General features: G+C 61.7%; 56 protein-coding genes and 1 other RNA gene (2 of these 57 cut by a window edge). 40 read left to right on the plus strand and 17 right to left on the minus strand.

The genetic code is table 11. From position 1 onward, the window contains the following. The 5 genes in view from FJQ89_RS22370 to FJQ89_RS22390 are tightly spaced (at most 44 nt apart) and all read left to right on the plus strand, a layout consistent with a single transcriptional unit that may run on beyond the window. Positions 1-800, plus strand: the 3' portion of a protein-coding gene (locus tag FJQ89_RS22370; RefSeq protein WP_141171755.1) for a hypothetical protein. It extends 670 nt beyond the left edge of the window; the window shows 800 of its 1,470 coding nt (coding positions 671-1,470); its start codon lies beyond the left edge, outside the window; the stop codon is at positions 798-800. Between the two features lie 44 nt (positions 801-844). Then, positions 845-1,297: a hypothetical protein gene (locus FJQ89_RS22375; RefSeq protein ID WP_141171756.1), complete on the plus strand. Its 453-nt coding sequence runs from the start codon at positions 845-847 to the stop codon at positions 1,295-1,297. A gap of 37 nt (positions 1,298-1,334) precedes the next feature. Continuing rightward, positions 1,335-5,033 carry a tubulin-like doman-containing protein gene (locus FJQ89_RS22380; protein WP_141171757.1) on the plus strand — a complete coding sequence of 1,233 codons (3,699 nt, stop codon included), beginning with the start codon at positions 1,335-1,337 and terminating at the stop codon, positions 5,031-5,033. A 33-nt stretch (positions 5,034-5,066) separates the two neighbouring features. After that, a complete protein-coding gene (locus FJQ89_RS22385) occupies positions 5,067-6,281 on the plus strand; it encodes a hypothetical protein (RefSeq protein ID WP_141171758.1) in 1,215 nt (404 codons plus the stop codon). A 15-nt stretch (positions 6,282-6,296) separates the two neighbouring features. Continuing rightward, a complete protein-coding gene (locus FJQ89_RS22390; protein ID WP_141171759.1) occupies positions 6,297-7,043 on the plus strand; it encodes a hypothetical protein in 747 nt (248 codons plus the stop codon). Here the strand turns inward: FJQ89_RS22390 and trmL are convergent. Both trmL and FJQ89_RS22400 read right to left on the minus strand, forming a co-directional pair. After that, positions 7,040-7,510, minus strand: a complete 471-nt coding sequence (gene trmL, locus FJQ89_RS22395) for a tRNA (uridine(34)/cytosine(34)/5-carboxymethylaminomethyluridine(34)-2'-O)-methyltransferase TrmL (protein ID WP_141171760.1) — start codon at positions 7,508-7,510, stop codon at positions 7,040-7,042. The two genes, FJQ89_RS22390 and trmL, sit on opposite strands and share 4 nt — an antisense overlap. 46 nt (positions 7,511-7,556) lie before the next feature. Continuing rightward, on the minus strand, positions 7,557-8,324 hold the full coding sequence (locus FJQ89_RS22400; protein ID WP_141171761.1) for a phosphoribosyltransferase family protein: 768 nt from the start codon (positions 8,322-8,324) through the stop codon (positions 7,557-7,559). An 84-nt stretch (positions 8,325-8,408) separates the two neighbouring features. Between FJQ89_RS22400 and FJQ89_RS22405 the strand changes: the two genes are divergently transcribed. From FJQ89_RS22405 to FJQ89_RS22430, 7 genes are all read left to right on the plus strand, one after another. Beyond that, positions 8,409-9,305 carry a methyltransferase domain-containing protein gene (locus FJQ89_RS22405; RefSeq protein ID WP_141171762.1) on the plus strand — a complete coding sequence of 299 codons (897 nt, stop codon included), beginning with the start codon at positions 8,409-8,411 and terminating at the stop codon, positions 9,303-9,305. 464 nt (positions 9,306-9,769) lie between these two features. Next, positions 9,770-10,978: a cytochrome c oxidase subunit II gene (gene coxB / locus FJQ89_RS22410; protein WP_071079425.1), complete on the plus strand. Its 1,209-nt coding sequence runs from the start codon at positions 9,770-9,772 to the stop codon at positions 10,976-10,978. Positions 10,979-10,991: 13 nt separating this feature from the next. Further along, positions 10,992-12,584 (plus strand): cytochrome c oxidase subunit I, encoded by a 1,593-nt coding sequence (gene ctaD / locus FJQ89_RS22415; protein ID WP_071079424.1) that lies wholly within the window; start codon positions 10,992-10,994, stop codon positions 12,582-12,584. Positions 12,585-12,652: 68 nt separating this feature from the next. Next, a complete protein-coding gene (locus tag FJQ89_RS28505; RefSeq protein WP_217494223.1) occupies positions 12,653-12,769 on the plus strand; it encodes a cytochrome oxidase small assembly protein in 117 nt (38 codons plus the stop codon). Positions 12,770-12,815: 46 nt separating this feature from the next. After that, the gene (locus FJQ89_RS22420) at positions 12,816-13,343 is read left to right on the plus strand and encodes a cytochrome c oxidase assembly protein (protein ID WP_071079557.1); all 528 of its coding nucleotides are present in this window, start codon (positions 12,816-12,818) and stop codon (positions 13,341-13,343) included. A 9-nt stretch (positions 13,344-13,352) separates the two neighbouring features. Next, positions 13,353-13,559 (plus strand): DUF2970 domain-containing protein, encoded by a 207-nt coding sequence (locus tag FJQ89_RS22425; RefSeq protein ID WP_141171763.1) that lies wholly within the window; start codon positions 13,353-13,355, stop codon positions 13,557-13,559. Between the two features lie 40 nt (positions 13,560-13,599). Next, positions 13,600-14,460: a cytochrome c oxidase subunit 3 gene (locus FJQ89_RS22430; protein ID WP_141171764.1), complete on the plus strand. Its 861-nt coding sequence runs from the start codon at positions 13,600-13,602 to the stop codon at positions 14,458-14,460. 121 nt (positions 14,461-14,581) lie between these two features. On the opposite strand, the gene FJQ89_RS22435 is transcribed toward FJQ89_RS22430, so the two are convergent. After that, positions 14,582-14,782, minus strand: a complete 201-nt coding sequence (locus tag FJQ89_RS22435) for a twin transmembrane helix small protein (protein ID WP_046683386.1) — start codon at positions 14,780-14,782, stop codon at positions 14,582-14,584. Positions 14,783-14,818: 36 nt separating this feature from the next. Between FJQ89_RS22435 and FJQ89_RS22440 the strand changes: the two genes are divergently transcribed. Genes FJQ89_RS22440 through FJQ89_RS22465 form a run of 6 tightly spaced genes read left to right on the plus strand, consistent with a single transcriptional unit; the run spans position 14,819 to position 19,981 of the window. Beyond that, positions 14,819-15,565: an SURF1 family protein gene (locus FJQ89_RS22440; RefSeq protein ID WP_141171765.1), complete on the plus strand. Its 747-nt coding sequence runs from the start codon at positions 14,819-14,821 to the stop codon at positions 15,563-15,565. A gap of 28 nt (positions 15,566-15,593) precedes the next feature. Then, entirely contained in the window at positions 15,594-16,175 is a 582-nt protein-coding gene (locus tag FJQ89_RS22445; RefSeq protein ID WP_141172938.1) for an SCO family protein, read from the plus strand. 18 nt (positions 16,176-16,193) lie between these two features. Further along, positions 16,194-17,369, plus strand: coding sequence for a COX15/CtaA family protein (locus FJQ89_RS22450; RefSeq protein WP_141172939.1), 1,176 nt, complete (start codon positions 16,194-16,196; stop codon positions 17,367-17,369). Then, positions 17,370-18,269, plus strand: a complete 900-nt coding sequence (gene cyoE, locus FJQ89_RS22455) for a heme o synthase (protein WP_141171766.1) — start codon at positions 17,370-17,372, stop codon at positions 18,267-18,269. Continuing rightward, on the plus strand, positions 18,266-18,859 hold the full coding sequence (locus FJQ89_RS22460) for an SCO family protein (RefSeq protein ID WP_141171767.1): 594 nt from the start codon (positions 18,266-18,268) through the stop codon (positions 18,857-18,859). Before cyoE ends, FJQ89_RS22460 begins: the two co-directional genes overlap by 4 nt. 42 nt (positions 18,860-18,901) lie before the next feature. Then, on the plus strand, positions 18,902-19,981 hold the full coding sequence (locus tag FJQ89_RS22465) for an AI-2E family transporter (protein ID WP_071079418.1): 1,080 nt from the start codon (positions 18,902-18,904) through the stop codon (positions 19,979-19,981). Here FJQ89_RS22465 and FJQ89_RS22470 read toward each other — a convergent pair. From FJQ89_RS22470 to nhaR, 3 genes are all read right to left on the minus strand, one after another. Continuing rightward, entirely contained in the window at positions 19,978-21,318 is a 1,341-nt protein-coding gene (locus tag FJQ89_RS22470) for a hemolysin family protein (RefSeq protein ID WP_099760632.1), read from the minus strand. The genes FJQ89_RS22465 and FJQ89_RS22470 overlap by 4 nt on opposite strands. 118 nt (positions 21,319-21,436) lie before the next feature. Further along, the gene (locus FJQ89_RS22475) at positions 21,437-22,771 is read right to left on the minus strand and encodes an MFS transporter (protein WP_141171768.1); all 1,335 of its coding nucleotides are present in this window, start codon (positions 22,769-22,771) and stop codon (positions 21,437-21,439) included. Positions 22,772-22,895: 124 nt separating this feature from the next. After that, entirely contained in the window at positions 22,896-23,810 is a 915-nt protein-coding gene (nhaR, locus tag FJQ89_RS22480) for a transcriptional activator NhaR (protein ID WP_141171769.1), read from the minus strand. Between the two features lie 115 nt (positions 23,811-23,925). Between nhaR and FJQ89_RS22485 the strand changes: the two genes are divergently transcribed. From FJQ89_RS22485 to FJQ89_RS22505, 5 genes are all read left to right on the plus strand, one after another. After that, positions 23,926-24,999 carry a DUF475 domain-containing protein gene (locus FJQ89_RS22485; RefSeq protein ID WP_141171770.1) on the plus strand — a complete coding sequence of 358 codons (1,074 nt, stop codon included), beginning with the start codon at positions 23,926-23,928 and terminating at the stop codon, positions 24,997-24,999. A gap of 131 nt (positions 25,000-25,130) precedes the next feature. Next, positions 25,131-25,706 (plus strand): TerD family protein, encoded by a 576-nt coding sequence (locus FJQ89_RS22490; protein WP_071079413.1) that lies wholly within the window; start codon positions 25,131-25,133, stop codon positions 25,704-25,706. Positions 25,707-25,779: 73 nt separating this feature from the next. Next, positions 25,780-26,475, plus strand: a complete 696-nt coding sequence (locus tag FJQ89_RS22495) for a TIGR00266 family protein (protein ID WP_141171771.1) — start codon at positions 25,780-25,782, stop codon at positions 26,473-26,475. 39 nt (positions 26,476-26,514) lie between these two features. After that, positions 26,515-27,096, plus strand: a complete 582-nt coding sequence (locus tag FJQ89_RS22500; protein WP_099760627.1) for a TerD family protein — start codon at positions 26,515-26,517, stop codon at positions 27,094-27,096. A gap of 80 nt (positions 27,097-27,176) precedes the next feature. Continuing rightward, positions 27,177-27,395 carry a hypothetical protein gene (locus FJQ89_RS22505; RefSeq protein WP_034784905.1) on the plus strand — a complete coding sequence of 73 codons (219 nt, stop codon included), beginning with the start codon at positions 27,177-27,179 and terminating at the stop codon, positions 27,393-27,395. Between the two features lie 70 nt (positions 27,396-27,465). Here FJQ89_RS22505 and FJQ89_RS22510 read toward each other — a convergent pair whose 3' ends face one another. From FJQ89_RS22510 to FJQ89_RS22530, 5 genes are all read right to left on the minus strand, one after another. Then, the gene (locus FJQ89_RS22510) at positions 27,466-29,118 is read right to left on the minus strand and encodes a patatin-like phospholipase family protein (protein ID WP_141171772.1); all 1,653 of its coding nucleotides are present in this window, start codon (positions 29,116-29,118) and stop codon (positions 27,466-27,468) included. Positions 29,119-29,190: 72 nt separating this feature from the next. After that, positions 29,191-31,533, minus strand: a complete 2,343-nt coding sequence (locus tag FJQ89_RS22515) for a CPBP family intramembrane glutamic endopeptidase (RefSeq protein ID WP_141171773.1) — start codon at positions 31,531-31,533, stop codon at positions 29,191-29,193. After that, positions 31,530-32,264 (minus strand): ABC transporter ATP-binding protein, encoded by a 735-nt coding sequence (locus tag FJQ89_RS22520; protein WP_243136206.1) that lies wholly within the window; start codon positions 32,262-32,264, stop codon positions 31,530-31,532. The genes FJQ89_RS22515 and FJQ89_RS22520 overlap by 4 nt, the downstream gene beginning before the upstream one ends. Before the next feature lie 60 nt (positions 32,265-32,324). Then, entirely contained in the window at positions 32,325-33,179 is an 855-nt protein-coding gene (locus FJQ89_RS22525; RefSeq protein WP_243136590.1) for a DUF3667 domain-containing protein, read from the minus strand. A gap of 348 nt (positions 33,180-33,527) precedes the next feature. After that, positions 33,528-33,980 (minus strand): hypothetical protein, encoded by a 453-nt coding sequence (locus FJQ89_RS22530; protein WP_141171775.1) that lies wholly within the window; start codon positions 33,978-33,980, stop codon positions 33,528-33,530. 178 nt (positions 33,981-34,158) lie between these two features. Between FJQ89_RS22530 and FJQ89_RS22535 the strand changes: the two genes are divergently transcribed. Beyond that, the gene (locus FJQ89_RS22535) at positions 34,159-34,425 is read left to right on the plus strand and encodes a hypothetical protein (protein ID WP_071079406.1); all 267 of its coding nucleotides are present in this window, start codon (positions 34,159-34,161) and stop codon (positions 34,423-34,425) included. A gap of 89 nt (positions 34,426-34,514) precedes the next feature. Here the strand turns inward: FJQ89_RS22535 and rpoH are convergent, their stop codons facing one another. From rpoH to FJQ89_RS22560, 5 genes are all read right to left on the minus strand, one after another. Further along, on the minus strand, positions 34,515-35,408 hold the full coding sequence (gene rpoH / locus FJQ89_RS22540) for an RNA polymerase sigma factor RpoH (RefSeq protein ID WP_141172941.1): 894 nt from the start codon (positions 35,406-35,408) through the stop codon (positions 34,515-34,517). A 414-nt stretch (positions 35,409-35,822) separates the two neighbouring features. Then, on the minus strand, positions 35,823-36,743 hold the full coding sequence (gene ftsX / locus FJQ89_RS22545) for a permease-like cell division protein FtsX (protein ID WP_141171776.1): 921 nt from the start codon (positions 36,741-36,743) through the stop codon (positions 35,823-35,825). After that, positions 36,740-37,483, minus strand: a complete 744-nt coding sequence (locus FJQ89_RS22550) for a cell division ATP-binding protein FtsE (RefSeq protein ID WP_141171777.1) — start codon at positions 37,481-37,483, stop codon at positions 36,740-36,742. Before FJQ89_RS22550 ends, ftsX begins: the two co-directional genes overlap by 4 nt. A gap of 8 nt (positions 37,484-37,491) precedes the next feature. After that, complete coding sequence (gene ftsY, locus FJQ89_RS22555) at positions 37,492-38,550, minus strand: signal recognition particle-docking protein FtsY (RefSeq protein ID WP_141171778.1); 1,059 nt, start codon at positions 38,548-38,550, stop codon at positions 37,492-37,494. A gap of 164 nt (positions 38,551-38,714) precedes the next feature. Continuing rightward, on the minus strand, positions 38,715-39,656 hold the full coding sequence (locus FJQ89_RS22560; RefSeq protein WP_141171779.1) for a MerR family transcriptional regulator: 942 nt from the start codon (positions 39,654-39,656) through the stop codon (positions 38,715-38,717). 205 nt (positions 39,657-39,861) lie between these two features. On the opposite strand from FJQ89_RS22560, the gene FJQ89_RS22565 reads away from it, so the two are divergent. The 10 genes from FJQ89_RS22565 to FJQ89_RS22610 all read left to right on the plus strand — a co-directional run bounded on the left by FJQ89_RS22565 (position 39,862) and on the right by FJQ89_RS22610 (position 49,509). After that, on the plus strand, positions 39,862-41,175 hold the full coding sequence (locus FJQ89_RS22565) for an NAD(P)/FAD-dependent oxidoreductase (RefSeq protein ID WP_141171780.1): 1,314 nt from the start codon (positions 39,862-39,864) through the stop codon (positions 41,173-41,175). Further along, the gene (locus tag FJQ89_RS22570) at positions 41,165-41,956 is read left to right on the plus strand and encodes a DUF1365 domain-containing protein (RefSeq protein WP_141171781.1); all 792 of its coding nucleotides are present in this window, start codon (positions 41,165-41,167) and stop codon (positions 41,954-41,956) included. Before FJQ89_RS22565 ends, FJQ89_RS22570 begins: the two co-directional genes overlap by 11 nt. Then, positions 41,953-43,194, plus strand: a complete 1,242-nt coding sequence (locus FJQ89_RS22575; RefSeq protein ID WP_243136208.1) for an SAM-dependent methyltransferase — start codon at positions 41,953-41,955, stop codon at positions 43,192-43,194. Before FJQ89_RS22570 ends, FJQ89_RS22575 begins: the two co-directional genes overlap by 4 nt. Positions 43,195-43,196: 2 nt before the next feature. Further along, positions 43,197-43,745, plus strand: coding sequence for a chalcone isomerase family protein (locus tag FJQ89_RS22580; protein ID WP_141171782.1), 549 nt, complete (start codon positions 43,197-43,199; stop codon positions 43,743-43,745). Continuing rightward, on the plus strand, positions 43,742-45,022 hold the full coding sequence (locus FJQ89_RS22585; RefSeq protein WP_141171783.1) for an MFS transporter: 1,281 nt from the start codon (positions 43,742-43,744) through the stop codon (positions 45,020-45,022). Before FJQ89_RS22580 ends, FJQ89_RS22585 begins: the two co-directional genes overlap by 4 nt. Then, positions 45,010-45,573, plus strand: coding sequence for a DUF3833 domain-containing protein (locus FJQ89_RS22590; protein WP_141171784.1), 564 nt, complete (start codon positions 45,010-45,012; stop codon positions 45,571-45,573). The genes FJQ89_RS22585 and FJQ89_RS22590 overlap by 13 nt, the downstream gene beginning before the upstream one ends. Next, positions 45,570-46,337, plus strand: coding sequence for an SDR family NAD(P)-dependent oxidoreductase (locus FJQ89_RS22595; RefSeq protein WP_141171785.1), 768 nt, complete (start codon positions 45,570-45,572; stop codon positions 46,335-46,337). Before FJQ89_RS22590 ends, FJQ89_RS22595 begins: the two co-directional genes overlap by 4 nt. Next, positions 46,334-46,771, plus strand: a complete 438-nt coding sequence (locus FJQ89_RS22600; RefSeq protein ID WP_141171786.1) for a nuclear transport factor 2 family protein — start codon at positions 46,334-46,336, stop codon at positions 46,769-46,771. Before FJQ89_RS22595 ends, FJQ89_RS22600 begins: the two co-directional genes overlap by 4 nt. A gap of 974 nt (positions 46,772-47,745) precedes the next feature. Then, a complete protein-coding gene (locus FJQ89_RS22605; RefSeq protein ID WP_141171787.1) occupies positions 47,746-48,831 on the plus strand; it encodes a porin in 1,086 nt (361 codons plus the stop codon). Between the two features lie 150 nt (positions 48,832-48,981). Then, positions 48,982-49,509 carry a hypothetical protein gene (locus FJQ89_RS22610; RefSeq protein ID WP_141171788.1) on the plus strand — a complete coding sequence of 176 codons (528 nt, stop codon included), beginning with the start codon at positions 48,982-48,984 and terminating at the stop codon, positions 49,507-49,509. A gap of 73 nt (positions 49,510-49,582) precedes the next feature. Here the strand turns inward: FJQ89_RS22610 and FJQ89_RS22615 are convergent, their stop codons facing one another. After that, positions 49,583-51,286, minus strand: a complete 1,704-nt coding sequence (locus FJQ89_RS22615; RefSeq protein ID WP_141171789.1) for a thiamine pyrophosphate-binding protein — start codon at positions 51,284-51,286, stop codon at positions 49,583-49,585. A 235-nt stretch (positions 51,287-51,521) separates the two neighbouring features. Between FJQ89_RS22615 and rnpB the strand changes: the two genes are divergently transcribed. The 6 genes from rnpB to FJQ89_RS22645 all read left to right on the plus strand — a co-directional run. After that, positions 51,522-51,861: RNase P RNA component class A (gene rnpB / locus FJQ89_RS22620), an RNA gene on the plus strand. Between the two features lie 660 nt (positions 51,862-52,521). Further along, positions 52,522-52,950 (plus strand): division/cell wall cluster transcriptional repressor MraZ, encoded by a 429-nt coding sequence (mraZ, locus tag FJQ89_RS22625; RefSeq protein WP_099760606.1) that lies wholly within the window; start codon positions 52,522-52,524, stop codon positions 52,948-52,950. A 9-nt stretch (positions 52,951-52,959) separates the two neighbouring features. Then, complete coding sequence (gene rsmH / locus FJQ89_RS22630; protein WP_141171790.1) at positions 52,960-53,931, plus strand: 16S rRNA (cytosine(1402)-N(4))-methyltransferase RsmH; 972 nt, start codon at positions 52,960-52,962, stop codon at positions 53,929-53,931. Continuing rightward, entirely contained in the window at positions 53,928-54,197 is a 270-nt protein-coding gene (gene ftsL, locus FJQ89_RS22635) for a cell division protein FtsL (protein WP_034748894.1), read from the plus strand. Before rsmH ends, ftsL begins: the two co-directional genes overlap by 4 nt. Then, a complete protein-coding gene (locus FJQ89_RS22640; RefSeq protein ID WP_141171791.1) occupies positions 54,197-55,975 on the plus strand; it encodes a peptidoglycan D,D-transpeptidase FtsI family protein in 1,779 nt (592 codons plus the stop codon). Before ftsL ends, FJQ89_RS22640 begins: the two co-directional genes overlap by 1 nt. 8 nt (positions 55,976-55,983) lie before the next feature. Further along, positions 55,984-56,247, plus strand: the start of a protein-coding gene (locus FJQ89_RS22645; RefSeq protein WP_141171792.1) for a UDP-N-acetylmuramoyl-L-alanyl-D-glutamate--2,6-diaminopimelate ligase. 1,245 nt of this gene lie beyond the right edge of the window; 264 of the gene's 1,509 nt are visible here — the first part of the coding sequence; the start codon lies at positions 55,984-55,986; its stop codon lies off the right edge, out of view.

A 56,247-nucleotide genomic window follows, 5' to 3' on the forward strand; every position in this document is an offset into this window, starting at 1 on the left:
TGAAACCGGTGGACCAGGATGCCGTGCGCATCGTGCCCCAGTCCGTCAAGAACAGTCCCAACGTGCACGCCAGCCTGGGCCGTGACGGGCGCACCATCGTGCTCGACGTCGATGCGGCGAACCTGGTGCCGCAAGTGGTGCTGCAGGCGTCCTTGCAAAACATGTTTTTCCCGTACGTGATCGACAGCGCCACGGTGCACGCCAGCCTGGCGGGCCAGAACGCGCCGCTGCACGTTGCGCCAGATCAAATCCGCCAGTTGCAGCCGGGCGCCAGCCAGGCCGTGCAGGTACAGTTTGCGTTGCCGATGGCGCAGATTCCCTCGCCGTGGTCGGCGCAGGCGATCGCTGCCATGGGCAAGCAAGTGATGCTGCCGATGCAGGCGCAGGTGGGCCTGTCGGAACAGCGGCTGGCGCTGGCGCCCAGTTTTGGCAAGGATTTGCAGGAACTGTTCCCCGGTGACCCGATCTCAAGCATGTTCACGCCACCCGACAGCGTGCGCGCCTCGCAGGCGACGATCCCGCTGCTGGTGCGCATCCAGTATCCGCTGCTGCCCGTGCTGGTGATATTGGGCGGCGTGCTGGCGCTCGTGCTGGGTCTGCTGGCGCTGGGTTTGTTGGGTACGCGCGCCACGCGCTACAAGGTGATGGCTGACGGCGTGCAGCGGCAAGTGTTATTAAAACCATTCAAAAGCGTACAGATCCGCGATGATAACGGCCGCGATATCGGCGAACTCAAGCGTGGCCTGGGCAAGCCGGCCGTCGTGCGCGTGGCCGAAGGCCATACCTTGAGCCTGGCCTGACAAGTATTTCTTTTTAAACTATTCAAACCCATCAGAGGCATACCATGGCGCAAGACACTTCAAAAGACAACGCAGGTTTTACCTTACCTGCCCCGGTATCGGCCCCGGCATCCGCGCCGCCCGCTGCCGATGCAGCGGGCGCATCAGCGTCCGCCACCACGGCCACCACCGAGCCTGCGCCTGCGCTCGATCCGGCCAGCACCACCGATACCTCGTCGCGCGACACCCTGGTCGGCGGTGTGGTGCTGTTGCTGCTGTTCATCGCCTTTTTCTTTGCCAAGAATGCCTATGCGAATGGCCTGGTGGCCAAGCGCGTGCCGCCGAACAAGGCCAATGCCTCGGGCTGGTGGCTGTTCATCTTCCTGGCCAGCCTGGCGACCGGCGTCGTGCTGGCCGCCGTGAACGCGCATAAATTCCTCGCGCCACTGTTCATGGGACCGCTGGTGCTGGTGGGCCTGGTTGCGTTACTGTTGACCTTTACATCGAGCCGCCGCTAAGCCGCACGCCGTCGTACGCATCATCGAAGGAATCACCATGGCAGATAACCTGAACCAAACCATCCCCGGCGGCGCCAGCGAGCGCAAGCAGGACAAGATCATCGAACTGCGCCCGACACTGTTCATCGGCATCGGCGGCACGGGCATGCAGGTGCTGATGCGCGTGCGCCGGCGCATCCTCAACACCCTGTGGGGCGGCGCGGGCAAGCGCACGCGCATCGAGGGCTTGGCCGATTTTCCCATCGCGCAATTCATCCATTTCGACCTGGACAATGGCGCCGTGATCGAGAGCGGCGAATCGCAGGCGAAGGACTTGCAGTTCGACCAGGTGAAGTTCACGGACGATGACAAGGTGGTCGAATCGTTCGACATGGACAAGTACAGCCGCGATGAAGATTCTCTGGAGAAATATCCGCACATCAAGGAATGGCTGCCGCTGACGCCGCAGCGCATCCGCGAACTGCGTTTCGACATGAGCAGCGGCGCCGGCCAGATCCGCGCCGTCTCACGCCTGTATTTCTTCGACAAGTACGCGAAGATCCGCGACAAGATCCGCTTGAAGTTGAAAGCACTGAAGGCGGGCCTGTCGCACGAGCGCCAGCTGGCCGAGCTGGGTTTGCGCATGGAAACGAACCGTTTCCGCATCGTCATCGTCGGCTCCGTCGCAGGTGGCACGGGTTCCGGTTCCTTCCTCGACATGGGCTTGCTGGCGCGCTGGCTGGCACGCAGCGAAGTGGGCGCGGCCGACGTCGAGCTGATGCTGTTCTTGCCGACCGGCTACACCAAGGCCAACAAGGACCGGGTCGAGGCCAACGGCTATGCGGCGCTGATGGAGCTGGAATCGGCGATGATGGGCAACAAGGGCTATGTGGGCCGCTGGGATGCGTATGACCGTCCCGAACTGACGCGCGAGCCGTACAGCGAGGTGTATCTGATCGATTCGGGCAATCTTGCCCAGCAGCACACCAAGGATGTCAGCGACGTCTACCACATGGTGGCCGACTCGCTGTTCGAGGATTTCGCCTCGGCCGACTTTGCGCGCGCCAAGCGCTCGATCGCCGTCAACCAGGCGCAGCACAAGAATTCGCTGTATAACGCGCCCGTGCCGCAAGACCGCTTCGGCGACATGCGCCTGTATTTCTCGAAGCGCTTTTCCTCGTTCGGCATGGCCGTGCTCGATACGCGCCAGGAAGCGGCGCGCGACGAACGGGCCCACCGCTGGGCCGGCGCCATGCTGCAAGCGTTCTTTGGCGTGGGCGGCACGGATGCGGGCGCCAACCGCGCCACCGATACGCAGCGCGATAATTTCCTGGCTGCCAATATGTTCCTGAAGGGCACGCCGTTCAGCGATTTCCCCGAGTTTTCCGACAAGAGCATCGAATTGAAGCGCTCCAGCGGCGATTTCATCGATTTCCGCATCGTCGATGAATTGCTGGAAGACCGCCATGGCCACTTGCTGGCCGGCGTGGAAAACCGGGTCAACACGCGCATCAACGATATCCGCACGGGTTTTGAACGCAGCGAATGGCCGGCGCAGGTGCGCGACGCCATGAAACACCTGGAACGCGACGCCGTGCGCGACCAGGATTCCACGGCCGATACGACGGAAGACCGCATCAGCAAGCGCCGCCGCGAAGTGCTGGACGACGTCAAGAAAGTCGTGCGCGACCAGTTGTATGGCTATCTGGATAATAAAGAGTTCGGCGGCCTGGAATACGTGCTGTCGCTGGTGGAACAGATCAAGGACCGCATCGAGGCGCCGGGCAGCGGCTTGACGGCGCAGATCGGCAACAATGCCGAGCGCTACCGCGAGATCAAGGAAGCCGTGCGTTCACGCGAATACGAGCGCCTGCTGAACAATCTGGAACAGACGCGCAGCACCTTCGGTTTCCTCAGCAATGGCGAAAAGCAGGCGGGCGTGGTGATGGACCATTTGCGCACGGAAATGGCGAATGCGCTGAAATTCCATCTGCGCGCCAAGGCGGCGGACGAGTCCGCCATCCTGCTGGGCGAATTGTCGCGCTGGCTGGGCAACCGGGTCGGCGTCGATGCGCAAGGCCGCGCGCAGTGGAATGGCCTGGTGGGCGAGCTGCAAACGGGCCGCGAAGGCGTGCTGGCCATGCTGGCGGAACTCAAAACGGCCAATACCATCTTGCAAAAGGACCTGGACAAGGAACACGCGACCCTGATCGTCATTCCCGTCACGGAAAAAGACATCGCGCTGCCATCGGCGGCCACCTTGCGCCAGTGGGCCGATGAAGCGTTCAAGGACATGGGCGGCTCGAAAGCGCTGTTCCCCATGCTGGCCGAACCGGCGCAGCGCGGCTTGATCCTGGCCAAGGTCACGCGCATGGCCGAGAACATGATCGCCACGGCGGGCCTGGTGGAAGGGGCGACGAGCTCGCCCGACCCCCTGTTCGAGGCGCTGGAACAGATGGATGTATCCGAACGCCTGGACCGTTTCCGCAAGCTGCTGGCTTGCTCCATGCCGTGGATCGACGCCAATATGGCGGGCGACTTCACGGTCGTGTCGGACCAGTTCAAGTGCGTGATCGGCGTGGCCAACGCGGCCGCCTTCAAGGCGAAGTTCGGCGCCGAGCTTGAATCGTGCGTGCCGACCCAGGTGGGCATCACGGTGAGCCAGCTGGAAATCGTCGAAACGGGCATCCGCGGGCGCGCCGTCTGCTATTGCGAATTGGCCGGCGTGCCGATGACGGTGCTGCGCGGCCTGGAAGGCTGGCGCACCAGTTACCGCAAGGAAGGCGACAACGACAAGGCGCCGACCCACACGCACATCGATCCGACGCAATTCACGCATCCGATCGCGCCGAACACGGACGAGATGAAACGCCTGGCGGAAGATTTCGGCGAATTCCTGCAAGCCATCATGCTGGGCATACTGACGCGCCACACGGGCCGGGTCGTGCCGCCGGGCCAGTACCAGTTTGCCGTCGAACCGGGCGATTTGCGCCGCATCGGCAATGAACGGGCCATCCGCCAGAATGGCATGCCCGCCTCGTACGAGAAAAATATCGCCCTGCGCATCGAGGAAAAACTCGCTGCGCTTGATGCCGTGCAGACGGCGGCCCTGGCAGCGCTGGCAAAATACTATGAACGGGGCGTGTATGCACCGAAGCTGGTGGCGCAGGCCGATGGCTCGCAGCTGCCGTATATAGGCTTTGGCAGCGCCATTTCCGCCGAGGTGGGTGCGCGCTTGCGCGATTCTGCACGCCGCAAAGGCATGGCCAGCGATGAGCTCGACCGTACGGTGCAAACCTTGCTGGGACGCCTGAAGGAATGGGCGAATGTCATCGGCGACTCCGACAGCGATGCCTATGACTGGGAAGTGCGCGAGCCGGAAGCGGATGGCCAGCCCCGTCTGAAATATGCGATCAAGGGGGAAATGCTGGAAGCGGGGCGCCTGGAGCAATTGTTGCGCCCGGCCAGTGCGGCGGCCGCTCCCGTGGCGCCGGTGTTCGGCATGGCGCCGCCACCGCTGGGCGGCATGCCGCCGCCTTTGGTTGAATATCAGTATTTCCTGGGCATAAACGGCCAGCAGCAGGGACCGTTCACCGGCCAGCAGATCGTGCAGTACGTGCAGGCGGGGCAAGTCGCACCAAGCACCACCAAGGTGTGGCGCGCCGGCTTGCCGGCCTGGGCCGACCTGGCCCAGTTCGCCGAACTGGCGCCTTTGTTCCTCAGCGCGCCGCCACCGTTGATGCCGCCGCCCCTGTGAACGCTGGAATGACGTTGGAATGAAGGATTAGTTTTGGATATCTGCATCAAATGTAAGGGCGGCCTGTTCAGTGCTGTCAGCCATTGCCCGTACTGCGGTCACGCCGTGGCTGGCGCGGCCAAGCCAGCGGCGGCCGTGCGGCCACCGCTGCCACCTGTGCCCGCGCCTATGCCAGTAGCGCCGCCCGTGGCGCCCAAGCCGCCGCCCGTGCCGGTGACACCGGCGCCTGCGCCGAAAGCACCGCCGAAACCGGCGCAGCCGCAGCCGCAAGCCGCGCCGAAGCCTGTACCTGCCCCGGCGCCAGCCCCGGCCGCACCGGTGCCGCCGTCACCGCCGCGCAAGTGGCTGCGCTGGCTGGGCGGCATCGCCGTGCTGGCGATCGTCATCGTCTACATGAATGGCAAGCCGGGCGGCAAGAACGATGCGGCGTGCAATGACGCCATCGACAGCGGCTTGAAATTGGTGGCAAATGGCAGCCTGGATGGCGCCCGCCAGAAGCTGGCGACGGCGAAAAATGTCTGCACGGGCAAGTCCAGCGCCAAGGCGGACGATTTGCAGGCGGCGATCGGCAAGGCGGGCGCCGCATCGGGCAGTTGCCAGCGCGGCGTGCGCGCCATCGAGCGCGCTATTGATGGACATCAATTGCAGAGCGCGGCCAGCGGCATCGCCGCGCTCGACGTCGATTGCGCGGGCGCTGCCAGCGTGGATTCTTTGCGCAAGCAGCTGGCGCGCCAGCAGGCGGCAGCCGCGTCGGTGCTGGTGGGAGTACGCCAGGCGCTCGATGGCAAGGATGCGGCAGCGGCAAGGAATGGCATCGCCCGGCTGGAAGCGATCGACCGCGAAGCGCTGGAATTGCCGCAGTTGAAGGCCGATGTGCAAGCGCTGTCGGCGGTCGCGGCGCCTGCGCCCGCGCCCGTTTCAGCACCGGCACCGCTGGAAACGACAGCGGCCCGCAGCGTGCCAACGGAACCGGCGCCCGTGCGCGCGGTCGAACGTTCAGCGGTGGCCGAACGCCGTCCGCTGGAAACGTCGCCCGTCGATAGCGGCGCGGCCATGCGCAACGAGATGGCGCAAGCGTTCCTGCGCGACGCCGAGCGTTCTTTGTTGGAAGGCAAGTTCGATGCGGCCAAGACGTATCTGGAAAGTGCGCGCCGCGTCGATCCCGGCAATGCGCGCATCGACAACCTGTCGCGCCGCATCCGCGAACGCGAACGGCAAGTGCTGCAGACGGAAACAACGATCAATTAGTTATCAGGGGGCACCATGCTCAATCACACCACCTTGCGCGCCACCGCCGCACTGACCATCGCCGCCATGCTGGCCGGCTGCGCCACGGCACCGATGAATCCGAACGGCGTGCGTCAGGACGCTTCCTATCCGCAAGGCGGTACCCAGGTGGCCACCGATGAAGACCCGTGCAGCGTGGGCACGTCGGCGGCGGCCGGCGCGGCCGTGGGGGCACTGCTGGGTGCGCTGGCGGGCGGCAAGAATGGCGCGCTGAAGGGCGCGGCCATCGGCGGCGGCCTGGCGGCGGCCGGCTGCCTGGCGATCAATGTCAATTCACGCCAGACCAAGACGGCGGCGCAGGCGGACCGCGACTATATCCGCGCACGCGGCGCGCTGCCGCGCGAGCCGCAAGTGGTGTCGTACACGCCGCAGCTGAGCGCGTCGACCGTCAAGCGCGGCCAGCCGTTCAAGGTTCATTCGGTGGTGGAGCTGGTCAACGGCAGCGCGCAAAGCGTCAACGACGTGCGCGAAGAGCTGGTGGTGCTCGATCCGCAGGGCCAGCCATTCAAGTCCGGCTCGAAGGCCTTGGCCAGCAGCAACAAATCGGGCGGGCGCTTTGAAAACTCGTTCGAGCTGACCTTGCCGGCCGGCGTGTCGCAGGGCATCTATGGCGTCAAGACGAATTTATATGTCAACGGCAAGCTGGCCGCCACGCGCGACCTGCGCACGCAGCTGGTGATGCTGGAGGCGGACGGCGCCGCGCCGCAATTGGCGCAGCGTTAAGCCCCGCCCTGATACCCATGCTGGCGCCAGGCTTCGTAGACGACCACGGCCACCGTATTCGACAAATTTAAACTGCGGTTGTCGGGGCGCATCGGCAGGCGGATGCGTTGCTCTGCCGGAAAGCCGTCGCGCAGGGTGGGATCGAGGCCTTTCGTTTCCGAGCCGAACACGAACACGTCGCCCGGCAAGAAGGCCACGTCGCCGAACGGGCGAGAGCCGCGCGTGGTCATGGCGAACATGCGGGACGGGTCGGGCTGGGTGTCGGCCAGGAACGCTGCCCAATTCTTGTGCACCTTCATCTTGGCGTAGTCGTGGTAATCGAGGCCGGCGCGCTTCATCTTGGCATCGTCGAGCGGAAAGCCCAGCGGTTCGACCAGGTGCAGCTGCGCGCCCGTGTTGGCGCACAGGCGGATGACGTTGCCCGTATTGGGCGGGATTTCAGGTTCTACCAAAACAACGTGAAACAAAATGCTCTCCTTGGATCTAAATCTAATATATATGTAGCTAATCTATCTAATGCGGCGGCGTGCGTGCCACCACCAATATGCTGACCCTGGCCGCCCCCGCGTGCTTGCAGGCTGCGGCTAGCGCGTTGACGGTGTGGCCGCTGCTCATCACGTCGTCGACGATGCCGACATGGCATCCTGGCAATAACGGCGCATGGTCCGGCGCGATGGCGAATGCGTGCGCCAGGTTGGCTTGCCGCTCCTGCGGCGCCACGCTGCTTTGCGCCCGCGTGTCGCGCACGCGCAGCGCCAGGCGGGGCTGCAAAGGGACGTCCAGCAAGCGCGCCAGCGGGCGCGCGATTTCCAGCGCCTGGTTAAATCCCCGTTCGGCCAGCCGGGCCGGGCCCAGCGGGACTGGGCACAGCAGTTGCGGCGCTTCCCACGTTTGTTGTTGCTGAATGGCAACATGCAGCAGTTCTGCCAACAGGGGCGCCAGCGCCAGGCGCGCGCCGAATTTCAGCTGCAGCAGCAACTGGTCGACGGGCGCCGCATAATCAAACGCCGTGACGGTGGCGTCATATGCGGGCCTGTGGCGCACACAGCGTCCGCACAGCAGCGCCACCTCGATGTCCGCGAGCGGGTTGGCGCACTGGCGGCAGCGATGGCGCAGTTGCCCCCGTCCTTGCCCCAGATACTGCGCGCGGCAGGGCGGGCACAGCACTTGCGGGCAGCCGATGCCGCACAGCGCGCATTGCGCTGGCAGCAAGGTGGCGCCCAGCCACTGGCGCAGCGCCTGCCAGGCCGCATCAAGGCGGGGCTGGGTGGCGGTCCGCATCGCGATGGCGTCGTTCCATGTACACTGCCGACATTATCTCACCTCACCGGTTTCAACATGCCAGTTCCCGCCAATCCACCCAAAATGAGTGCGCCCATCGATGCGGTGCAAGTACGCGATTTCTTTTCCCGTCCCGCGCGCGTCGCGCCGTCCGATTTCCTGCGCCGCGAAGTGTCGGCACGCATGCACGAGCGCCTGGAGCTGGTGAAAATCACTCCCTTGCGCGTGCTCGACGCCGGCTGTGGCCCGGGCGCGGACCTGGCGCAGTTGCACAAGGATTATCCCGCCGCGCAGATTATCGGTCTCGATGCAGCGCAAGCGATGATGCAGGCGGCGCGCATGCCCGCGTCGAAACTGGCCAGCCTGAACCAGTTCCTCAGCAAACTCTTGCCGGCCAAGGCGGGCGTGGATTTGCTGTGTGGCGACCTCGGTGACTTGCCGCTGGCACAGGGCAGCATCGACCTCGTGTGGTCCAACCTGGCGCTGCACTGGCATGCCCAGCCCGACCGCGTGTTTGCCGAATGGCGGCGCGCGCTGCGCCTCGATGGCTTGCTGATGTTTTCCTGTTTCGGTCCCGACACCTTCCGCGAAGTGCGCGATGCCTTTGCCGAGGCGGATTTATATCCGCATGCCCTGCCTTTTGTGGACATGCACGACTTTGGCGACATGCTGGTCGAGACGGGTTTTTCCACGCCCGTGCTGGACATGGAAATCATTACGGTGACCTACGACACGGCGGAAAAACTGCTGGCGGACGTGCGCGCCTTTGGCGGCAACCCGCTCACCACGCGCCGGCGCGGCCTGATGGGCAAGGCGGCCTGGCAGCGCATGCTGGCCGCGCTGGAAAAGATGCGCCGTCCCGACGGCAAGCTGGGCCTGAGTTTCGAGGTCATCTATGGTCACGCCTTCCGTCCCGCGCCGCGCGTGACGCGCAATGGCGAAGCCATCATCCGCTTCGATTTGCCGCGCAAACCCAAATAAAACGGCAAAGAAACCGACACTTGGTCGCCATCCGCGCATGGATGTTGCAGCAACCGTTGCAAAGCGCGCGGCGGCCAGCAGAAGGGCACGCACAAAGCCGATTATTGCTTGATGGATTCAAGTTTACTTGACTATAATCGTTGACTGTTTGTCAGCTTGCTAAGTAGAAAAAACAAGGGCTGCATACAAAATAAAAAAAACAAAGCAAGACTTATTCGAAGTTACTGCATTAGTATAGTAACCATCTTCCACACGAGGCCATTTCAAGGTGGGGAAGAAAAACAGGGTTCCAGCATGGTTGCGCGCCGCCGTTTTGCTGCCGCAGCCAGCATGGAATTCGCTGGTGCTTGACGCACATGGCCGTATTCTGGCCGTGTTGCTTTCATGGAGGAGCGGCAGCGGTCCAGTACGGAGAAATCCGCAGCCGTTTAAAATATCATTATTTTTGGGTGGTTGGGGAAAACATGACACATGCAAAGCGACTTCAATCGTTGCTGCTCGGGCTGTCTTTGACAGCGTTTGGCATCGGGCGATGGGCCACGGCGGCACCGGCTGCCAGCACCTATCCCGGCACCGGCGGTCCCGTGCCGTTCGAAATGAATCTGCAACCGCCGGCGACGCAGATCGCCCATGAAATCTACGATTTGCACACCCTGATGATGATCATCTGTCTGGTGATCTTCGTGGCCGTGTTCGGCGTCATGTTCTATTCCATCTTCAAGCATCGCAAGTCCCTGGGCCATAAACCGGCCACCTTCCACGAAAGCACCACCGTCGAGATCGCCTGGACCGTCGTGCCTTTCCTGATCGTCATCGGCATGGCCCTGCCTGCCACGCGCACCGTGGTGGGCATGAAGGATACCTCGAACGCCGACATCACCATCAAGGCCACCGGCATGCAGTGGAAATGGGGCTATGACTACCTGAAAGGCGAGGGCGAAGGCATTTCCTTCCTCTCCAACCTGGCCACGCCGCGCTCGCAAGTGGGGGCGCCTGGCGTGCCGCCGACGGAAAAACGCGGCGAAAACTACCTGATCGAAGTCGACAACGAAGTCGTCGTGCCGGTCAACAAGAAGATCCGCGTGGTGCTGACGGCCAACGACGTCATCCACGCCTGGTCCGTGCCCGCCTTCGGCGTCAAACAGGATGCGATTCCCGGCTTCGTGCGCGACACCTGGTTCAAGGCCGACCATATCGGCACCTTCCGCGGCAATTGCGCCGAGTTGTGCGGCAAGGAACACGCCTTCATGCCCATCGTCGTCAAGGTCGTCTCGGCAGATGATTACAAGGCCTGGGTTGATGTAAAACAAAAGGAAATGGCGGCATTGGCTGATGATCCAAGCAAGGTGTGGACCATCGATGAATTGAAGGTCAAGGGCGAGAAAGTGTATGCGGCCAACTGCGTGGTCTGCCACCAGGCGACAGGCAAGGGCGTGCCCGGTGCGTTTGCGCCGCTGGACGGCTCGGCCGTCGTGAACGGTCCGAAAGCGGATCAGATCCATGTCTTGCTGAACGGGCAAAAGAGCGGCAAGTATCCCGCCGAGATGCCAGCCTGGAAACAGCTGTCCGACACGGAAATTGCCGCAGTGATCACTTACACGCGTAATTCCTGGTCGAACAAGGCCGCAGAGAACATCGTTCAACCAGCCGAAGTCGTGGCTGCACGCAAGTAATTAGGAGCCGTACATGAGCACTAGCACTAGCACCTTGGACCACGCCGGTCACGACCATGCCCACGACCACCCGACCGGCTACCGCCGCTGGCTGTTTGCCACCAACCACAAGGATATCGGTACCCTGTACCTGTGGTTCTCGTTCATCATGCTGCTGTCGGGCGGCGTGCTGGCCCTGATGATACGCACGGAACTGTTTCATCCAGGCTTGCAATTTTTCCACCCTGAATTCTTCAATCAACTGACCACCATGCATGGCCTGGTGATGGTGTTTGGCGCCATCATGCCGGCCTTCGTCGGCTACGCCAACTGGATGATCCCGCTGCAAGTGGGCGCATCCGACATGGCCTTCGCCCGCATGAACAACTTCTCGTTCTGGCTGCTGCCACCGGCCGCGCTGCTGCTGGCCACGTCCTTCCTCGTGCCGGGCGGCGCCACGGCCGCCGGCTGGACCCTGTATGCGCCGCTGTCGACGCAGATGGGTCCTGGCATGGACATGGCGATTTTTGCCATGCACCTGATGGGTGCCTCGTCCATCATGGGTTCGATCAACATCATCGTCACCATCCTGAACATGCGCGCCCCCGGCATGACCCTGATGAAAATGCCGATGTTCTGCTGGACCTGGCTGATTACCGCCTATCTGCTGATCGCCGTCATGCCCGTGCTGGCCGGCGCCATCACCATGACCCTGACGGATCGCCATTTCGGCACGTCCTTCTTTAACGCGGCTGGCGGCGGCGACCCGGTCATGTACCAGCACATCTTCTGGTTCTTCGGCCACCCCGAGGTCTACATCATGATTCTGCCGGCCTTCGGCATCGTCTCGCAGATCCTGCCCGCGTTTGCCCGCAAGCCCTTGTTCGGCTATGCCTCGATGGTCTACGCTACCGCTTCCATCGCGATCCTGTCCTTCATCGTCTGGGCGCACCACATGTTTACCACCGGCATGCCGGTGACCAGCCAGCTGTTCTTCATGTATGCGACCATGCTGATCGCCGTCCCCACGGGCGTGAAAGTGTTCAACTGGATCGCCACGATGTGGAAGGGTTCCATGACGTTCGAAACGCCGATGCTGTTCTCTGTGGGCTTCATCTTCGTCTTCACCATGGGCGGTTTCACGGGCCTGATCCTGGCCGTGACGCCGATCGACATCCAGTTGCAGGATACCTATTATGTGGTGGCCCACTTCCACTATGTGCTGGTGGCCGGTTCGCTGTTTGCCCTGTTCGCCGGCTTCTACTACTGGTCGCCGAAATGGACGGGCCACATGTACAACGAGACGCGCGGCAAGATCCATTTCTGGCTGTCGCTGATCACCTTCAACGTGACCTTCTTCCCGATGCACTTCCTGGGCCTGGCCGGCATGCCGCGCCGCTACGCCGACTATCCGGCGCAGTTCACGGACTTTAATATGATTGCCTCGATCGGCGGCTTCGGCTTCGGCCTGATGCAGGTGTACTTCCTGTTCTTCGTGGTCTTGCCGACCATCCGCGGCGGCAAGGCTGCGCCAGCGAAACCATGGGAAGGCGCGGAAGGCCTGGAATGGACCGTGCCGAGCCCGGCGCCTTTCCACACGTTTGAAACGCCGCCGACCGTCAAGTAGTCATCGTTAATTAATGCCAGTGTCACGGGCCGGCGCAGCCGCCGGCCCCTTTGAATAGAGTGCCTGCCATGACCGAAGTGAAAACTGAGCGCAAGAAACCGAACAACCTGCGTACCGGGCTGATCCTGGCCGCCCTGGCGGCCTTCTTCTTCCTGTCCGTATTCGTCAAGCGCATGTGGCTCTGACGTGACGACGCCCCACCAACAGGAAACACGCGGCCTGAACCGCAAGATGCTGGGCAAGCTGATCGTCATTGCCGTGCTGATGTTTGGCTTTGGTTATGCCCTGATTCCCGTCTACAAGCAGATTTGCGAAGTGATGGGCATTAACGTGCTGACGCAAAAAGATGGCACGGTGGCCTACGACAACAATACGCAGGTCGACACCACGCGCAGCATCACCGTCGAGTTCGACGGCAATGCGCAGGGGCCATGGCGCTTCCGCCCGACCGTATCGAGCATGCAAGTGCATCCGGGCGAACTGGTGACCGTCATGTATGAAGTGGTCAACACGCAAAACCGCGTCGTCAACGCGCAAGCCATTCCCAGCTACGCGCCGCAGAGCGCCACGCCGCATTTCAAGAAGGTCGAGTGCTTCTGCTTCAAGCAGCAGACCTTGAAACCGCACGAAGCGCGGCAGATGCCGGTGGTGTTCTTCCTCGATCCGGCCCTGCCGAAAGAGGTGAAGACCATCACCCTGTCGTACACGTTTTTCGAGATTGCCGGTCTGAGCCAGGCTCAGACGCCGGCTGTCCAATAGGAGAGTGCCATGGCCAAGCCAGACCAGCCGGAAAAAGCGTCGTTCCTGTATTCGCTGCGGGCCGTCGTGTGGTCATTCACGGGTCTGCGCCGCAAGAGCGATTTCGACACGGATTCGGTCAAGCTCAATCCCGTGCACATCGTCATCGCCGGCTTCCTGGTGGTCGCCTGCCTGATCGGCATCCTGATTTCAATTGTTAAATTCGTCGTTTTATAAATTATAAAAAACCACCCTATAAGTTTTTGAGGAGATGATGATGAGTTCCAACCACGCCGCCGTACCTTATTATTTCGTGCCCGGCCCGTCGCGCTGGCCCATGCTGGGCGGCGCCAGCCTGCTGCTGACCATGATCGGCGCCTCGGCCTGGGTCAACGACGTCTCCTGGGGCCCGTACGTGAATTACCTGGGACTGGCCGGCATCCTGCTGGTGCTGTACTTCTGGTTCGGCGACGCCATCCGCGAATCGGAGCAGGGCCTGTACAGCGAGCGTATCGATCACTCCTTCCGCTGGAGCATGAGCTGGTTCATCTTTTCAGAAGTCATGTTCTTCGCCGCCTTCTTCGGCGCGCTGTTTTACGCGCGCAGCATTTCCATGCCGTGGCTGGCCGACCTTGACCACAAGGTGATCTGGCCCGATTTCGCCGCCCAGTGGGGCAATACGGGCCCGGCCGGCACGGTGCAGGAATTTACCACCATGACGCCGTTCTGGATTCCGACCATCAATACGGCCTTGCTGCTGACGTCGGGCGTCACCCTGACCATCTCGCACCACGCGCTGCGCGCCGGCCACCGCGCCATGACGGCCCTGTTCCTGTTCGCCACCATCGTGCTGGGCGCTATCTTCATGGGCTTCCAGGTCTACGAGTACATGCACGCATACAGCGAACTGAACTTGAAACTGACGTCCGGCATCTACGGCGCCACCTTCTTCATGCTGACGGGCTTCCACGGTTTCCACGTGACCCTGGGCGCCATCATGCTGTCCGTCATCCTGTACCGCGTGCTGAAAGGCCACTTTACGCCTGAGCACCACTTCGGCTTCGAAGGCGCCGCCTGGTACTGGCACTTTGTCGACGTCGTCTGGCTGGGCCTGTACGTGGTCGTGTATTGGTTATAATGGCGGGGCAGGGCGCGCGCCGTTGTTAGGCGGCCTGCAGCATGAAAAAAGCCGTACCGGGAGATCCTGGGTACGGCTTTTTTCTTAGCGTGAAGAATTTGCCAATCAGGCAAGAAGAAGCTTAATGTATGCCCGTCGGCTGGATATAGCCCAGATGATGCGCCAGCAGGATCAGCAAAAACAGGGTGATCGACAAGCCCACGCGCAAGGCCAGCGCCTGCACGGTGCGGTTGCTCTTGCCCTTGTCGCGCATGAGAAAGAACAGGGCCGAGCCCAGGCTGCCCAGGATCAGGATGAAGGCAATGGCAACGAGGATTTTCATGGATGGTAGCGCCCGGCTTGAGGAGGTTTCATTGTAATGCGTATCCGCTTCCATTTTAGATGGATTCCATTTGTTGTAATGCTGCTACTGGTGGCCCTGGGGGTCTCTCTGGCGCAATGGCAGCAGCACCGTGGCGATGAAAAAGTCGCCCGCGCCGCCCGGCTGGAAGCGGGCAACCTGGCCGCACCGCTGGCATTGACGGCCGCACCCCTGCTGCCGGCTGATGCGCAAGCGATCGAATACCGCCGCGTTACCGTCACGGGGAATTTTGTACCCGCCTGGACGGTCTACCTGGACAACCGCCCCTACAAGGGCCAGGCCGGCTTCCATGTGCTCACGCCATTCCAGATCGACGGTTCCGCCATGCACGTGCTGGTGGCGCAGGGCTGGTTGCCGCGCAACAATGCCGAGCGCACGCGCATTCCCGATTACGCCACGCCCACGGGCACGGTCACCATTACCGGCATCGCGCGCCTGAACGCGGGCCATGTGATGGAACTGGGCACGGCGCCGGCCCTGGCGCCGCACGCCATCGTGCAAAATGCCGATATCGGCCAGGTGGCCCGGGCCAGCGGCCTGGCCTTGCAACCCTTCCTTCTCGAACAAACAGCCGACCCGGCAGCGGCGCCAGCGGCCAGCACGCTTCCCGTGCGCGACTGGCCGGCGCCCGACCTGGGCGCCGACAAGCACCGCGGCTATGCCTTCCAGTGGTATGCACTGGCACTGATGGCTTTTTTATTTTTTGTCTTTACAGGATTTCGACGTGCAAACAAACAGCCCTGAAGCAACGCAAGACAGCCCCGAGAAACAGATGCAGAACAGCGGACGCTGGAAACTGCTGGCCGTGGTGGCCGTGTGCGCCTTTCCCATCATCGCATCGTATTTCACGTATTACATCATCAAGCCCACGGGCCGCAACAACTATGGCGCGCTGATCGACCCGCGTTTGCATCCGATACCCGAAGCCCAGCTGCAGGTGACGGAACTTGACGGCAAGGCGGCGCCGTTGGCGCAATTCAAGGGCAAGTGGGTGCTGCTGCAAACGGGGCCATCCGATTGCCAGGAAGCATGCAAGAAGCAATTGTTTGACATGCAACAACTGCGCCTCATGCAAGGCAAGGAACGCGAACGCCTGGAACGGGTCTGGCTGGTGACCGATACCCAGCCGCTCGACACCCTGGTGATGCGCGAATTCGACGGCACCAGCATGCTGCGCGTGAACAACGACGCCTTGAAAGCGTGGCTGCCCGTGGAGGCGGGCGGCCAGACCAGCGACCATTTATATTTGATCGATCCGCTGGGCAACCTGATGATGCGCTTCCCGAAAGACGCGGACCCGAACAAGATCAAGAAAGACATCGCCAAGCTGCTCAAAGCTTCGGCGATCGGTTGAGGAGTCTGCATGCCGACGATGCATCTCTCCGCGCTGGCCCAGCTGGGCTTGACAGGTTTGCTGGTGGCGCTGCTACCGCTGACCATGGTCTGGGTGTCCGCGGACGCCAATAAATACCGCAAGCTGGTATGGATCGCCGTCTTTTTGACGGTCGACCTGATCATGTTTGGCGGCTTTACGCGGCTGTCCGATTCCGGCCTCGGTTGCCCGGACTGGCCCGGTTGCTATGGCTCGGCCAATCCTTTCCTCGCGCACGAGCACATCGTGGCGGCCGAAACCCTGATGCCGACGGGACCCGTCACGGTGGTCAAGGCGTGGATCGAAATGACGCACCGCTACCTGGCCATGGCCATCGGCGTCTTGATCGTGGCGATGATGGTGCAGGCGTGGCGCCAGTGGCGCAAAAGCAAACGGCAGGAATTCGCTCCGGCGCTGCCGACGGCGCTGTTCCTGTTCGTCTGCCTGCAGGGCGCGTTCGGCGCCTGGACGGTGACCTTGAAACTGCAGCCGGTGATCGTCACCATCCATTTGCTGCTGGGCATGGGCTTGCTGGCCATGCTGACGTGGCTGGGCGGGCGCCAGGATCATGCCGTCAAACCCTTGCTGCGCGCCGATGCGGATGCGTCCGTGCTGCGCCCCGTGCGCGCGCTGGCCGTCATGTCGCTGGTGCTGCTCACCGTGCAGATCGCGCTGGGCGGCTGGGTGAGCACCAACTACGCCACCCTGGCCTGCACGGATTTCCCCCTGTGCGGCGGCAAAGTCATTCCGGAGATGGATTTTGAACATGGTTTCCATCTGTGGCGCGAGCTGGGCAAGACGGCTGCCGGCCATTACTTGCCGTTTTCCGCGCTGACGGCCATCCACTGGGTGCACCGCAACTTCGCCTTCATCGTGCTGGCCGGTGTCGGCTATACGGTGCTGCGCGCATGGAAGCTGCCGTCCCTGCGCGGCACGGCGCGCTGGCTTGCGCTGGTGCTGGCCCTGCAGGCGGCCACGGGCCTGGCGACGATTTACCTGAGCTGGCCATTGTCGATTGCCGTCCTGCATAACGGCGGGGCAGCGCTGCTCGTGTTATTGCTGACCATGTTAAACTACAAGGCTAAATTCCAACTCGATGTTGCGCGCTCTGTTCAGCGCGCTTGCGCCTCCGCGCCAGTGCCCTCGGCACCAGCCAGTCCTTCCCGTACCGCATAAATGACTACTCAGACCATCAGCCGTAAAGCATCCCCCCGCATCGCCCAGTACTGGGCGCTGACCAAGCCGCGCGTGACGCAACTTGCCGTGTTTTGCGCCGTCATCGGCATGTTCCTGGCCAGCGAGGAGTTGCCGGACTGGCGCGCGGTGGTGTTCGGCACCCTCGGCATCTGGCTGCTGGCTGGCGCCGCGTTTGCCGTCAACTGCCTGGCCGAGCGCGAAATCGATGCGCGCATGGCCCGCACGGCACGCCGTCCCATGGCCATGGGCGACATCACGGTGAAACAGACAGTGGTGTTCGCGCTGGTGATCGGCGGCCTGGGCATGGCGATTCTGTATAACCTCGTCAATCCGCTGACCATGTGGCTGACCTTTGTCACCTTTGTCGGCTATGCCCTGATCTACACCATGGTGCTGAAACCGGCCACGCCGCAAAACATCGTCATCGGCGGCCTGTCCGGCGCCATGCCGCCCGCGCTGGGCTGGGCCGCCGTCGCCAACGACGTGCCGATGCAGGCGTGGCTGCTGGTCTTGATCATCTTCGTGTGGACGCCGCCGCATTTCTGGGCGCTGGCCATGTACCGCCGCGACGATTACGCGCGCTCGGGCTTGCCCATGCTGCCCGTCACGCACGGCTTGAAATTCACGCAATTTCACGTCTGGCTGTACTCGATCGCGCTGGCCGCCACCACCTTGCTGCCGTTTGCCGTGCGCATGAGCGGCCTGATTTACCTGGCCTCGGCCGTGCTGCTCAATGCCGGCTTCCTGTATTACTCATGGAAGATGTACCGGCACTACACGGACTTGATCGCGCGCAAAGCTTTTACGTATTCCATCATTTACCTGGCATTGCTGTTCGCGGCCCTGCTGGTCGACCACTACATTCCCCTCGGCACATGAAAAAAAACCTGACCCTGTTGTTGGCGGCCGCCCTGGTCGCCGTCCTGGCCGGCTGCGGCAAGCCTGCCGCACCGAAGCTGGAATTCAAGAATACGGACGTGACGGGCCTCGGCTACGCGCGCGAGTTCGCGCTGACGGACCATACGGGCCACCCGCGCACCCTGGCCGACTACAAGGGCAAGCTGGTGCTGATGTTCTTCGGCTACACGCAATGCCCGGATGTGTGTCCGACCACCATGGCCGACATGGCGCAGGTGATGCAGGCAATGGGCCCGCAGGCGGACCAGGTGCAAGTGCTGTTCGTCACCGTCGACCCCGAGCGCGACACGCAAGCCTTGCTGGCGCAGTACGTACCCGCCTTCGACAAGCGCTTCGTCGGCCTGTATGGCGATGCGGCCGCGACGGCCAGGGTGGCCAAGGAATTCAAGGTGTATTACGCCAAGGTCGAGGGCGAAACGGATAGCAGCTACACGGTCGACCACACGGCCGGCACCTATGTGTTCGACCGCGAAGGCAAGATCCGCCTGTTCGTGCGCCACGGCGAAAAACCTGCCGCCATCGTGCACGATCTTAAACTTCTGCTATCCTGACCCGGTCGCGTCCCCGGGCGCCATCTTCAGGATTTGCAGTACATGGACAAACGTTTCGAGCCCCACGCCCGCCTGGCAGCCATCATCTTCTTGCTGATCGGCTGCTTTTTCGTCTTGCGGCCCTTTCTGGCCGCCATGCTGTTTGCCGCCTGCGTGGGCATTTCCAGCTGGCCCCTGTACCTGCTGCTGCTCGAGCGCCTGAAAGGCCGGCGCAACTGGGCGGCCGCCATCATGACCCTGTCCCTGGTGCTGGTCATCGTGCTGCCGCTGGCCCTCGTCACCTACAACCTGGCCGACAATGTCTCGCGCATTTATGAACAGTTGCGCACGGCGCTGGAATCGGGTGGCCTGCATCCGCCGGCCTGGCTGGCCAGCATTCCCGTGGTGGGCGAAACCATAGCCGGTTATCTGCAGCGTCTGCTGGAAGACCGCGAGGAATTATTGAATTTGGGTAAGACCATGCTGGAGCCGGCGCGCCATTTCCTCGCTTCCGGCGGCATCTTGCTGGGTACGGGCCTGGCGCAGACCAGCCTGGCCGTGTTTGTCAGCTTCTTCCTCTACCGCGATGGCCAGCAACTGAGCCGTGCCTTGATGACGGGCGCCGGCCGCATCATCGGCGACAGCGCGCCGGGCGTCGGCCTGACCATCAGCCGCACCGTGCGCGGAGTCATGTATGGCTTGCTGGGCACGGCGCTGGCGCAGGCGCTGGTGGCGGTGATCGGCTTTCTGATCGCCGGCGTGCCGGCCGTGGCGCTGCTGGGCGTGGCCACCTTCATCTTTTCGCTGATCCCCGTGGGCCCGCCCCTGATCTGGGGCGGCGCCGCCATTTGGCTGTTCAATGACGGCCAGACGGGCTGGGGCATCTTCATGCTGGTGTGGGGCGCACTGCTGATCAGCGGCGTGGATAACGTGGTCAAACCCATGCTCATCAGCCGCGGCAGCAGCTTGCCGTTTTTGCTGGTGCTGCTGGGCGTGCTGGGTGGCGTGCTGGCCTTCGGCTTCGTCGGCATTTTTATTGGCCCGACCTTGCTGGCGGTGTTGTACAGCTTGCTGCAAACGTGGACGGTGGGCGAGACCACCATGCCGCAGGGCAAAGATACGCTTACCTTGAAAAAAGACTAATCGCGTAAGTCCGCGTCGAGGTCGCGTTCCTGTTTCGGGATCACTTTGATGAGCACGATGCGGGGCCCGTTCATCTTCTTGACGACGATGTCGAAGTCGACAAAGGTGATGCGCTGGCCCTGCTTCGGGATATCCCCCAGCTTGACCATGATCAAGCCGCCCACCGATTCAACGTCGTCCAGCCCCAGTTCCTCGTTTTCGATATCGATGCCGAGGATGCGTTCGAGCGAGAAGATGGGCAGGCTGGCCTTGCCGATCAGGGTACCGTCGCTTTGCTTGAGCCAGTCGTTTTCATTGCGGCGAAATTCATCGCGGATTTCGCCGACCATGGCGCCGAGCAAGTTATCCAGCGTGATGAATCCCAGCGGGCGCTTGCCCTTCTCGCCGATCAGGGCGAAGTGGGGCGCGCCGTCGCGGAAGCGGCGGAACAGTTCCAGCGCCGGCGTGCGCGCGGAAATGATGTCCACCGGACGTAAAAACGGCGTGAGCGAGGTGATCGGTTTGCCCGCCTGCTGGGCAAAGAACAGGTCTTTCAGGTGCACCACGCCCAGCACGTCGTCTTCATTCGTGTCGAAATACGGATAGCGGCTGAAGCGGTTGCGCAGCACCGTGTCGAGGTTTTCTTCCACGCTGTTTGACGCGTACAGGGCGATCACTTCATTGATCGGGCGCATCAGATCCGACACCGTCATTTGTTCGAAATCGAGCGATTGCGCCAGGATGTTGCGCTCGTCGCGCGTAAATTTTTCGCCCGGCTGACTGGTGCGCAGGATCAGTTTCAGCTCATCGGACGAGTAATGCGCATCGTGGCCGCCCTTGCCGGACAGGCCCGCCATGCGCAGCACCCAGTTGGCGCTGGCGTTGAGCAGGTAGATGGCCGGGTACATGGCCCAATAGAAACCATACAGGGGAATCGCGCTCCACAGGCCGACGGCTTCCGGGTTGCGGATGGCCATCGATTTGGGCGCCAGTTCGCCCACGACGATGTGCAGGAAGGAAATCACGCTGAAGGCCAGCACGAAGGAAATGCCGTGTATCAGTTCTTGCGAGGTGAGGCCGATGGCGCCGAATACGGGTTCGAGCAGGCCGGCAAAGGCCGGTTCGCCGACCCAGCCCAGTCCCAGCGATGCCAGCGTGATGCCCAGCTGGCAGGCGGACAGGTAGGCGTCCAGCTGGCCATGCACCTTGGCCAGGATGCGGCCCCGTAGTCCCTGCGTCTTGGCGATGGCGCGGATGCGCGTGCGCCGCAAGGTGACAATGCCAAACTCGGCGGCAACAAAAAAACCATTGAGCGCGACCAGGAAAAAGGCTAGCAGGACAAGCAAGACATTGTGCATGGGGTGCAAAAAGATGGGCTGTTAAAACGTCATCTTAAACGACGAAGGGCGGCATAGCCTAATTTTGCCGCGCACGCCGCCATTGCAGGCGCGCGTGCGGCGGGTTTTTTACGCTGCTTCAGCCCTTGGCCGCCGTTTGCGGCCCGCCGCGCATGGCGAACACCATGACGGCCGAGACGATGGCGGGGATGGCGACAACGAGGAAAATCGTGCTGTTGGGCCAGTTCAGGCGGATCAACTCGCCACCGAGCACGGGGCCGATGATGGAGCCGATGCGCCCGATGCCCAGGCTCCAGCCGATGCCCGTCGAGCGCAAGGTGGTCGGGTAGTAGCTGGCCGCCAGAGCGTTGACAGCCGGTTGGCCGCCCACCACGCAAAAGCCCGCGATGAAGATCGTAATGAAGAGGAAGGCCAGCGACACGTCGGGACGGCCGATCAGGGCAATGGCGACTGCGGCAACGAGGAAGCACGGCAGCAGGATGCGGCGGAAGCTGGAGCGGTCGATCAGCTGGCCCATGACGAGGGTGCCGATGGTGCCGCCCACTTGCAGGGCCGTGCCGGCCAGCACGGCGTTGGCCGTGGACAGGCCCGCTTCCTTGGCGATGGTCGGCAGCCAGTTGGAGAGGAAATATAAATTGAGCAAGTTCATGAAGTTGATGACCCACAACAAGATCGTCATCTTCGCGCGGCCGTCCGTAAACAATTGCAGCACGGGCGCGCCCTTGTGTTCTTTCTCATGCACGACGTATTGCGTGTCGGCCGTGATGGTCACCGTCGGGTCGATGCGTTTCAACCACTGCGCCACCTTGTCCAGCTTGCGTTTCTTCAATACCAGGAATTGCATCGATTCCGGCAGCAGGAAGAACATCAGCACACCGATCACGAGCGGTACCACGCCGCCCACGTAAAACACGGATTGCCAGCCGAATGCGGGAATCAGCGCGGCGGACAGCAGCCCACCGAGCACGGCGCCCAGCGTAAAGCCGCACGATACCAGCATCATCAGGGTGACTTTCTTGCGCAGGGGGCTGTATTCGCCGGCCAGCGCCATGGCGTTCGGCATCACGGCGCCCAGGCCCAGGCCCGTGATGAAACGGATCAGCTGCAATTGCTCGATGTTCGTCGCCAGCGGCGTGACCAGCATGCACAGCGAAAAGAAGATGGTCGAGCCGATCAGCACGGGACGGCGGCCGAACTTGTCGGCCGTGATGCTGAAGACGAGCGAGCCGACCAGCATGCCCAGCAAGCCCGCGCCAAACACGGGGCCCAGGTTGGCCTTGCTAACGTGCCAGTCGGCAATGATGGCGGGCGCTACATAGCCCATCGCCTGTACATCGAAGCCATCCATGATGACGCATAGCCCGCACAGTATCAGCATGCCGATCTGGAAGGAGCCGATCCTGTTGTTATTGATGAGATCGGGAATATCGATCGTCTTGCCTGCCGTGGACATGGTGCCGCTCCTGTTTTTTTATGGTGGTCGCGCCCTTCCGGCGAGGGACAGGCGCGTGTTTGTCTCAGGCTTCATTACAATCGCTTTTGATTGATTATTCAAACGTTATTTTCGAATGGATTTATCAGGTTTCCTTGTGAATCTTCGGGTGACTCTGGATGGCGGCCAGGATCACGTCCAGCGCCGGGTGCATGATCTTGCGCTCGTTCGAAATCACATAAAACTGTTCGCGCAGGGACGAGGCGTCACCGACCAGCACGGCGCCGAATTGCTCCTCGATATCGGCCGCCAGGCTGGCGGACGCGAAAAACAGGCCCAGGCCCTTGCGGCCAAACGCGTTGAGCATGGCGTTATCCTCGAATTCACCGACCACGTCGGGGCGCACGCCTTGCTGCACCATCCATTCGTCGATGCGCCCGCGCAGGGCGTTATTGCGCGCGGGCAGTAAAAATGGGGCGCCGTGCAGGCTGTGCGGGAAATTGTCGCGGTATTGTTCGGCCAGCGCGGGGATGGCGAACAGCTTCATGGCGCTTTCTCCCCACAGGTGGCTGGACACGCGCAGGCTGGCGCCGGCCGGCACGGCGCGGTCCGTCAACACCAGGTCCAGCTTGTGCAGGGCCAGGTCGGCCAGCAAGGACTCGAATTCATCTTCCAGGCACACGAGCTTGACGGGCTTGTCCAGGCTGCGCGTGGCGTCGAGCATGCGGTAGGCCATCAGTTTTGGCAAGGAATCGGAAATGCCCACCGTCAGGCGCATCTTTTCCGCATCCGTGTCGGCCAGCGCTTCCTGCATCTGTTCGCCCAGCAAAAAAATCTGGTCCGCATAACCGAGCGCCAGCCGGCCCGCTTCCGTCGGCACCAGGCGCCGTCCCTGCGGCTGCAGCAGGGACTTGCCCAGCTCCTTTTCCAGCAGGGCCAGCTGGGTGCTGATGGTTTGCACGGCCAGTCCCAGGCGCTCGGCCGCGCGCGTCACGCCGCCTTCCTTGGCGACCACCCAAAAGAAGTACAAATGGCGGTAATTGAAACCGGTGGTTTTCATCGCATGGTCCTATCTTCTGTTTTTACGAAGTAATACTTCCATTATCTTCTATTTTTAAATGTGTCACATGTCCATATACTACGTTCCATTGAATTTGGATAAAGGGGAACTATCGATGAAACATTTCAGAGTGTCCTTTCTAGTGACATTTATCTGCCTGGGCATTTCCGCCTGGTGGGGTTACACGCAAGGTGGCGTGTCGACCATGCTGTCGGCATTGGGCATTGCGGTGATCCTGGGCGTGATGGAAGTCTCGCTGTCGTTTGACAACGCGGTGGTCAACGCTTCGGTGCTGAAGAACTGGGACAAGTTCTGGCAGAACCTGTTCCTCGGCGTGGGTATCATCATCGCCGTGTTCGGCATGCGTCTGCTGTTCCCGCTGGTTATCGTGGCGCAAGCGGCCGACCTGGGCTTGCTGGAAGTATGGAATCTGGCCCTGAGCAATCCGGAACAGTATTCGATGCACCTGACGAATCACCACGCGGAAGTGGCGGCTTTCGGCGGTATCTTCCTGCTGCTGGTGTTCCTGAACTTCCTGCTGGACTCGGAGAAAGAAACGCACTGGCTGGGCCGCATTGAAGAAAAACTGGGTGCGCTGGGCAAGATCTCGTCGATTTCCGTGATGATCGCGCTGGGCACCCTGATGGCCAGCCTGTCGATGATCGACGAAGGCCAGAAACTGGTGGTACTGACGGCCGGCCTGTGGGGTATTTTGACCTACGTGGGCGTCGATGTGATCAGCGGCTTGCTGGAAGGCGATAACGGCGATGGCAACATGGGTGACATCATCAAGCGCGGCGGTATTGGCGGCTTCCTGTACCTGGAAGTGCTCGACGCCTCGTTCAGCTTTGACGGCGTGATCGGCGCGTTTGCCATCACCAAGGATGTCGTGATCATCATGCTGGGCCTGGCAATCGGCGCGATGTTCGTGCGTTCGATGACGGTGTTCCTGGTGCGCAAGGGCACGCTCGACGAGTTCGTTTATCTGGAGCACGGCGCGCACTATGCGATCGGTATCCTGGCCGTGATCATGTTGGTCAGCATGAAGTTCCACATTCCCGAGATCTTCACGGGTCTGATTGGGGTGGCTTTCATTCTCGCCTCGCTGTGGTCGTCGATTCGCTACAAGCGCAGGATGGCGCACGAAGAAGGCCAGACGCAAGCGCTGGAGCCGGTCAAGGCAGTGTAAAGAATGCGCGGCAAACGACTACACCCGTTTGTCGGCAAGTTGTAGCAAGCGTCGCCGCCGGCCTGGGGAGTCAGGCCGGTGGAGGGCGCCAGGTGTTTGGTCATACACAACCCACATAGGAGAAACACATCATGGCAATCAGTCTGCAAAAAGGCGGCAACGTCAACCTGAGCAAAGAAGCCCCCGGCATTTCGAAGATGATCATCGGCCTGGGCTGGGATGCCCGCGCCACCGACGGCGCCGCATTCGACATCGACGGTTCGATCTTCCTGCTGAAGGCCGACGGCAAGGTTCGCGCCGACGTCGACATGATTTTTTACAACAACCTGAAATCGAGCGACGGTTCCGTCACCCACTCGGGCGACAACACCACCGGCGCTGGCGATGGCGATGATGAAACCGTCATCGTCGACCTGGCCACGGTGCCAGCCGAGATCGACAAGATCGCCGTCTGCGTCACGATTCACGATGCCGAAGCGCGCAAGCAAAACTTTGGTATGGTGTCGAAGGCGTACGTGCGTTGCGTGAATGCCAACGGCAACACGGAAATCGCCCGCTTCGACCTGTCGGAAGACGGTTCGGCGGAAACGGCGATGGTCTTCGGTGAAATCTACCGCAATGGCGCCGATTGGAAATTCAAGGCCATCGGCCAGGGCTACAAGGGCGGCCTGGGCCCCCTGGCAGCATCGTTCGGCGTCGGCGTATAAGTCGTCAATAGCAAAGGCGGTCCGCGATGCGGGCCGCCGCCATCACCATCATCGGCAAGGAAGGAACAGTTGAATGCCAGTTTTTAATGTGACAGGGGATGTCGACCCGTTCCTGCATGTGTCGCTTGCCAAGGGCGAGAAGATTTATTGCGAATCCAACGCGATGGTGATGATGGAAACCAATCTTGAGCTGAAAGGCAAGATGACTGGCGGCATAGGCGCCGCGCTGTTGCGCACCTTTGCCAACGGGGAATCGTTCTTTCAGCAGCATATCGAGGCCATGCGGGGCGACGGCGACTGTCTGCTGTCGCCTACCTTGCCCGGCGCGATGCGGGTGCTGGATGTGGGCGCCCAGCAATACATGATCAGCGACGGCGCCTTCGTGGCGGCCAGTGCTGGCGTGGAATTGAAGGTGCGCACGCAAAGCCTTGGCAATGCGCTGTTTGCCCAGAGCGGTGGTTTTTTCATCACCGAGACGGCAGGCAGCGGCCAGTTGGCGGTCTCCGGTTTTGGCGCGATGTCGATACTGGAAGTGACGCCTGGCAAGGACGTGGTGATCGATAACTCGCACGTCGTGTGCTGGGATAACCGCCTGCAATACGAAATTTCCATGACGACCGGCAGCAGCGGCGGCTTTCTGGGCAATTTGATCAATAGCCAGACCAGCGGCGAGGGCGTAGTGCTGAAGTTTTCAGGCACGGGAAAAATCCTCGTGTGCTCGCGTAACCGCGCAGCCTTCCTCGCCTGGACCCAAAGCAAGCCGGCGTAACTAACATTTGATGTAACCAAGCAAACAGGAGCTATGCGTATGTCTGTCAATTTGAGCAAAGGCCAGAAGATTTCTCTGGATAAAGAAGCTGGTGCCACCCTGACCCGTATCACCATGGGCCTGGGCTGGGATGCGGTCAAGACCAAGGGTTTCCTCGGTTTCGGTTCGAAGACCGAAGCCGTCGACCTGGACGCGTCGTGCGTCATGTTCGACGAGAACAAGAGCACGTCCGACATCGTCTGGTTCCGCCAGCTGAAAAGCAAGGACGGCAGTGTCGTTCACACGGGCGACAACCGCACGGGTGCGGGCGATGGCGACGACGAACAGATCAATGTTGATCTGTCGAAAGTGCCGGCGCACGTGAAAAGCCTGGTCTTCACCGTCAACAGCTTTACTGGCCAGAATTTCTCGCAGGTGGAAAACGCCTATTGCCGCATCTTGAATGCCAGCAATAACCAGGAAGTCGCGCGTTTCAACCTGTCTGTGCAAGGTTCCCACACGGCACAGATCATGGCCAGGCTGTACCGCCATAACGGCGAATGGAAGATGCACGCCATCGGTGAAAACGGCAACGGTCGCACGTTTGACGACTTGATGCCGCAGATTACCGTGCATCTATAAGGAGCAGTACGCAGCGGGCGGGGGACGGACCGGATACCGGCCCTTGTCCGCTGCTCTATATTGAAGGAGAGTATGTCGTGATGCGATTGCTGATAGCCTTGCTACTTCCGTGTCTCACGTTTTTCATGCTGGGGCGCCCGCTGGCCGGTGCCGCCGCCTTGATCTTGCAGTGCACTGTGATCGGCTGGGCGCCGGCGGCCCTGTGGGCCCTGTACACGGTGAACCAGCATAAAACGGAGCAGGAACTGGAAGGTGCGTTAAGCCGCAGCTACATGCGCAGGCGCAGTCGGTTGATCTAAATCAGCCGGGCGCCAGGAATCCTTGCGCTAAAGCCCGCACGAGCGATCGTGCGGGCTTTTTTGTACGCGCTTACTTCTTGCAGCGTATCGGCACGTTCACGGAATTGCCGTCCGAACTCAGGTTGCGGTACTGCAAATCTTCACTTTCGATGGCGAAGCGGGGCACGGCGTGCACATAGCGCTGCTTGCAGACGGTATCGTCATTGATCAGCTGGCCCGCCAGCATGTAATCGCACAGGGCAAAGCGCGATTCCTCGTCATCGAGGATCAGCACGCGCGCGGCGCTGTACAGGGCCGCTTGCAAGACGTCCGGGCTGCAGTTTTCCGGGCCCGTCAGCTTCAGATGGGTTTTCGTTTGCGTGGCCAGGCGTTGCAGCTTGACGAGGGCGGCGCGCTCTTCCTTGCGCGCGCCATCGACTTGCGCGTCGCCGCTGGACAGACGCAGCGCCAGCGAAGCGATCTGGTCGATGGAAATATGCCAGGAAAAGCCTTCCAGCCGCGTGCGGATCTGGCCCGGCAAGGGATCGGCCGCATCGACTTCGCAGCGGTACTGGCCCAGGTGGGGGCGGCACAGCACGGGAATGGCAAAGGCCGAGGTGCGCTTGCCCTTGACGAACTTCTGGCTCAGGTCGCCAAAGTTTTCATGCGTGATGGTGTCGAAGCGGGCTTGCCCAAAGCCCATCTTGACGAGGTTTTCCTTGCGCTGGCGCGAAAACAGGGCGTCGACGGCATCGTAGATATTCTTGTTGAAGATGCGATCCAGCGGCTGGCGCTCGTCCGACATTTTTTCGAAGACGGCGCTGGAATTGGGCGCGTTGGCATCGATGGCAATGAGGATGAAGGGCTTGCTGTTCAGGCGCGGCGGCACGACGGCCATGTCGTTGCCGTACAGCTGCGTCAGGGCCACGTCCCACAGGGTTTCCACGCCCAGGTTGTCGGCCGCGCCGCCGTCGAACAGGTGCACGTAGGACGGCGATTCGCGCGATTCGGAACCGAGTTCCGGCACGAAACTGTTTTTCGGGCGGAAACGCTCGAAGGTGACGGAATCGAACACGCCGGGAAAGGCGGCCGAGGTGGCCACGGCCGTGGCCAGGCGGATATCCTGGATCGGCGAATGCAGGGTGCCGTAAAAATACTCATAGGAAAACACCACGCGCTTGCCGCCATCGGTGGCGTCCGTCGCGTTGGCCAGGAAGATGGGGCCGTCGTGCGGCAAGTCCTGGTAGGTTTTCTTGTCGTACAGCACATCGTCCAGCACGTCGGACAGGAACGAGGTGCGCGTCTTGTTCGTCAACAACATCGTCGTCAGATTGGCCGGTTTCAAAATGGTCTGGCCGAAGAAATCCGTTTTGAGTTTGCTGCGCAGCAAGGGCCAATTCGTTTGCTTGCCATGCAGCGCATAGTAGCCGCCCGCGATGGCGCCGCCCGAGACGCCGGAGATGGCAGAGGCGCCGCTGACGAGGCCAAACTCTTCCAGCTGCTCCAGCGAGGCGGCCGAGAAATTGGCGGCGCGGCTGCCGCCGCCGGACAGGGCGATGCCGATGAAGTGGTCGTTGGGCATCGGATTCTGGATGCGTGCCTTGGGCGCATCGATGCGCAGGCGTGGGGTTTCCTGCACGGTGAACGTGCGGTTTTCGACGCCGCTGTTGGGGCGCAGGGCGAGTACCGTGCAGCCGCTCAGCAGTGCAACGAGGACAAAGGGTGCGAACAAGCGTGGATGCATGCGTGATCTGTGCGTAGTCAGGGGTTGGGATACGGACGGAAACGTGTGCGATTCTAACAAACTTGCCTATGCTCATGCATAGAGTTGCACCGCGAGGATGGCCGCGTTGTAGCCGGCGTGCGCCAGCATGGGCGCCAGCAGCGAACGGCTGCGTTCATAGGCGGCGCCCGCGCACAGGCCCAGCACGAAGACGGGCAGCATGGAGACAGGCGGATGCACGATGGCAAAGATGGCCGCGCTGATGCCGATCGCCTGCCAGGCGGGCAGCGAGCGGCGCAGGCCGCCCTGGATCAGGCCACGGAAAATGAATTCCTCGCACAAGGGCGCGGCCAGCAGCGTCAGCCCTGCCAGCCAGACTCCGTCCCAGCCCGCCCCGGCCGACAGCGGCGCGCGCGCAGCTGACCAGCCACAGGCTTGCGCGATGGCCAGGTAGCCGATGCCGAAGAGGGCCGCCAGCAGCGCGGCTGCCGCGCCCCGGCGCCACGCTTGCCGGCCTGGCCCGATGCGCGGCACGCCTGCCGTCTTGCTGCGCCAGTAGACGAGGCGCACCAGGACATAGGTGAGCGCGCCCGCGCTGCCGAAGGCGATGGTCACGTGCGCCAGCGTTGCACCGGCCGCGTCCTTGAGCAGGAGCAAGGCCAGTGTCTGCAGGATAAAAAACAGCATGGCGGCGATCAAGCCATCCGAGGCCGACACCCTGGCCGGCGGCGAGGCGGCCGGATCGAGCAGGTACGGCAGCTCGTCGCGCGCCTTTTGCCACAGTGCCAGGGCCAGCGCCACCGTCAGCACGACAAACACCAGTTGCTGCGCCACGCTGCCGGCCGCCAGCGCGGCGAGGTACAAGCCGGTCAGCAGCAAATACAGATACATATACGTGGGGCGTATCTTCGCCGTCGCTTCGCTGGCCAGCGGATCGCTGGCAAACACCCCCAGCGCCACGGCGATCATCGAATACAGGGGAATGCCGGCCAGGGCCAGCAGCATCAGTCCCGCCATGTCCCAGCGCCATGCGGGCAGCCAGGCCAGCGCCGCGCCAAACAGGATGAGTGGATACAGCAGGGCCAGCACGGCCCACAATTGCGCCTTTTGCCGCAGCGCCTGCTCAACGGAAACGGGAAATGTGTACAGCAGCCACAGCGCGCCCCCTTCCTTGTTCAGGGTCTGGAAGGCCGACATCATCAGCACATAGCTGCCGAGGAAAAAGCCGGTCGATGCCAGCAGGGCGGGGCTGGCCAGCAGCGCGTGCATGTCGCGTGCCTGGCCCGAAAAAAAAGCCTGGCCGCCGAGGATCAGGAGCGGCATCAGCAGCGTTTGCACCATGAAATTACGGTCGCGTATCAGCAGGGTCAATTCGCGGCGCTGAATCACCGTGCCGATGCGGGCGCGCCACTGGCCAGCGGGCAGCGCCGCCGGGGAGCGCTTGCGGCTGGCTTCGCGCTGGCCCGCGCCCACCACGCCGTGGCGCAGCTGGCGGCGCAGCATCGCCATGCCCAGCAGCATCAACAGCAGCACTTGCGCCAGCAGCAGGCAGGCTGGCAACAGCGCGGCCGCAAGGCTGCCGGCATTGAGCACACGCACCAGCAGGCCGGGCGGCGTCCAGCTGCTCCAGGCGGGCATGGCCGCGGCCCAGCCATGGGCAAAGCCGCCCGCGCCTATGCCAAAAGACATGCCCGTATACATGGGAAACAGGCCCGCCAGCGAGAGCAGGGCCTGCAGGTTGCCCAGTTGGGACGGACTGAGCGACAGGCGCAGGCCCGTATCGACCAGGGTGCGCAGCATGGCGGCCAGGGCCAGCAGCAGCAGGCTGGCCACCAGTCCGGACAGCGGAGAAAACCAGCCCTGATCCGAATACCAGGCGATCATGGTGGTGCTGGGCCATAAGGCCAGCAGGCCGGCCGGATTGACGAGCGTGCGTTCGAGCACGCGCGCCCACAGCAGCGTGGCTTTGTCGACCGGCAAGGTGACCAGCCATTCCAGGTCCCAGTCCGGTTTCGACAGCTCGCCCATGCCTAGCGGCAACAACACGCTGACCAGCCACAGCAGCATCAATTGCAGGGCCAGGCCGCCTGCCAGTGCCGTGCTGAACGGGCGCTCGATCAATTCGGCGATGACGGGTGCCAGCAGGCGTTCGCCCGCCTGCATGCTGCCTTGCGCCTGGCAGGCCGCCACCTGGTCGAGCCGGCAATGCATGTTGAGCACGCCATGGCGCGCGATACTGCCGAAGGAAAACAACATGGGCAGCAATAGCAGCACGCCCAGCAGCCAGCGGCCCCGTTTCTTGCCTGGCGTGGCGGGGCGGCTCTTGGTGTTTTTCTTGAAGGACAAGCCACGGCCGCTGACGTTGAGCAAACGCTGCAGGCGCAAGCGCGTCAGCAGCCAGATGGCGCGCCAGGCGGTGGGCGGTACCGGCGTCATGCGGCGGCCGTTTCATCGGTAAGCTGCAGGAAGAGTTCTTCCAGGCTGCCGTCGCTGGACAGCTGCCGGCGAATCTCGTCCAGGCTGCCCGTGGCCGCCAGCGCACCGAGGTGGATGATGGCCACGCGGCTGCACAGTTTTTGCGCCATGTCGAGCAAATGGGTGGAAACGAAGATGGTGGTGCCGGCGGCGGCGATGCGCAGCAGCCGTTCCTGTACCTCGCGCGAGGCACGCGGATCCAGGCCGTTGATCGGTTCATCGAGGATCAGCACGGCCGGATCGTGGATCAGCGCGCAGGCCAGGCCCAGTTTTTTCTTCATGCCCAGCGAATAATTGACGGCAAAGTCTTCGGCCGCCTCGTCCAGGCCGAATTCCGTCAACAGACGCGTCGCGCGTTCGGCCGCATCCGCGCGCGAAAAACCATGCATTTCGGCGACGAATTGCAGGATTTCACGGCCCCGCAAATAATCGTAAAAGATCGGGTTGTCGGGCAGGTAGCCCACCTTGCGCTTGACGGCGGCACCGTCGCGGTGACAATCGAGGCCATCGACCAGCACGCGGCCGCTGCTGGGAACCAGGATGCCCATCAGCATGCGGATGGTGGTGGTCTTGCCGGCACCATTCGGGCCCAGGAAGCCGAAGACCTCTCCTTTGCCCACTTGCAAGGTCAATGGTTTGAGGGCCTCGAACGTGCCGTACTGTTTGGACAAGCCTTCGAAGGCAATCATCATGCACCCCAAAAAAGATAGCGTGCGGGATGATAGCCCGATACGGCGCCGCCAGAGCGCTTCTTAGTGGCGCAACATCACGCCCATGGCAATGCAGGCTAGTATCGCCAGGCTCATGGCGAGGCCGTAGGCTGTCATCAAAAACAGCCAGCGGCAGACGGTAGCGAGTTTGCCGCTTGGATATACGCGCCACATGGCCCAAGGTAGATAGGCGAGCAGCCAGGCGCCAAGCGCAAGGCGGATAAGATCGACGGGGATCAAACTCATCAGGGCCATCGTGACGAAAGCGAAGGCATTCGTATGCAGGGCGAACAGGAAATGCTCGCCATAGCGCCGTCCGCTGCCCAGGTAGAGGATTTTCAGGAAGAGGGCGAACAGTGGCATCAGGCAAAACATGGCGTACGGCGCGTAATGAAAAAAGCTGTCCACCACGAGTTTTTGTTTCTCGGCCGTAGGAAGTTGCTCAAAGTCTTGCCATTGGCGCGGCAGGGTGGGTGTCTGGCCCAAAATGCTGACCTGCATGGTCGATGACTTGTTTTCCGCAATTTGAGGGGTGCCATGGGCACTCACTTGGGCTTGCTGGCCATGGACGGTGAGGAATACGTCGGGGCTGCTGAACTTGAGGATGGCAAAGAACAGGATGCTGAAGGTCAGGTACACCCGCAACGGCTCGACGTAGCGCACGCGGCGTCCCGCGAGGTATTCATTGCTCAGTGCGCCAGGACGAAACAGCAGCAAGGCCAGTGTACGCCAGAGCTTGCCTTCGAGCGCTACATAATGCGCGACAAATTCATGCAGGAATTCACGCGCGCTGGGCACGTGCAGGGTCGTCGCCTGGCCACAGGCGCTACAGAAGTTGCCTGGTGCATTGGTATTGCAGTTATGGCAGGTAGCGGCGGGACTCGTGCTGGTTGACACTGTTTTCAAGATGGACTCTTTCTATAGCCGAAGGTCAAAATGATTGCTCAAGGGGGCAGCATATGATGAATGAAAACAATAACAAAAGGGTACTTTTCGCTCCGATAGTTGCTTCTGGTATACAAAATGCCGGCACCGTTTAGCCAGCGAAGGCGGCCAGCAGGCGCCGCTCGCTTCAGTCCAGGCAGGCACGGGCGAAGCGGCGGCGCTGCTGCAATTGCGGCACGTCGATGCCTTGCTACAAAGCTTTAGTCGTCTGATGCGCGAGGGCGATGCGCTGCCGTGTGCGCGATTACGGTATGCTGGAGCGCTAACAGGCGCCCGCTGACAGCCGCCAGCGCCACGAAGTTAGCGGGGCAGCGCGCCCTGCGTGATCTTCACCTTGACCCGATACGCGGGCGCGGCCGCGTTGAGGGTGGGCGGCGTGGCCGGGTCGACGTCGAGCAGGGTGAACGTCAGGTGGTTGACGCTGACGGAACTGGCGGCGCCGGGCATGGAATCGGACAAGACGATGTCGGTGGCGCCGGCGCTATTGAGCAAACTGAAACTGTAGCTGACATAGCCTTTCCACACGCATACGGCGCCCTTGCGGCAGCGGCTGTCGTTGACACGCTCGAGTTTCAGGGTATCGGTGGCCGTGATGGCCACTTGCTGGCCCGGCGAGAGCACGTGGGTGACGCTGCGCGGCGTGTTTTCCGCGTCGCCGGCGCTGCCGGCCGCGCCGCAGCCAGCCAGCACGGCCAGGCAGGCGATGAGCAGTGGCAGCAGCAAGGTACGATAAGAGCGGGTCAGGTGAAGCATGTTTTTCCTTTCAGGTAGAGCGTCCCTGGCGTGCTTGTTCACACGGGGGATAGAATGATGGTAACAAAATGATATTTTTTCGGCGCACTATTGGCGCGCTGCCGATGAATTGATGCGCCGGCCACGCGGCACGCCGATTACTGCGTAGAATGGCTGTTTTGAAAATCAGGAAACAACCATGAAAAAAACTGCCCTGGCGAAAAGCGATGCCAAGAAACTGATGGGAAAGATGAATGTTCCCGGCGCCGGTGCATTCGGTAAGGAAGCGGTGGTCGTCGACCGCCGCGAGCAGCGCAAGCGCGATCAGGCCCTGGGCCTGGTGCCATTCGCCGTCAAGCTGAATAGCGATCTGGTGTTGCAATTGCAGACCCTGGCCAAGGAGCGCGATGCGGATCTGAATGAATTGGTCGCCGAGCTGATCACCAAGGGCTTGGCTGCAGCATAAGGGTTGACAATGTTTATCTGTTGATAAATATCATTTGTAAAACTAAAAGGCGCCTTGCGGCGCCTTTTGCATTGCGACATTGCTTGTGCTTACACCCAGGCGGCCAGCGCGCCCTTCATTTTTTTCAGCGCCGCCACTTCGATCTGGCGGATGCGTTCGGCCGATACGCCGAACTCTTCTGCCAAAGCGTGCAGGGTGGCGCCGGAACCGTCGTCGTTGGCCAGCCAGCGCGCTTCGATGATGCGGCGCGAACGGGCGTCCAGCTTGGACAGTGCCGTTTCCAGACCTTCCGATTGCAGACGCGTCACTTGTTCCGCTTCCAGCACCTTGGTCGGCTCGCTTTGCTCCGACGACAAGTAGGCGATCGGCGAAAACTTGTCGTCTTCATCGTCGGTCGGCGATTCCAGCGCGATGTCGCGGCCGCTCAAACGCGTTTCCATTTCGATCACTTCTTCGCGTTTCACGTCGAGCAGCTTGGCCAGCGCATCGACTTGCTTCGGCGTCATCGCGTCCAGGCCCGTCTTGTGGCTGCGCAGGTTGAAGAACAGCTTGCGCTGCGCCTTCGTCGTCGCGACCTTGACCAGGCGCCAGTTTTTCAGGATGTACTCGTGCATCTCGGCTTTCACCCAGTGCATGGCGTACGACACCAAGCGCACGCCCTGGTCCGGATCGAAGCGTTTCACGGCTTTCATCAAGCCGATATTGCCTTCCTGAATCAGGTCGGCGTGCGGCAAGCCATAGCCCAGATAGCCGCGGGCAATCGAGACCACCAGGCGCAGGTGCGACAGCACCAGTTCTTGCGCGGCGGCCAGGTCATTTTTTTCACGCAGGCGTTTTGCCAGCGAGATTTCTTCGTCATGGGTCAACATGGGCAGGCGATTCACGGCCGAAATATAGGCGTCGATATTGCCCAGATTGCCAGTGAACCCGAGGCCCAGCGCATTACTTTTGGTCGGAACCAATGCGGACGTTGCGGACATCATAGTCATGTTTTCTCCCTCGTAGTCTTGCTTTGTTCCAGTTGACCACGTCACGCGACGTGGTCCGCTTATCTAGTCGTTTTAAGTATTCGGTCTTGCACTTTGCAGATCGCGGCACCATCTTGATCTGGCATCCATGGCGGTTCTGCGTTTGGTATGTTCCTATATTAGCACTCTCCGCTCGAGAGTGCCAATCAGCACATTTAATCGTCCTGATAGCCTAAATACTATGGCGATGTAATGCTTGATAAATGTATATGAACAGCGATTGGAGTGGCTCTGCAGGCCGCTTCACGACAACGTAGCTAGTCTACGGCCTCTGGCTGAAGCGAACCTTAAGAATACTTGCTAAATATCAAGATAACAGCATATGGGGACGCATGGCGGCGCCTGCGGCGCCGCCATGGAAGGGAATGGTCAGTTCAGGCGCGCCAGGTGGCGCTGCACGCAGAGGAAGGCGCCGATCAGGCCCAGGCCGGCGCTGACGGCCAGCAAGCCGGCCATCGGCAGCGGCGCCAGCGGCACCAGCTGGAATTCGGACGCATACAGGCGGGCAAACTCGGCAATCGCGGTATTGAGCGGCTGCAAGGCCAGCGCCACTGCGCCCAGGGCCAGCGCACCGGCGCACAGGCCCAGCAGGGCGCCCGTGTAATAGAAGGGGCGGTGGATGAAGGTATCCGTGGCGCCGATCAATTTCGAGATGCTGATTTCATCGCGCTGCTGCATCACTTGCAGGCGGATGGTATTGAAGACCACGGCGATCACGGCCACGCCCAGGGTGATGGCCAGCAGCAGCAGCACCAGGCGCAGCACGCCCAGCAGGGCCGCCAGGCGCTTGACCCAGGCCGAATCGACTTGCGCCGATTCCACGCCAGGCAGGTGGCGCAGCTGCTCCGCCACCGCGTCGACATCCTGCGCTTCGCTGGCGCTGCTGAACGCATCGAGTTTCAGCACATAGCTGTCGGGCAAGGGATTGTCGCCCAGTGTGCTGAGCACGTCGGCCAGGCCGTTCTTGTTTTTCAGGGTGTCGAGCGCCTGTTCGCGCGGGATGAAGACGATCTTCGCCTTTTGCGCGCCGACGATCTTGCGCATGGCGCCCGCCAGGGCCACGGCTTGCTCGCGCGGCGTGTCGATCTTCAGGAAAACGCTGATTTCCGGGTCGACCGACATCTGTTCCGACATGGGGCGCACATTGTCGAGCATGGTCAAGCCGGCGAACGGCAGCGACAGGGCGATGGCGACGACGAGCACGTTCAACAGGAAGCCGCCTGGCGACTTGCGCAGATGGATCAGCGCCGAACCGAGCGCGAAGCGGTGTTGACGGAACCAGCCTCTCATGCCTGTTCTCCCTGCGCGTCGTCCGGGTCGGGGGAGGGCGCGAAATCGGGATCGGGCGGCGCGAAGACGGGCGCCTGCGTGGCCTTGTCGATGGCGACTAATTGGCCGTTCTTCAGGTGGATCACGCGGGCGGCGGCGTCGAGCATCTGTTCGTCATGGCTGGAAATGAGGCAGGTCACGCCTACCGAGTGAAACGCTTTCAGGGCGTCGAGCACCTTGTTGGCGCTGGCGCGGTCCAGGTTGGCCGTCGGTTCGTCGGCCAGGATGATCTGTGGCCGGTTGACGATGGCGCGCGCGATGGACACGCGCTGCTGTTCCCCGCCCGACAGCGACAGCGGGCGCGCCATGGCGCGGTCCAGCAGGCCCACTTTATCGAGGGCGGCGCGCGCGCGCTGCTCCGCAGCAACTTTATGCGCGCCGACGACGAGCAGCGGCAGCATCACGTTGGCCAGGATGGAGCGGTCGTTCAGTAGTTTTTGCTGCTGGAAGATCAGGCCCATGTTGCGGCGCAGAAAGGGCACGCCGGCCGGCTTGATTTTCGCCATGTCCTGACCATTGACGATCAGCTTGCCCGAACTGGGGCGCTCCATGGCGGCGATCATTTTCAGCAGGGTGGACTTGCCGGCGCCGGACGGGCCGGCCAGAAAGACCAGCTCGCCTTTGGCAATGCTCAGCGAAATGTCGCTGAGGGCCACGGCATCGGCGGAGTATTGCTTGGAGACGTGCTGAAATTCAATCATGTATAGGCTTATCCGAGCAGCGCTTCGACAAATTCGGCAGCCACGAAAGGCTGCAAGTCTTCAATTTTCTCACCGATGCCGATGAAATACACGGGCACGGGGCGTACGCGGGCAATCGCTGCCAGCACGCCGCCCTTGGCGGTACCATCGAGCTTGGTGATCACCAGGCCGCTCAATTGCAGGGCATCGTCGAACGCTTTCACTTGCGTGAGGGCATTCTGGCCCGTGTTGCCGTCGATGACGAGCAGGGTTTCATGCGGCGCGCCTTCCATGCCCTTGCCGATCACGCGCTTGATTTTCTTTAACTCTTCCATCAGGTGCAACTGCGTCGGCAAGCGGCCCGCCGTGTCGACCATCACCACGTCGATGCCGCGCGCTTTTGCCGATTGCACGGAGTCGTAGGCCACAGCGGCCGGGTCGCCCGATTCCTGCGAGATGACGGTGACGTTGTTGCGCTCGCCCCAGACCATCAGCTGCTCGCGCGCGGCGGCGCGGAAGGTGTCGCCCGCGGCCAGCAGCACGGATTGATTGTTCGACTGCATGTGCTTGGCCAGCTTGCCGATGGTGGTGGTCTTGCCGGCGCCATTTACGCCGGAAATCATCATCACCAGCGGCTTGTGGCGGCCCAGCTCGAAGCGCTTTTCCAGCGGCGAGAGCAGGTCGATCAGCAGCACTTTCAGCGCGGCCTTGACGGCGGCGGCGTCGAGCAGCTTGTCTTCCTTGACCTTTTTCTTCAATTCCGTGAGCAAAAATTCGGTGGCGTCGATGCCCGCGTCGGACATCAGCAGCGCCGCTTCCAGCTCTTCGTACAGGGCCTCGTCGATCTTCGCGCCGACGAACAGCACGGATAAGGTGTTCGAGGTTTTTGACAGGCCGGCTTTCAGGCGCGTCATCCACGATTTTTTCTCGGGTTCGGCGGCCACGATCACGGGCACGAGCTCGGCCGGCGCGCCACTCAGGGGCGTGGCGGCAGGCTGCGGTGCCGGCGGCGTGGCGGCGGGAAGGACTAGGGGCTCGGCTGGCGCAGCCTCGGGAGCGGTGGATTTTTTCTTGAAGAAACTAAACATGGATGTGTGGTGGCGGGTGCTGACCTAAGGCCCGGCGGCGCCGGACACTGTGTTACGGGCTATTCTACCAGAGCGCGCCCGGCCCTTCATGCTTTACTGTTCGATTGGCAACATTGCGCGGCTATCCACGGAGATCGCCGCAGTTGCCGCGCTTTCCAGCCGGATCAATGGGTTTGCAGGGCCAGCGCCTGATGGCGGCGGCGCCAGTCGGCGATGCTTTCGTCGACTTGCCGCAAGTCCAGCACATGCAGGAACGCCGGCGGCTGCCTGCTCAGCACGGGGCTGCGTCCGCCAGCCCACAACTCTATGTCTGGCGGCAAGCTTGCATGCAGCTGCTGCAGGCTGTCGCGCGTCTGCCGTTGCTTGCTGGCGCTGGAAAACGACAGCGCCACGATGTCGGCCCGCTGCGCGCGGGCGGCCGCGACGATGTCCGTCAGCGGCGTTTCCACCCCCAGCGACATGCAATGGGCGCCGGCCGCCGCGCATAGCGCCTCGGCCATCAGCAGCCCCAGGCCATGCCGCTCCTGCGGCAAGGTACTGAGGACGATACGCGGCGTGCGCGTCGACGGGCTGCTTGCCTGCGGCAGGGAAAAAATGGCATGGCGCATCACCGTTTGCAAGGTTTCGCTATACAGATGCTCTTCATATATGGCCAGGTCGCCGCAAGCCCACGCTTCGCCCACCATGCCCGTCAGGGGCGCGATGACGTCGATGGTGAACGCTTTCAAGCCCAGCACGGCCAGCGCGTGGCGCAGCGCGTCGCCCAGTTCCGCCATCTGGTGGCCACGGCACAGGGCCAGGTAGCGTTCGAGCTGGGGTGCCCGGGTTGACGGCGCCGCGCTGCCGGCGTTGGCCAGCTGCTGCAGTTGCACGGTACTGTGTTGCATGATTTTGCCCGGACGAAATCCGAGGTCCAGCAGGCGCTTGACCATGCGCAACTTCTGCACTTGCTCGGCCGGGTAGCTGCGCTCGCCAAAGGCGTCGCGCTGGGGCTGGGGAAAGGCGTAGCGGCGCTCCCACACGCGCAAGGTTTCCTTGGCCAGTCCGGTATCGCGTTCGACATCGCTGATGCTGAAGGCGGAAGTGGGTTGCAGGTCAGTATCCATACCAGGGTGGCTTTGCTCGCTTGCGGAAGAACGTGGCATGCATTTTACGCTTTCCGCCGCCCCTTACCAAATAGCTGAATCCGATTAGAAATTGCCGACGTATAAGTTTCTGAACGGCTCAGGGCACTCATTGACATAAATCAATATTTCATCGATTATCCATGAGGCTCGTTTTGTCCAGGACAAACTTAACACAGGTGTATTCATGAAAATTGCCGTCGTCGGAGCAGGAATTGCAGGTTTGTCGTGTGCCTATCGCCTGGCGCAAGCCGGCCAGGACGTCACCTTGTACGAAGCAGGCGACTATTTTGGCGGCCACAGCCATACGGTAGATGTCACGCTCGATGGCGTCACGCATGGCGTCGACACGGGTTTTCTCGTGTTCAACCACGCCACCTACCCGAACCTGGTGCAACTGTTTGATGAACTCGGTGTCGAGGCGGCCGACAGCGACATGTCGTTTTCCGTGAAAATGCCGCTCGGCACGGCGTCCGATGCGCGCGTACTGGAATGGGCGGGCGCCAATTTCGATACCGTGTTTACCCAACGCAGCAACTTGCTGCGCCCCGCCTTCCTGCGCATGCTGCGCGATATCGTGCGCTTCAACCGCCAGGCCAGCGCTCTGGCCACGGCCAGCGTGCCGGGGCCGGCCATGTCACTGGGCGAGTTTCTCGACCTGCACGGCTATGGCGATGAATTCCGCCACTGGTATCTGCTGCCAATGGCCGCCTGTATCTGGTCGTGCCCGGCGCGCCAGATGCTGGCCTTTCCCTTGGCCACCTTCATCCGTTTCTGCCACAACCATGGCTTGCTGCAAGTGAGCGACCGGCCGCAATGGCGCACGGTACGCGGCGGTTCGCGCGTGTATGTGGAGCAACTGCTGGCGGGCATTCCGCAGCAGCGCCTGGCGTGCCCCGTGCTCGCCGTGCGGCGCCAGGCTCATGGTGGCGCGCGCATGGTCGAGCTGCACACGGCCGCCGGCGTCGAGCATGTCGATCACGTCGTACTCGCTTGCCACAGCGACCAGTCGCTGGCTCTGCTGGGCGATATCCGTGACGACGAACGCTGCGTGCTCGAAGCCGTACGCTACCAGCCGAATCGGGCCGTGCTGCATACGGATGCGTCCTGCCTGCCGCAGCGCCGCAAGGCTTGGTCGGCCTGGAATTACCAGGGACGGCCGGCAGTGGCGGAAGGCGAGGCGCCGCAAGTATGCGTGCATTATTTGCTGAACCAGTTGCAGCCGCTGCCGTTCACCACGCCCGTCATCGTTTCGCTCAATCCCCTCGATGAACCGGACCCGGCGTCCATCCTCGACGAGTTTTCGTATGCCCATCCCGTGTTCGATGGCGCGGCCATTGCCGCCCAGGCGCGTCTGGCCGGCTTCCAGGGCGCGCAGCACACGTGGTTCGCGGGTGCCTGGACGGGCTATGGCTTCCATGAGGACGGCTTGAAGTCGGGCCTGGCCGTGGCAGAAGCGTTGAACGGCATGGCGGCGGCGGAGCTCGGCCATGCCGCGTGATCCCGCGCGACCGGCCCAGCCGCAGCTGTGCCTGGGCCTGGTGCGCCATGCGCGGCTGCGCCCGCGCGCGCATGCCTTCAGTTACGGCATGTTTTATCTGCGCCTGCCCCTGCGCAGCCTGGGTGCGCAGGATTTCGCGGCCCGCCTGATCTCGCGCAACGGCGTCAATGTGCTGGCCTTCCGCGACAGCGACCATGGTGATGGCACGACGCCGCTGCTGGAGTGGATCGACGGCTTGCTGCACCAGCATGGCGTGTTGGACGCGGGTGGCGAAATCTGGCTGCAAACCATGCCGCGCCTGTGCGGCTATGTCTTCAACCCCGTCAGCTTCTGGTTTTGCCACCGCCCGGATGGGGCGCTGCGCGCCGTGCTCTGCGATGTGCGCAATACCTTTGGCGAGCGCCATCTGTACTTGCTCGAGCAGGGCGGCGCCATCGCGTATGGCAGCGAGTTGCGTGCCAAGAAGATTTTCCATGTGTCGCCGTTTTGCAAGGTGGAAGGGCAGTACCGTTTCCGTTTCCTGCGCAACCACGACAAGGATGGCGAGCGCCACCTGGCCCGCGTCGATTATGACGACCTCGACGGTCTGATTTTGCAGACCAGCTTGTCCGGCACGGCGCAGCCGCTGCGCGATGGCACCATCGCCTGGGCCTTGCTGCGCTATCCCCTGATGACGTTTGGCGTGATGGCGCGCATCCATTGGCAAGCCTTGCGCCTGTGGTTGCGCCGCGTGCCGTTTTTCAGCAAACCTGACCCTCCACAAGAAAAGGTGTCCCGATGAGCTCCGATTCCCTGCCGACCGGCTTGCATGCGCGCAGCGGCCCGTCCCCGACTCATGTGCATGAACATCTGGACCTGCCCGCTTCCGCGCGCATGATTCTGCGCCTGCTGGAAAAACTGCAATATGGCGCCCTGCGCCTGCGCACGCCCGATGGCCGTATCTTGCTGTACGGCGACGCCAGCCACCCCGTTACGCTGGACTTGCACAACTGGCACCTGTGCTCGGCCGTGTTGCGCTCGGGTGACATCGGCTTTGCGGAAACGTTTATCGCCGGCGACTGGCGCACCGACAATTTGCCGGGCTTGATCGAATTGATGATACGCAACCGCGCGCACATTGAGTCGCTGATCTACGGCAATTGGTGGGGCAACCTTGTCTACAAGGTGCGGCACTTGCTCAACCGTAATTCGCGCGCCGGCAGCAAGAAGAATATCCACGCCCATTACGACATCGGCAACGCCTTTTATCAGCTGTGGCTGGATCCATCGATGACGTATTCGAGCGCCCTGTTTAGCGAAGGTGCCAGCCTGGAACAGGCGCAAGATGCCAAATACCGGCGCATCGCCAGCCAGCTGCAGCTGCAGCCGGGCCAGCGCGTGCTGGAAATTGGCTGTGGCTGGGGCGGCTTTGCGGAAACGGCGGCGCGCAGTTCCGGCGCCCACGTGACGGGCCTGACCTTGTCGACCGAGCAGTTGGCCTATGCGCGCCAGCGCCTGCAGGACGCGGGGCTGGCAGGGCAGGCCGACCTGCAGTTGTGCGACTACCGCGACAGCGCCGGCCAGTACGACGCCATCGCCTCGATCGAGATGTTCGAAGCCGTGGGACAAAGCTACTGGCCCGGCTATTTCGAGTGCGTGGCGCGCAACCTGAAGCCGGGTGGACGCGCCTGCATCCAAACCATCGTCATCGCCGACGAACTGTTCCAGCGCTACAGCAAGAGCACGGATTTCATTCAACAGTATATTTTCCCGGGCGGCATGTTGCCTTCGCCGCTGGAATTTCGCCGCGCCGCCGAGGCGCAGGGCTTGCGCGTGGAGGACGCCTTCAGCTTTGGCCTCGATTACGCGGAAACCTTGCGCCAGTGGCGCGCCAGTTTCCTGGCCCAGCGCACGGCGCTGGAAAAGCAGGGTTTCGATGGCCGTTTCCTGCTGACCTGGGAGTTTTACCTCGCGTATTGCGAGGCCGCCTTCCAGGCGCACAACACGGATGTGATGCAATTTACCCTGATCAAGGACTGACCATGCGCCGCCTGCTTGCCACTGTTGTGTTGTCATTGATCATGTTCGGTGCCGTGGCCGCGCCGCCTGCCTTTATCGCTGCCGACGTGCCCGAGGCCCGCCTGGCGGGCGAGGGCGAATACACGTGGTTCGGCATGCGTATTTATCGGGCGCAACTTTGGGTGGGCGCGAACGGTTACCAGGGCGTGGCGTCGGCAACGGCGCCGTTCGTGCTGGAATTGCGCTACGCGCGTGCGCTTGACGGCAAAAAGATCGCTGAAGCCAGTCATGAGCAGATGCAAAAGCTGGGCGTCGGCACGGAGCAGCAGCGCCTGGCGTGGCTGGCCACCATGCAACGCATCTTTCCTGACGTCAAGGAAGACCAGCGCATCGCGGGCGCCTACCGGGCCGGCATCGCGCCCGGCGTGCGTTTTTATCTCGATGGCAAGGTGCTGGCCGATGTGAGCGATGGCGATTTCGCGCGCGCCTTCTTCGCCATCTGGCTATCGCCCGACTCGACGGCGCCGAAGCTGCGCGCGGCCCTGCTGCAGAGTGCGGCGCCACTGCCATGAGTAGCGGGGCCGGCCCTTTGACCTTGCCTGCCTTGTTCAGTTATGGCCTGTTCGGCTTGCCGCTGGCCATGCTGGCACTGCCCATCTATATATATGTGGCGCCATTTTATGCGCAGCGCAGCAGCCTTGACCTGGCGCAAATCGGCGCCGTGCTGCTGGCGGCCCGCATCGCGGCCGCCTTCATCGATCCGGCCCTCGGCGCCTGGATGGCGCATGGCCGGCGCAGCTATGCCGTCTATGTCGGCGCGGCGTTACCGCTGCTGCTGCTGGGCTTTGGCGCCCTGTTCCATCCTCCGACCCTGTCGCATGGGGCGACCCTGGCCTGGTTCCTGGCCGCCTTGCTGTTCGTCTACACCGCCTATGGCCTGGCCGGCATCGCGCACCAGAGCTGGGGCGCGGCCTTGAGCCAGGCGCGTGCGCAGCGGGCGCGCGTGACGGCCGTGCGCGAAGGCTGCGGCTTGCTCGGCGTGATCCTGGCGGCAGGATTGACTTCCGTGCTCGGCTATGACGGCTTGTCGCTGGCCTTTGCCGTGTGCCTGCTGGTGACGGGCGCGCTGTTGCTGGCGCGTGCGCCGCGTCCGCTTTTGCGCCAAGGCTCGCAGGCGCTGCGCGCTGGTGCCTGGCGCCTGCCATTGCGCCAGCGTGCGTTCCGCTGGCTGTTCGCCGTCCTGCTTGTCAATGGCGTGGCTGCCGCCATTCCCGCCACCCTGTTCCTGTTCTTTGCCGGCGATTATTTGCGCCTGGGGCATTACGCCGGTCCGTTCCTGATTGTGTATTTTTGCGCGGCGGCCGCCTCGATGCCCGCGTGGGTGGCGCTGGCGCGCCGCTTTGGCGAAGCGCGTGCCTGGGGCGGCGCCATGCTGCTGGCCGCCAGTGTGTTTGTCTGGGCATATGGCCTCGAGGCGGGCGCCGCCTGGGGCTTTGCCAGTATCTGCCTGCTGTCGGGCCTGGCGCTGGGTGCCGACCTGGCCTTGCCGCCGGCCCTGCTGGCTGGGCTGATCGGCGCGGCCGGCCATGCCGGGCGGCACGAAGCGGCGTACTTCGGCTGGTGGAACTGGGGCGTGCAAATGAGCCTGGCACTGGCGGCCGGCATCGCCTTGCCCCTGCTGGCCTGGCTCGGCTATGTGCCGGGCAGCAACAAAGGCTTGCCGGCCCTGTCTGTCGCTTACGCCTTGCTGCCCTGCGCCTTGAAACTGCTGGCCGCGCTGCTGCTGTGGCGCGCACCCTTACAACATATATATAGCGATCACCTGGAGATTCGACCATGCACCTCATGAAATGCTGCCGACGCGGCATAGCGGCGGCGGCCGTGCTGCTGGCGCTGGCAGCCTGTTCCACGCCGCTCACCCCCGCCACGTACGCGCAGGAACTGCCGTTACTGGATCTGCAGCAGTACTTCAACGGCACGCTCGATGCCCACGGCATCTTCCAGGACCGCTCGGGCAAGGTGGTCAAGCGCTTCACGGTGGTGATGCGGGCCAGCTGGGCGGGCGAGACGGGCACCCTGGACGAGGATTTCACGTATTCGGACGGCAGCAAACAACGCCGCGTGTGGACATTGCGCAAGACGGCGCCCGGGCGCTTCATCGGCACGGCGCCCGACGTGGTCGGCGAGGCCATCGGCGAAGTGGCCGGCAATGCCTTGCGCTGGCAATATGTGCTGGCGCTGCCCGTCGATGGCACGGTCTACCACGTCGATTTCGAGGACTGGATGTTCCTGATGGATGACAAGGTCATGCTGAACCGCGCCGCCATGAGCAAGTTCGGCTTCAGCCTCGGCGCCGTCACTTTATCGTTCAGCAAGCGTCCATCACAGGCGGCCCCATGAATCGCAAGATCAGCAGCTGGGCCGGCAAGCGCGTGTGGGTCATCGGCGCTTCCAGCGGCATCGGCGCCGCGTGCGCCACCTTGTTGCTGGAGCAGGGGGCGTGCGTGGCCCTGTCGGCCCGCCATCGCGCCAGCCTGGAACTGCTGTGCCAGGGGCAGCCGCTGGCGCAGGCCTTGCCGCTCGATATCACCCAGCCCGCGCAGTTGCGGGCCGTCTGCGCGCAATTGCAGCAGCAGTGGACGCATATCGACCTGATACTGGTGGTGGCAGGCGGCTATCAGGCCATGCGCGCCGATAGTTTCGATCTGGAGGCGGCGCAGGGCTTGCTGGCCCTGAATGTGGGCGGCGTCTTCAATTGTCTGGAGCAGGCCTTGCCGTGGCTGTTGCGCCAGGGCATCGGCGGCATCGGCATCGTCGGCTCGGTGGCCGGCTATGGCGGCTTGCCCAAGGCGCTCGCGTATGGCGCCAGCAAGGCGGCGCTGATCAACCTGACGGAGTCGCTGTACCTGGATTTGCATGGGCGTGGCATTGACGTGTATCAAATCAATCCCGGCTTTGTCGCCACGCCGCTGACGGCGGACAATGATTTCAAGATGCCTGCCCTGATGACGGCGCACGACGCTGCCGCCGCCATGCTCGACGGCATCGAACGGGGCCAGTTCCACATCCACTTTCCCAAACGCTTCACGAATCTCCTGCGCCTGGCGCGGCTGTTGCCATACCGCGCCTATTTCTGGCTGATCAGCAAGGTGACTGGCTTATGAACGCAAGCATGGATGACCCGCTGGCGCACCTGGTGGCGTTTTACGAGCACCTGAGCATCGAAAGCCTGGCGCAACTGGGCGCCGTGTACGCGCCGGATGCCCATTTCAAGGACCCGTTCAACGAGGTGCAGGGGCATGCCGCCATCCTGGCCATCTTCGAGCACATGTTCGTGCAGGTCGATGCGCCGCGGTTTGTCGTGCTGGAAAGCCTGGGGCAGGGGACGCAAGCCTTCCTGACGTGGGAGTTTCGTTTCCGCATGAAACGACTGGTATCTGGCGAACAATGTATTCGTGGCGCCACCCATGTGCGCTTCGATGCGCAGGGAAGGGTGGTCTTGCACCGCGATTATTGGGATGCGGCGGAAGAATTGTATGAAAAACTGCCTCTGCTGGGCGGTTTCATGCGCCTGCTCCGCCGCGCAAGCCAGCGCTAAGGTGATTTAGCGATGCTTTTAAGCAAAAAATGCAAAAAAGAAAAAGTAAATTGTGTGAAATGGGGCAGGTGAAAACTTGATTTCGGTCAAAGTGTCGTTTTTTAGAGACAAATTTGTCAAAATATTGAGAAGGCAACATTGTAAGAAATTGTTTCAATTGATGCGCAATTTGCAAGCAAGAGTCGTCCTCATGCGTTCCTGGCGGGTAGCTGGCGCATGCGCTGGTAAACATGGAAAACATTTATATGTGAGCAATTTAAATTACCGGAAAGTCAGTAATTTAATTGTCACTCTGGCTATTTTTTGAGCGCCTACGCCGACGCGCGAATTGGTGCCTACGCCCCTGAATAATGCGGCAATGCACCAAAAAAGGGCGCATTATTTCCCGTTTTTGGGCACCTGGCAGCAAACATTGGCGATGCCGTGTATGCTTCGTCCCGTTTATCCATTATCGCCTGACAAATTGTGCGCTTTGTCGCGTAAGTCTTGGAGAGAAAATGATGGGTAGAGCATGTTGACGTTTTAATCACTCGCCTGATACTGTTGCACTAATACAACGGGTGCCAGCAAACCATGCGCTATGATGGAATGGTCAATCAGGCCCATGCATTGGTTGGCAAGGGGCACTGGCTCTGTCGCGTAGTACGGTTGGCGATGGTCGGGATGCCTGAAAAAGCCCCCGGCCTGGTACCGGAAGTAACATGTTGGAACTTGATGGAATGTGAAACGGTCGTTATAGTGCCGCTTCCGGTGCCGTTTGAGCACCGAACCGGCGCACGAATGACGGTCGTTATGCAGCCTTCAAGCTTATCGGTGCAATAGCGTGCCGATACCGATATGAATGTTCCCCTGACCGGAACAGCAATGTGGCAGGTGGAGACCTTGCCCTCACTCATAAAAAGCGCTCTGCTAGAGCGCAGCTCGAGATGCATAGGCTGTATTACTTTTTGCTTCAAAAATTAAAGGAAATCGCAATGAAAAAAACTCTGATCACCCTGGCAGTCCTGGCAGCAGCCACTGGCGTAGCCCAAGCTCAATCGAGCGTTGTTATCTACGGTACCGTTGACGCTGGTTTCGTCAGCGAGCGCGGCGGCAAAGCCGGCACCACCAACAAAATCGATAGCGGCGTTGCTTCGGCTTCCCGTCTGGGCTTCAAAGGCACCGAAGATCTGGGCAGCGGCCTGTCGGCACTGTTCGTTCTGGAATCGGGTTTCAACGTTGACAACGGTCAGCAAGACGCTGCAGGTACCTTGTTCAATCGTCAAGCTTACGTTGGTCTGAGCAGCAAAACGGCTGGTACCGTAACCCTGGGTCGTCAATACACCCCTTGGTACAACACCCTGTCGAAAGTTGCTGATCCATTCGCAGTTGGCTACGCTGGTTCCGCCAAGAACTTGTTCCCAGCGAACACCACCCGTACCAGCAACACCGTGCTGTACACCTCGCCTAATTTCAACGGCTTCGATGCTGACGTTGCTTACAGCACCGCCAACAAAGACCAAGAGAGCGTGATTTCCAGCAAAATCGGTCGTCAAATGGGCGCATCGGTTGGCTACGCTAACGGTCCTTTGAACGCACGTGTTGCTTACAACACCACCAGCAACGAAACCGCCACCAGCGATGTTGGCAGCGCACGTAACTGGCTGGTAGCCGCTAACTACGACTTCGCAGTAGCGAAAGCGTATGTTGCATACGGCGTCAACAAAGGCCTGAACAGCTCGACCCGTAACAACGCCGGCGCTGGCAACTTGTTCAACACCGTATCGACCGGTGGTCTGACCACCGACGGCACCACGGCCCTGATCGGCGCAACCGTACCAGTTGGTCCAGCTGGCACCGTGATGGCTTCGATCATCCACGTCAACGACAAAAACAACTCGAACGCCGATGCGAACCAGTTCGCAGTGGGCTACTCGTACGCTCTGTCGAAGCGCACCAGCACCTACGCTTCGTACGCTAAAATCTCGAACAAAAACAACGCTGGTTACACCGTTGGTAACAACAGCAATGTTGGTTCGGGCGACCAAGCGTTCAACGTTGGTGTTCGTCACTCGTTCTAATATTCGCGCAAGCGAAGCTTAGTACCGCTCAGGCATCCCTTCGGGGATGCTGCAAGCAAAGAAACGCGCTGTCTGGCTTCGGCCTGGCGGCGCGTTTTTGCATGGGCGGCGCCAGTTATAATGGCGCCGTTACTCAAGTAAAGGAATGCCATGTATCCATACACCTCGCCGCGCCTGGCCGTCCTGCTGGCCGCGTTGTTATTCGCCGGCGCCACGGGTGCCGCTGTCGCCGCCGTCAAGGGCAAGAAGCCGGCCGGACTGGAGCGCTACGGCGTGGCCGTCTACTCGGACCTGTGCCTGCAAAAGGATAGCGGCGAGATCGGCGGCCAGCGCGTGACCCTGCACCGCTTTGCCGAGGCCGACTCCGTCATCTATGAATTCACGGCTGGCGCCCTGAGCTGGCCCATCGTCGCCAACGACGTCAACCTGGACGCCGCCACGGGCGCCTTCGACTTCACCATCGCCGGCGCCGACAGCGAAGAGCGCACCATCGTCGGCAAGTTTTCCAAGGACGGGCAAACCCTGACCCTGGAAGGCGATTACTGCGGCGGCAATGTGCGCATGCCCATGAAACTGAGCCGCGTGCGCGATTTCGGCCGTCCCCTGAAAAACTGCACGCCCTGCCCGCCGGTGCCGGAAGCGCCCGCCGAGGAAAGCGCGCCAGTACCCGCAGCCTGAGCGATCGTCGCTGTCAAAAAGAAAAAGGCCCGGTATCGACCGGGCCTTTGTTGTTTGTCGCGCTGAAACGGGCTTATTTGGCCGCCTGCGCCTTTTCCGCCGTGGCGCGGATGGTGGCGAGCGTGGCGTTCGGCGTGATCAGGTTGCCGTCATAGCGCAGCTCGATCAACGCTGGCAAGTTGTGCGCCCTGGCGTGCGCCAGCGCCCGTTGCAGGGCGGGGGCGAACTCTTCTGTCGTAGTCACCACTTCGCCATGCGCGCCATACGCCTGCGCCAGCGCCGCAAAATCCGGGTTGTGCAGGGTCGTGCCCGAGACGCGGCCCGGGTAATCGCGTTCCTGGTGCATGCGGATGGTGCCGAACATCTGGTTATTGAAGACGATGATGACCACGCCCGCCTGGTATTGCACGGCGGTGGCCAGTTCCTGGCCATTCATCATGTATTCGCCATCGCCGGCAAAGGTGATCACGGTGCGCTCCGGATGCACGATCTTCGCCGCCACGCCGGACGGCACGCCATAGCCCATGGCGCCATTCGTCGGCGCCAGCTGCGTGCGCATGCCGCCGTAGCGGTAGAAACGGTGCGCCCACGAGGCGTAGTTGCCGGCGCCGTTGGTCAGGATGGTGTCAAGAGGTGCCTGCGCCATGATCTCCTGCGTCACTTGCCACAGGTCCAGCGCTGCCTGGCCATCCTGGAAGATGGGCGGCTGCTCCTGGTAGGCGGCCAGCTCGGCCTTGGCTTCGCCCGGTGTATGTTTCCATGCGGAAGCGTCGACGGAGGCCATGGTGGCCAGCATGGCACAGACCTGCGGCATGCCGCTGTTGATCATCAGTTCGGCCTGGTAAACGCTGCCCAGCTCTTCGGCGTCCGTATGGATGTGCACCAGGCGCTGGCGCGGCACGGGCGCGTCGAACAGCGTGTAGCCGCCCGTCGTCATTTCACCGAGGCGTGGTCCGATGGCGATGACCAGGTCGGCATTTTTCACGCGCGCGGCCAGTTTCGGGTTGATGCCGATGCCGACGTCGCCGATATAGTTCGGGTGGGCATTGTCGAGCAAGTCCTGGAAGCGGAAGGCGCAGGCGACGGGCAAGTGATTCGCTTCGGCGAACTGTTGCAGGTCGGCGCATGCCTGCGGTGTCCAGGTGGTGCCGCCCAGCAAGACCAGCGGACGCTGCGCTTCGGCCAGCATGGCGCGCAACTGCTGCAGTTGCGTATCGGATGGCGATGCCTGCACCGGCTGGTAGGCGCGAGTGTCGGCGACAGTCGCCATGGAAATGAGCATGTCTTCCGGCAGGGCCAGCACCACGGGGCCGGGGCGCCCGCTGGTGGCGACCTGGAAGGCGCGCGCCAGGTATTCGGGGATGCGCTCGGCGCGGTCGATCTGCGCCACCCACTTGGCCATCTGGCCGTACATGCGGCGGTAGTCGATTTCCTGGAACGCTTCGCGGTCGACGAAATCATTGCCCACCTGGCCGATGAACAGGATCATCGGCGTCGAATCCTGATACGCCGTGTGCACGCCAATCGAGGCGTTGGTGGCGCCCGGTCCGCGCGTGACGAAGCAGATGCCCGGCTTGCCCGTCAGCTTGCCGTAGGCTTCGGCCATGAAGGCGGCGCCGCCTTCCTGGCGGTTGATGATGAAGCGGATGCCCGAATCGTGCAGGGCATCGAGCACGTCGAGGTAGCTTTCGCCAGGCACGCCAAAAGCGGTGTCGACACCATGGATCTGCAGGGCATCGACCAGGATCTGGCCGCCGGTACGGGATTGTTGCGTCATGTTCGGCTCTTTATAGTCTAGTGGGATGGCAAAGAAGTGGGGCAAGCGGTGCGCATGCGCTTGCATGCAAGCAGCTTGCCCATTCTATGTGAGCCGATTTGGCCCGGCTTTTGAAATGGCGACACCGAATTACACAATCCCCCGGGCCGGGGCCCGACGAGGGCCCCGGCGAGCGGTGTCGTTCCAGCACAGGCCTTTTTGCAGAAACATGCTGCGGCGCGGTACAATGGCGGGTGAAGCAGGCCAGACAGTCGCTGGCCGGCGCAGCAATGCGCTGGCGGGAGGAAGGTCCGGACTCCATAGAGCGGGGTGACGGTTAACGGCCGTCCGCTGAAAGCCGCAAGGTATAAGGCGAGGAATAGGGCCACAGAGACGAGCGTATTAAGTTACGGTGAAACGCGGTAACCTCCACCTGGTGCAATTTCAAATAGGCACGCGATGATGCTGCTCGCGGAGCGTGCGGGTAGAAAGCTTGAGCGTCCGAGTAATCTGGCGCCTAGAGGAATGACTGTCATAGCGCCAACCTGCAAGGGAAGGCGCCGTAACAAAATCCGGCCTACCGGCCTGCTTCACTTGAATTCCAGCTCCCGGGTCTGCCGGGGAGTGTATCGGCCGCAGCGGTTTGCTTGCTGCGCGCCGCCAAAAAGCCCCCGCAAAGGGGCTTTTTTTGTTTCTAAAAATATAGCACTTAAGACAAAGTTGTATATACAAGTAAAATGAACAATTGGTTAAAGTTTCTTCGTCTCAATTAATTGCTGCATTGCAAAAATAGTTGATCCGCATCAGGCCAGCCCCGGAAAACAGGGCCGATACGCGCCAAGGGCGAAATTTTTTTGCCTTAAACCAAGTCTTTTACTGTGGCTGCTTGTTGTTGTGGCTGGAGGGCGAAAGTATTGTCATGTGTCAACTAACTGTAAAAAATTCAATTTTTACATTTCGTCTTTTTCGATGTTTACGGTAGGAAAACACATGTGTGCAGATGAGGTAGCACATTCACTATCTTTCATAAGTATCTAATTTATCGATATATTTTTATTTGAGACTGCTTCAACGATATGCGCTAAGTCCTTAATTTCATTAATAAAATTCCTGTTTTGCCAATCGGAAACCGCTTGACCACTATCTTTGCTTACTCTAAAGTGGGCAACTGTGTGAAAAAGTGTGTTTTTGTGGGAAATTTCCCCTTTTCATCATGATGCGCAAGCGTCGCAACCCAAGCTCAAAAAAGGTCTTCCGTGTTTCAAGGCGCGTCCGCAATCAATCTCGATGCCAAAGGCAGGATGTCTATCCCTGCCAAGCACCGTGACGCGCTGGCGATTCAATGCGAAGGCCGTCTGACCCTGACCAAGCACCCCGATGGCTGCCTGCTGTTTTTCCCCCGTCCCGTGTGGGAAAACCACCGCCAGCAAATCGCCGCCTGGCCCATGTCGGCGCGCGCCTGGCAGCGCATCTTCCTCGGCAACGCCGTCGACGTCGAGCTGGACTCGGCCGGCCGCGTGCTGATCTCGCCTGAATTGCGCAACGCCGTGGGGCTGTCGCGCGAAGTCATGATGATCGGCATGGGCAGCCACTTTGAAATATGGGATGCCGCCAAGTTGGCCGACAAAGAACAGCAGGCGATCGATGCCGGCACCCCCGATGTACTTTCCAATTTTTCTTTCTAAGGCTCCGTAATGACACAACTCACGGTGCCGGAATTTCAGCATCGCACGGTGCTGCTCGATGAAGCGGTCGATGCGCTCGACCTGACGGGCGACCGCGCACACGGCGTTTACGTCGATGGCACGTTTGGCCGCGGCGGCCATAGTCGATTGATTTTGTCGCGCCTGGCGCTTGACGCGCGCCTGATCGGCTTCGACAAGGATTTGCAAGCCATCGCCACGGCCGAACAGATCGGTGACCCCCGCTTTGAAATTGTCCATGACAGCTTTGCCACCATGACGGCCAGCCTGGCCGAACGTGGCGTGCAGCAGGTGGACGGCATCTTGCTCGACCTGGGCATCTCGTCGCCGCAGGTCGACGATGCGGCGCGCGGTTTCAGCTTCCGCAACGACGGACCGCTGGACATGCGCATGGATACGACGCGCGGCATCTCCGCGGCCGAATGGCTGGCGGTGGAAACCGAGCAGAATTTAGAGAAAGTGATACGCGATTATGGGGAAGAACGGTTTGCTTTTCAGATTGCAAAGGCGATTGTTGCTGGCCGGGCAGTCCAGCCAATTTCAAGCACACGACAGCTTGCCGGCATCGTGGCAGGCGCCGTCAAGACCCGCGAGAAGGGTAAGGACCCCGCTACCCGCACCTTTCAGGCAATCCGCATTTTCATTAACAAAGAGCTCGAGGATCTCGAGATCGGGCTGAATCAGGCGTATGCCTGCCTGGCGCCCGGCGCGCGCATGGCCGTGATCAGTTTTCATTCGCTGGAAGACCGCATGGTCAAGCGCTTCTTCGCCTCGAAGGCGAACGTGGAGCAGCCTGACCGCCGCCTGCCGATCCGCGCGGTCGACTTGCCGCAGCCGGAAATGAAGCTGATATTGAAGATGAAGCCGTCCGATGCCGAGATCGAGGGGAATCCCCGTTCGCGTTCGGCCGTGATGCGCGTGGCGCAGCGTTTGCCCATTCCCGTTAGTGGCGGCGTCCGATGACTGGCAAGCTGTGTGTCGTGCTGTCGGCCCTGCTGGTGTGCTGCGGCCTGTCGCTGGTGAACGCGCAGTACCAGTCGCGCCACCTGCTGATCGACCTGGAGCGCGCGCAAGCGCTGTCGCGCCAGCTCGACATCGACTGGGCACAACTGCAGCTGGATCAGTCCACTTTGGGCAAGCATGAACGCATTGAATCGATCGCACGGCGCGACCTGAGCATGACGCCGTTGACGGCGGCGCGTACGCAATACCTGACGGAGGGCGAGTAATGAAGTTGGGCGGTAATAGCAACGGCCGGGTGGCGGCATCGAAAGGCGTGCCATTCTCGAAGAACCCTGTACTGGCAGTGCGTCTGCCCGTCTGGCGTTCGCGCGTCGTGCTGTTCCTGCTGTTCTTCGCTTTCGCCGGCCTGGGCGCGCGCGCGCTGTGGCTGCAGGGCGTGTCGACGCAGTTTTTGCAAAAGCAGGGCAAGGCCCGCTACGAGCGCACGCTGGAACTGCCGGCCACGCGCGGCAAGATCACCGACCGCAACGGCCAGGTGCTCGCTTCATCCGTGCCCGTGAAAGCCATCTGGGCCATTCCCGACGACGTGCTGCAGGCGTCGCCCGAGAAAATCAACGCGCTGGCCGGCCTGCTGGAAATGAATGTCAATGAATTGCGCAAGAAGCTCGACTCGGACCGTAGCTTCGTTTACCTGAAACGCCAGGTCGAGATGGACGTGGCCGACAAGATCTCCAAGCTGGGCATCGACGGCATCGACGAGCGCAAGGAATACAAGCGCTTTTATCCACAGGGCGAAGTGATGACCCACGTGGTGGGCTTTACCAACGTGGAAGACGTGGGCCAGGAAAGCATGGAACTGGCGCAGCAGAAAACCCTCGTCGGCACCACCGGCAGCCGCCGCGTGATCAAGGACCGCCTGGGCCACATCGTCGAAGATATCGGCTTCATCCACGAACCGCATGACGGCAAGGACCTGACCCTGTCCGTCGACAGCAAGATCCAGTACATCGCCTTCACGCAGCTGAAGGAAGCGGTGGAAAAATTCAATGCCAAGGCAGGCGGCGCGGTGGTGCTCGACGTGCACACGGGCGAAGTGCTGGCCCTGGCCAACTACCCCAGCTACGACCCGAACGACCGCCGCAAGCTCACCGGGCAGCAGCTGCGCAACCGCGTCATGACCGATACCTTTGAACCCGGTTCGACCCTGAAACCGATCACCGTCTCGCTGGCGCTCGATACGGGCCGCGTCAAGCCGAGCACCCTGATCGACACGGGTCCGGGCCGCTACACCATCGCCGACCGCACCATTACCGATACCAAGCCCCACGGCGTGATCAGTGTTTCCGAAATCATCGAGATGTCGTCGAACATCGGTACCTCGAAAATCGCGCTGGGCATGCCGTCGCAGGAAATGTGGGAAATGTTTACCAAGGTGGGCTTCGGCCAGCAGCCGAAATGGGGCTTCCCCGGCGCCGTGGCCGGCCGCGTGCGTCCATATAAATCGTGGCGCCCGGTGGAACAGGCCACCATGAGCTACGGTAACGGCATTTCCGTCTCGCTGATCCAGCTGGCGCGCTCCTACATGATGTTCGCCCGCGATGGCGACACGATCCCCCTGTCATTCCAGAAGGTCAATGAGCTGCCCGTGGGCCAGCAGGTGATCAAGCCGAAGACGGCCGCCGATATGCGTGCCATGCTGGAACTGGTGGTCTCAGGCGCGCACGGCTCGGCCAAGCGCGCCCAGGTCGCCGGCTACCGCGTGGGCGGCAAGACGGGTACCGCCTATAAAGTGGAAAACGGCCGCTATGCGATGCCGCGCAAATACATCGGCTCTTTCGTGGGCATGGTGCCGATGTCGGCGCCGCGCTTCATCATTGCCGTGATGATCGATGAACCGACCGGCCCCGCCCACTATGGTGGCCAGGTTGCCGCTCCCGCTTTCGCGGCGATTGCGACCAACGCGCTGCGCGCGATGAACGTACCGCCCGATTCCTCCGTTACCGAAATCGTGGTCCCGGCCAATGCCGGCCCGGAGGCCATGTGAAGTCACTCATGACCATACAAGACATCAGTTTGTGGATCAAAGCGGCTGCCCCGTCCGGGCAGCTGACGTCCGATTCGCGCCGCGTGCAGCGCGGCGACGTGTTTTTCGCCTATGCGGGCGCCATGCATTTCATCGCCGCCGCCATCGAGCAGGGCGCCGCCGCCATCGTGCATGATGCCGTCGAATGGAACGCCGCATGGAGCGTGCCGCACCTGCTGGTCAGCGACCTGAAACGCCTGGCCGGTCCTGTGGCGCATGCTTTTTACGGCATG

Source organism: Janthinobacterium tructae (assembly GCF_006517255.1).
Classification (GTDB): Bacteria; Pseudomonadota; Gammaproteobacteria; order Burkholderiales; family Burkholderiaceae_D; genus Janthinobacterium; species Janthinobacterium tructae.

Coding starts and splice junctions, on each gene's coding strand:
- FJQ89_RS22400 (WP_141171761.1), bottom strand. CDS start 8,324: ATGCGGACCGCCACCCAGCCCCGCCTTGATGCGGCCTGGCAGGCGCTG.
- FJQ89_RS22615 (WP_141171789.1), bottom strand. CDS start 51,286: ATGACGCAACAATCCCGTACCGGCGGCCAGATCCTGGTCGATGCCCTG.
- ftsY (WP_141171778.1), bottom strand. CDS start 38,550: ATGTTTAGTTTCTTCAAGAAAAAATCCACCGCTCCCGAGGCTGCGCCA.
- nhaR (WP_141171769.1), bottom strand. CDS start 23,810: ATGAAAACCACCGGTTTCAATTACCGCCATTTGTACTTCTTTTGGGTG.
- FJQ89_RS22575 (WP_243136208.1), top strand. CDS start 41,953: ATGAGCTCCGATTCCCTGCCGACCGGCTTGCATGCGCGCAGCGGCCCG.
- FJQ89_RS22570 (WP_141171781.1), top strand. CDS start 41,165: ATGCCGCGTGATCCCGCGCGACCGGCCCAGCCGCAGCTGTGCCTGGGC.
- FJQ89_RS22495 (WP_141171771.1), top strand. CDS start 25,780: ATGCCAGTTTTTAATGTGACAGGGGATGTCGACCCGTTCCTGCATGTG.
- ftsL (WP_034748894.1), top strand. CDS start 53,928: ATGACTGGCAAGCTGTGTGTCGTGCTGTCGGCCCTGCTGGTGTGCTGC.
- FJQ89_RS22580 (WP_141171782.1), top strand. CDS start 43,197: ATGCGCCGCCTGCTTGCCACTGTTGTGTTGTCATTGATCATGTTCGGT.
- FJQ89_RS22510 (WP_141171772.1), bottom strand. CDS start 29,118: ATGCATCCACGCTTGTTCGCACCCTTTGTCCTCGTTGCACTGCTGAGC.
- FJQ89_RS22560 (WP_141171779.1), bottom strand. CDS start 39,656: ATGGATACTGACCTGCAACCCACTTCCGCCTTCAGCATCAGCGATGTC.
- ctaD (WP_071079424.1), top strand. CDS start 10,992: ATGAGCACTAGCACTAGCACCTTGGACCACGCCGGTCACGACCATGCC.
- FJQ89_RS22605 (WP_141171787.1), top strand. CDS start 47,746: ATGAAAAAAACTCTGATCACCCTGGCAGTCCTGGCAGCAGCCACTGGC.
- FJQ89_RS22600 (WP_141171786.1), top strand. CDS start 46,334: ATGAACGCAAGCATGGATGACCCGCTGGCGCACCTGGTGGCGTTTTAC.
- FJQ89_RS22535 (WP_071079406.1), top strand. CDS start 34,159: ATGAAAAAAACTGCCCTGGCGAAAAGCGATGCCAAGAAACTGATGGGA.
- FJQ89_RS22380 (WP_141171757.1), top strand. CDS start 1,335: ATGGCAGATAACCTGAACCAAACCATCCCCGGCGGCGCCAGCGAGCGC.
- FJQ89_RS22610 (WP_141171788.1), top strand. CDS start 48,982: ATGTATCCATACACCTCGCCGCGCCTGGCCGTCCTGCTGGCCGCGTTG.
- FJQ89_RS22445 (WP_141172938.1), top strand. CDS start 15,594: ATGCAGAACAGCGGACGCTGGAAACTGCTGGCCGTGGTGGCCGTGTGC.
- FJQ89_RS22595 (WP_141171785.1), top strand. CDS start 45,570: ATGAATCGCAAGATCAGCAGCTGGGCCGGCAAGCGCGTGTGGGTCATC.
- FJQ89_RS22565 (WP_141171780.1), top strand. CDS start 39,862: ATGAAAATTGCCGTCGTCGGAGCAGGAATTGCAGGTTTGTCGTGTGCC.
- FJQ89_RS22375 (WP_141171756.1), top strand. CDS start 845: ATGGCGCAAGACACTTCAAAAGACAACGCAGGTTTTACCTTACCTGCC.
- FJQ89_RS22490 (WP_071079413.1), top strand. CDS start 25,131: ATGGCAATCAGTCTGCAAAAAGGCGGCAACGTCAACCTGAGCAAAGAA.
- rsmH (WP_141171790.1), top strand. CDS start 52,960: ATGACACAACTCACGGTGCCGGAATTTCAGCATCGCACGGTGCTGCTC.
- FJQ89_RS22515 (WP_141171773.1), bottom strand. CDS start 31,533: ATGACGCCGGTACCGCCCACCGCCTGGCGCGCCATCTGGCTGCTGACG.
- FJQ89_RS22440 (WP_141171765.1), top strand. CDS start 14,819: ATGCGTATCCGCTTCCATTTTAGATGGATTCCATTTGTTGTAATGCTG.
- coxB (WP_071079425.1), top strand. CDS start 9,770: ATGACACATGCAAAGCGACTTCAATCGTTGCTGCTCGGGCTGTCTTTG.
- cyoE (WP_141171766.1), top strand. CDS start 17,370: ATGACTACTCAGACCATCAGCCGTAAAGCATCCCCCCGCATCGCCCAG.
- FJQ89_RS22640 (WP_141171791.1), top strand. CDS start 54,197: ATGAAGTTGGGCGGTAATAGCAACGGCCGGGTGGCGGCATCGAAAGGC.
- FJQ89_RS22590 (WP_141171784.1), top strand. CDS start 45,010: ATGCACCTCATGAAATGCTGCCGACGCGGCATAGCGGCGGCGGCCGTG.
- FJQ89_RS22470 (WP_099760632.1), bottom strand. CDS start 21,318: ATGCACAATGTCTTGCTTGTCCTGCTAGCCTTTTTCCTGGTCGCGCTC.
- FJQ89_RS22505 (WP_034784905.1), top strand. CDS start 27,177: ATGCGATTGCTGATAGCCTTGCTACTTCCGTGTCTCACGTTTTTCATG.
- FJQ89_RS22500 (WP_099760627.1), top strand. CDS start 26,515: ATGTCTGTCAATTTGAGCAAAGGCCAGAAGATTTCTCTGGATAAAGAA.
- FJQ89_RS28505 (WP_217494223.1), top strand. CDS start 12,653: ATGACCGAAGTGAAAACTGAGCGCAAGAAACCGAACAACCTGCGTACC.
- FJQ89_RS22425 (WP_141171763.1), top strand. CDS start 13,353: ATGGCCAAGCCAGACCAGCCGGAAAAAGCGTCGTTCCTGTATTCGCTG.
- FJQ89_RS22585 (WP_141171783.1), top strand. CDS start 43,742: ATGAGTAGCGGGGCCGGCCCTTTGACCTTGCCTGCCTTGTTCAGTTAT.
- FJQ89_RS22420 (WP_071079557.1), top strand. CDS start 12,816: ATGCTGGGCAAGCTGATCGTCATTGCCGTGCTGATGTTTGGCTTTGGT.
- FJQ89_RS22430 (WP_141171764.1), top strand. CDS start 13,600: ATGAGTTCCAACCACGCCGCCGTACCTTATTATTTCGTGCCCGGCCCG.
- FJQ89_RS22405 (WP_141171762.1), top strand. CDS start 8,409: ATGAGTGCGCCCATCGATGCGGTGCAAGTACGCGATTTCTTTTCCCGT.
- ftsX (WP_141171776.1), bottom strand. CDS start 36,743: ATGAGAGGCTGGTTCCGTCAACACCGCTTCGCGCTCGGTTCGGCGCTG.
- FJQ89_RS22520 (WP_243136206.1), bottom strand. CDS start 32,264: ATGATGATTGCCTTCGAAGGCTTGTCCAAACAGTACGGCACGTTCGAG.
- FJQ89_RS22465 (WP_071079418.1), top strand. CDS start 18,902: ATGGACAAACGTTTCGAGCCCCACGCCCGCCTGGCAGCCATCATCTTC.
- FJQ89_RS22435 (WP_046683386.1), bottom strand. CDS start 14,782: ATGAAAATCCTCGTTGCCATTGCCTTCATCCTGATCCTGGGCAGCCTG.
- FJQ89_RS22390 (WP_141171759.1), top strand. CDS start 6,297: ATGCTCAATCACACCACCTTGCGCGCCACCGCCGCACTGACCATCGCC.
- rpoH (WP_141172941.1), bottom strand. CDS start 35,408: ATGATGTCCGCAACGTCCGCATTGGTTCCGACCAAAAGTAATGCGCTG.
- FJQ89_RS22485 (WP_141171770.1), top strand. CDS start 23,926: ATGAAACATTTCAGAGTGTCCTTTCTAGTGACATTTATCTGCCTGGGC.
- FJQ89_RS22460 (WP_141171767.1), top strand. CDS start 18,266: ATGAAAAAAAACCTGACCCTGTTGTTGGCGGCCGCCCTGGTCGCCGTC.
- FJQ89_RS22550 (WP_141171777.1), bottom strand. CDS start 37,483: ATGATTGAATTTCAGCACGTCTCCAAGCAATACTCCGCCGATGCCGTG.
- FJQ89_RS22450 (WP_141172939.1), top strand. CDS start 16,194: ATGCATCTCTCCGCGCTGGCCCAGCTGGGCTTGACAGGTTTGCTGGTG.
- FJQ89_RS22475 (WP_141171768.1), bottom strand. CDS start 22,771: ATGTCCACGGCAGGCAAGACGATCGATATTCCCGATCTCATCAATAAC.
- FJQ89_RS22530 (WP_141171775.1), bottom strand. CDS start 33,980: ATGCTTCACCTGACCCGCTCTTATCGTACCTTGCTGCTGCCACTGCTC.